Annotated in this window: 59 protein-coding genes and 1 pseudogene (2 of these 60 cut by a window edge); 25 read left to right on the forward strand and 35 right to left on the reverse strand. The window is 60.4% G+C overall.

Annotated elements, in window-relative coordinates:
* From DFR37_RS13850 to dprA, 3 genes are all read right to left on the reverse strand, one after another.
* A protein-coding gene (locus DFR37_RS13850; RefSeq protein WP_113933906.1) for a hypothetical protein crosses the window boundary here: on the reverse strand, positions 1–165 show its start. 315 nt of this gene lie to the left of the window's left edge; only the first 165 of its 480 coding nucleotides appear in the window; its start codon is at positions 163–165; its stop codon lies off the left edge, out of view.
* Complete coding sequence (locus tag DFR37_RS13855) at positions 162–1,076, reverse strand: hydroxymethylglutaryl-CoA lyase (RefSeq protein WP_113934021.1); 915 nt, start codon at positions 1,074–1,076, stop codon at positions 162–164. Before DFR37_RS13855 ends, DFR37_RS13850 begins: the two co-directional genes overlap by 4 nt.
* A 148-nt stretch (positions 1,077–1,224) precedes the next feature.
* The gene (gene dprA / locus DFR37_RS13860) at positions 1,225–2,469 is read right to left on the reverse strand and encodes a DNA-processing protein DprA (protein ID WP_113933907.1); all 1,245 of its coding nucleotides are present in this window, start codon (positions 2,467–2,469) and stop codon (positions 1,225–1,227) included.
* A gap of 183 nt (positions 2,470–2,652) precedes the next feature.
* Here dprA and def point away from each other — a divergent pair, with 183 nt between their 5' ends.
* Together def and fmt are read left to right on the forward strand one after the other, a co-directional pair.
* A complete protein-coding gene (gene def, locus DFR37_RS13865) occupies positions 2,653–3,165 on the forward strand; it encodes a peptide deformylase (RefSeq protein WP_113933908.1) in 513 nt (170 codons plus the stop codon).
* Positions 3,166–3,168: 3 nt separating this feature from the next.
* Entirely contained in the window at positions 3,169–4,107 is a 939-nt protein-coding gene (fmt, locus tag DFR37_RS13870) for a methionyl-tRNA formyltransferase (protein ID WP_113933909.1), read from the forward strand.
* Between the two features lie 74 nt (positions 4,108–4,181).
* On the opposite strand, the gene DFR37_RS13875 is transcribed toward fmt, so the two are convergent.
* Positions 4,182–4,592: a DoxX family protein gene (locus DFR37_RS13875; RefSeq protein WP_113933910.1), complete on the reverse strand. Its 411-nt coding sequence runs from the start codon at positions 4,590–4,592 to the stop codon at positions 4,182–4,184.
* 155 nt (positions 4,593–4,747) lie between these two features.
* The gene (rimO, locus tag DFR37_RS13880; protein WP_113933911.1) at positions 4,748–6,064 is read right to left on the reverse strand and encodes a 30S ribosomal protein S12 methylthiotransferase RimO; all 1,317 of its coding nucleotides are present in this window, start codon (positions 6,062–6,064) and stop codon (positions 4,748–4,750) included.
* Positions 6,065–6,246: 182 nt separating this feature from the next.
* Between rimO and rsmB the strand changes: the two genes are divergently transcribed.
* The 6 genes from rsmB to DFR37_RS13910 all read left to right on the forward strand — a co-directional run bounded on the left by rsmB (position 6,247) and on the right by DFR37_RS13910 (position 14,436).
* Entirely contained in the window at positions 6,247–7,548 is a 1,302-nt protein-coding gene (rsmB, locus tag DFR37_RS13885) for a 16S rRNA (cytosine(967)-C(5))-methyltransferase RsmB (RefSeq protein WP_113933912.1), read from the forward strand.
* Positions 7,549–7,656: 108 nt separating this feature from the next.
* On the forward strand, positions 7,657–8,241 hold the full coding sequence (locus DFR37_RS13890) for a DUF4390 domain-containing protein (protein WP_113933913.1): 585 nt from the start codon (positions 7,657–7,659) through the stop codon (positions 8,239–8,241).
* A gap of 8 nt (positions 8,242–8,249) precedes the next feature.
* Entirely contained in the window at positions 8,250–10,577 is a 2,328-nt protein-coding gene (locus DFR37_RS13895) for a sensor histidine kinase (RefSeq protein ID WP_170139920.1), read from the forward strand.
* 10 nt (positions 10,578–10,587) lie between these two features.
* Entirely contained in the window at positions 10,588–11,283 is a 696-nt protein-coding gene (locus DFR37_RS13900; protein WP_113933915.1) for a response regulator, read from the forward strand.
* Positions 11,284–11,407: 124 nt separating this feature from the next.
* Entirely contained in the window at positions 11,408–11,761 is a 354-nt protein-coding gene (locus tag DFR37_RS13905; RefSeq protein WP_113933916.1) for a hypothetical protein, read from the forward strand.
* A 14-nt stretch (positions 11,762–11,775) separates the two neighbouring features.
* Complete coding sequence (locus DFR37_RS13910) at positions 11,776–14,436, forward strand: autotransporter domain-containing protein (RefSeq protein ID WP_276330276.1); 2,661 nt, start codon at positions 11,776–11,778, stop codon at positions 14,434–14,436.
* Positions 14,437–14,514: 78 nt separating this feature from the next.
* Here the strand turns inward: DFR37_RS13910 and DFR37_RS13915 are convergent, their stop codons facing one another.
* The gene (locus tag DFR37_RS13915) at positions 14,515–15,438 is read right to left on the reverse strand and encodes a methyltransferase domain-containing protein (RefSeq protein WP_113933918.1); all 924 of its coding nucleotides are present in this window, start codon (positions 15,436–15,438) and stop codon (positions 14,515–14,517) included.
* A 90-nt stretch (positions 15,439–15,528) separates the two neighbouring features.
* On the opposite strand from DFR37_RS13915, the gene DFR37_RS13920 reads away from it, so the two are divergent.
* Positions 15,529–16,302: a ComFC family protein gene (locus tag DFR37_RS13920; RefSeq protein WP_113933919.1), complete on the forward strand. Its 774-nt coding sequence runs from the start codon at positions 15,529–15,531 to the stop codon at positions 16,300–16,302.
* A gap of 18 nt (positions 16,303–16,320) precedes the next feature.
* Positions 16,321–16,791 (forward strand): tRNA (cytidine(34)-2'-O)-methyltransferase, encoded by a 471-nt coding sequence (locus DFR37_RS13925; RefSeq protein WP_113933920.1) that lies wholly within the window; start codon positions 16,321–16,323, stop codon positions 16,789–16,791.
* Positions 16,792–16,900: 109 nt separating this feature from the next.
* Here the strand turns inward: DFR37_RS13925 and DFR37_RS13930 are convergent, their stop codons facing one another.
* From DFR37_RS13930 to DFR37_RS13945, 4 genes are read right to left on the reverse strand one after another with little or no spacing between them, the layout of a single operon-like run.
* Positions 16,901–17,965: an NAD(P)H-dependent glycerol-3-phosphate dehydrogenase gene (locus DFR37_RS13930; RefSeq protein WP_242341850.1), complete on the reverse strand. Its 1,065-nt coding sequence runs from the start codon at positions 17,963–17,965 to the stop codon at positions 16,901–16,903.
* Positions 17,966–17,969: 4 nt separating this feature from the next.
* Positions 17,970–18,479 (reverse strand): protein-export chaperone SecB, encoded by a 510-nt coding sequence (secB, locus tag DFR37_RS13935; protein ID WP_113933921.1) that lies wholly within the window; start codon positions 18,477–18,479, stop codon positions 17,970–17,972.
* 47 nt (positions 18,480–18,526) lie between these two features.
* Positions 18,527–18,784: a glutaredoxin 3 gene (gene grxC / locus DFR37_RS13940; RefSeq protein ID WP_113933922.1), complete on the reverse strand. Its 258-nt coding sequence runs from the start codon at positions 18,782–18,784 to the stop codon at positions 18,527–18,529.
* Between the two features lie 33 nt (positions 18,785–18,817).
* Positions 18,818–19,168 (reverse strand): rhodanese-like domain-containing protein, encoded by a 351-nt coding sequence (locus DFR37_RS13945; protein ID WP_170139921.1) that lies wholly within the window; start codon positions 19,166–19,168, stop codon positions 18,818–18,820.
* 153 nt (positions 19,169–19,321) lie between these two features.
* On the opposite strand from DFR37_RS13945, the gene gpmA reads away from it, so the two are divergent.
* The 5 genes from gpmA to DFR37_RS13970 all read left to right on the forward strand — a co-directional run bounded on the left by gpmA (position 19,322) and on the right by DFR37_RS13970 (position 25,151).
* On the forward strand, positions 19,322–20,074 hold the full coding sequence (gene gpmA, locus DFR37_RS13950; RefSeq protein ID WP_113933924.1) for a 2,3-diphosphoglycerate-dependent phosphoglycerate mutase: 753 nt from the start codon (positions 19,322–19,324) through the stop codon (positions 20,072–20,074).
* A 7-nt stretch (positions 20,075–20,081) separates the two neighbouring features.
* Positions 20,082–21,560: a murein hydrolase activator EnvC family protein gene (locus DFR37_RS13955; RefSeq protein ID WP_113933925.1), complete on the forward strand. Its 1,479-nt coding sequence runs from the start codon at positions 20,082–20,084 to the stop codon at positions 21,558–21,560.
* Between the two features lie 72 nt (positions 21,561–21,632).
* A complete protein-coding gene (locus DFR37_RS13960; protein WP_113933926.1) occupies positions 21,633–23,210 on the forward strand; it encodes a S41 family peptidase in 1,578 nt (525 codons plus the stop codon).
* The gene (locus DFR37_RS13965; RefSeq protein ID WP_113933927.1) at positions 23,210–23,962 is read left to right on the forward strand and encodes a HesA/MoeB/ThiF family protein; all 753 of its coding nucleotides are present in this window, start codon (positions 23,210–23,212) and stop codon (positions 23,960–23,962) included. The genes DFR37_RS13960 and DFR37_RS13965 overlap by 1 nt, the downstream gene beginning before the upstream one ends.
* 196 nt (positions 23,963–24,158) lie before the next feature.
* Entirely contained in the window at positions 24,159–25,151 is a 993-nt protein-coding gene (locus DFR37_RS13970; protein ID WP_113933928.1) for an ABC transporter substrate-binding protein, read from the forward strand.
* A gap of 48 nt (positions 25,152–25,199) precedes the next feature.
* On the opposite strand, the gene slmA is transcribed toward DFR37_RS13970, so the two are convergent.
* From slmA to DFR37_RS14005, 7 genes are all read right to left on the reverse strand, one after another.
* Positions 25,200–25,775, reverse strand: coding sequence for a nucleoid occlusion factor SlmA (gene slmA, locus DFR37_RS13975; RefSeq protein WP_113933929.1), 576 nt, complete (start codon positions 25,773–25,775; stop codon positions 25,200–25,202).
* Between the two features lie 30 nt (positions 25,776–25,805).
* Complete coding sequence (locus tag DFR37_RS13980; RefSeq protein WP_113933930.1) at positions 25,806–26,546, reverse strand: pyrimidine 5'-nucleotidase; 741 nt, start codon at positions 26,544–26,546, stop codon at positions 25,806–25,808.
* A 4-nt stretch (positions 26,547–26,550) separates the two neighbouring features.
* A complete protein-coding gene (gene argB, locus DFR37_RS13985) occupies positions 26,551–27,453 on the reverse strand; it encodes an acetylglutamate kinase (RefSeq protein ID WP_113933931.1) in 903 nt (300 codons plus the stop codon).
* A 105-nt stretch (positions 27,454–27,558) separates the two neighbouring features.
* Positions 27,559–28,053, reverse strand: a complete 495-nt coding sequence (locus DFR37_RS13990) for a TlpA disulfide reductase family protein (protein WP_113933932.1) — start codon at positions 28,051–28,053, stop codon at positions 27,559–27,561.
* The gene (locus tag DFR37_RS13995) at positions 28,050–28,772 is read right to left on the reverse strand and encodes a BON domain-containing protein (RefSeq protein WP_170139927.1); all 723 of its coding nucleotides are present in this window, start codon (positions 28,770–28,772) and stop codon (positions 28,050–28,052) included. Before DFR37_RS13995 ends, DFR37_RS13990 begins: the two co-directional genes overlap by 4 nt.
* Positions 28,769–29,362 (reverse strand): phosphoheptose isomerase, encoded by a 594-nt coding sequence (locus tag DFR37_RS14000; protein WP_170139922.1) that lies wholly within the window; start codon positions 29,360–29,362, stop codon positions 28,769–28,771. The genes DFR37_RS13995 and DFR37_RS14000 overlap by 4 nt, the downstream gene beginning before the upstream one ends.
* A 95-nt stretch (positions 29,363–29,457) precedes the next feature.
* The gene (locus DFR37_RS14005; protein WP_113933935.1) at positions 29,458–29,952 is read right to left on the reverse strand and encodes a YraN family protein; all 495 of its coding nucleotides are present in this window, start codon (positions 29,950–29,952) and stop codon (positions 29,458–29,460) included.
* Positions 29,953–29,994: 42 nt separating this feature from the next.
* On the opposite strand from DFR37_RS14005, the gene rsmI reads away from it, so the two are divergent.
* Positions 29,995–30,945: a 16S rRNA (cytidine(1402)-2'-O)-methyltransferase gene (gene rsmI, locus DFR37_RS14010; protein ID WP_113933936.1), complete on the forward strand. Its 951-nt coding sequence runs from the start codon at positions 29,995–29,997 to the stop codon at positions 30,943–30,945.
* Between the two features lie 83 nt (positions 30,946–31,028).
* On the opposite strand, the gene DFR37_RS14015 is transcribed toward rsmI, so the two are convergent.
* From DFR37_RS14015 to DFR37_RS14060, 10 genes are all read right to left on the reverse strand, one after another.
* Positions 31,029–32,075, reverse strand: coding sequence for a septal ring lytic transglycosylase RlpA family protein (locus tag DFR37_RS14015; RefSeq protein ID WP_113933937.1), 1,047 nt, complete (start codon positions 32,073–32,075; stop codon positions 31,029–31,031).
* A complete protein-coding gene (gene rapZ / locus DFR37_RS14020) occupies positions 32,072–32,944 on the reverse strand; it encodes an RNase adapter RapZ (protein ID WP_113933938.1) in 873 nt (290 codons plus the stop codon). Before rapZ ends, DFR37_RS14015 begins: the two co-directional genes overlap by 4 nt.
* Positions 32,945–33,019: 75 nt before the next feature.
* A complete protein-coding gene (gene hprK, locus DFR37_RS14025) occupies positions 33,020–33,949 on the reverse strand; it encodes an HPr(Ser) kinase/phosphatase (RefSeq protein WP_113933939.1) in 930 nt (309 codons plus the stop codon).
* 15 nt (positions 33,950–33,964) lie between these two features.
* Positions 33,965–34,423, reverse strand: a complete 459-nt coding sequence (locus DFR37_RS14030) for a PTS sugar transporter subunit IIA (RefSeq protein ID WP_170139923.1) — start codon at positions 34,421–34,423, stop codon at positions 33,965–33,967.
* Positions 34,424–34,592: 169 nt separating this feature from the next.
* Complete coding sequence (gene hpf / locus DFR37_RS14035; protein WP_113933941.1) at positions 34,593–34,919, reverse strand: ribosome hibernation-promoting factor, HPF/YfiA family; 327 nt, start codon at positions 34,917–34,919, stop codon at positions 34,593–34,595.
* Between the two features lie 353 nt (positions 34,920–35,272).
* Complete coding sequence (gene lptB, locus DFR37_RS14040; protein WP_113933942.1) at positions 35,273–36,067, reverse strand: LPS export ABC transporter ATP-binding protein; 795 nt, start codon at positions 36,065–36,067, stop codon at positions 35,273–35,275.
* A 40-nt stretch (positions 36,068–36,107) separates the two neighbouring features.
* Entirely contained in the window at positions 36,108–36,779 is a 672-nt protein-coding gene (lptA, locus tag DFR37_RS14045) for a lipopolysaccharide transport periplasmic protein LptA (RefSeq protein WP_113933943.1), read from the reverse strand.
* On the reverse strand, positions 36,776–37,396 hold the full coding sequence (lptC, locus tag DFR37_RS14050; protein ID WP_113933944.1) for an LPS export ABC transporter periplasmic protein LptC: 621 nt from the start codon (positions 37,394–37,396) through the stop codon (positions 36,776–36,778). Before lptC ends, lptA begins: the two co-directional genes overlap by 4 nt.
* 5 nt (positions 37,397–37,401) lie before the next feature.
* A complete protein-coding gene (locus DFR37_RS14055; protein WP_113933945.1) occupies positions 37,402–38,001 on the reverse strand; it encodes a KdsC family phosphatase in 600 nt (199 codons plus the stop codon).
* Between the two features lie 4 nt (positions 38,002–38,005).
* Positions 38,006–38,995 carry a KpsF/GutQ family sugar-phosphate isomerase gene (locus DFR37_RS14060; protein ID WP_113933946.1) on the reverse strand — a complete coding sequence of 330 codons (990 nt, stop codon included), beginning with the start codon at positions 38,993–38,995 and terminating at the stop codon, positions 38,006–38,008.
* 143 nt (positions 38,996–39,138) lie between these two features.
* Here DFR37_RS14060 and DFR37_RS14065 point away from each other — a divergent pair, with 143 nt between their 5' ends.
* Positions 39,139–39,690: an adenine phosphoribosyltransferase gene (locus DFR37_RS14065; RefSeq protein ID WP_113933947.1), complete on the forward strand. Its 552-nt coding sequence runs from the start codon at positions 39,139–39,141 to the stop codon at positions 39,688–39,690.
* Positions 39,691–39,763: 73 nt separating this feature from the next.
* Here the strand turns inward: DFR37_RS14065 and ilvA are convergent, their stop codons facing one another.
* Complete coding sequence (ilvA, locus tag DFR37_RS14070) at positions 39,764–41,272, reverse strand: threonine ammonia-lyase, biosynthetic (protein WP_113933948.1); 1,509 nt, start codon at positions 41,270–41,272, stop codon at positions 39,764–39,766.
* A 125-nt stretch (positions 41,273–41,397) separates the two neighbouring features.
* Here ilvA and DFR37_RS14075 point away from each other — a divergent pair, with 125 nt between their 5' ends.
* Together DFR37_RS14075 and DFR37_RS14080 are read left to right on the forward strand one after the other, a co-directional pair.
* Complete coding sequence (locus DFR37_RS14075; protein ID WP_113933949.1) at positions 41,398–41,967, forward strand: YqaA family protein; 570 nt, start codon at positions 41,398–41,400, stop codon at positions 41,965–41,967.
* A 66-nt stretch (positions 41,968–42,033) separates the two neighbouring features.
* Positions 42,034–45,978, forward strand: coding sequence for a DUF3683 domain-containing protein (locus DFR37_RS14080; protein WP_113933950.1), 3,945 nt, complete (start codon positions 42,034–42,036; stop codon positions 45,976–45,978).
* A 474-nt stretch (positions 45,979–46,452) separates the two neighbouring features.
* On the opposite strand, the gene DFR37_RS14085 is transcribed toward DFR37_RS14080, so the two are convergent.
* The 3 genes from DFR37_RS14085 to DFR37_RS14095 all read right to left on the reverse strand — a co-directional run bounded on the left by DFR37_RS14085 (position 46,453) and on the right by DFR37_RS14095 (position 47,809).
* Positions 46,453–46,890, reverse strand: a complete 438-nt coding sequence (locus tag DFR37_RS14085) for a VOC family protein (protein WP_113933951.1) — start codon at positions 46,888–46,890, stop codon at positions 46,453–46,455.
* Positions 46,891–47,093: 203 nt separating this feature from the next.
* Complete coding sequence (locus DFR37_RS23310; RefSeq protein WP_113933952.1) at positions 47,094–47,345, reverse strand: hypothetical protein; 252 nt, start codon at positions 47,343–47,345, stop codon at positions 47,094–47,096.
* A 71-nt stretch (positions 47,346–47,416) separates the two neighbouring features.
* A complete protein-coding gene (locus tag DFR37_RS14095; RefSeq protein WP_211317252.1) occupies positions 47,417–47,809 on the reverse strand; it encodes a MarR family winged helix-turn-helix transcriptional regulator in 393 nt (130 codons plus the stop codon).
* Positions 47,810–48,068: 259 nt separating this feature from the next.
* On the opposite strand from DFR37_RS14095, the gene DFR37_RS14100 reads away from it, so the two are divergent.
* Together DFR37_RS14100 and DFR37_RS14105 are read left to right on the forward strand one after the other, a co-directional pair.
* Positions 48,069–48,617 (forward strand): YdeI/OmpD-associated family protein, encoded by a 549-nt coding sequence (locus DFR37_RS14100; RefSeq protein WP_113934023.1) that lies wholly within the window; start codon positions 48,069–48,071, stop codon positions 48,615–48,617.
* A gap of 150 nt (positions 48,618–48,767) precedes the next feature.
* A complete protein-coding gene (locus tag DFR37_RS14105; RefSeq protein ID WP_113933954.1) occupies positions 48,768–49,412 on the forward strand; it encodes a dihydrofolate reductase family protein in 645 nt (214 codons plus the stop codon).
* A 42-nt stretch (positions 49,413–49,454) separates the two neighbouring features.
* On the opposite strand, the gene DFR37_RS14110 is transcribed toward DFR37_RS14105, so the two are convergent.
* Positions 49,455–50,114 carry a 2-hydroxychromene-2-carboxylate isomerase gene (locus DFR37_RS14110; protein WP_113933955.1) on the reverse strand — a complete coding sequence of 220 codons (660 nt, stop codon included), beginning with the start codon at positions 50,112–50,114 and terminating at the stop codon, positions 49,455–49,457.
* 243 nt (positions 50,115–50,357) lie between these two features.
* Here DFR37_RS14110 and DFR37_RS23485 point away from each other — a divergent pair.
* The 3 genes and pseudogenes from DFR37_RS23485 to DFR37_RS14125 all read left to right on the forward strand — a co-directional run.
* Positions 50,358–50,606: pseudogene (locus DFR37_RS23485) on the forward strand (dihydrofolate reductase family protein); the annotation flags it as partial.
* A 73-nt stretch (positions 50,607–50,679) separates the two neighbouring features.
* Complete coding sequence (locus DFR37_RS14120) at positions 50,680–50,934, forward strand: antitoxin (protein WP_113933956.1); 255 nt, start codon at positions 50,680–50,682, stop codon at positions 50,932–50,934.
* Positions 50,931–51,248 (forward strand): type II toxin-antitoxin system RelE/ParE family toxin, encoded by a 318-nt coding sequence (locus DFR37_RS14125; protein WP_113933957.1) that lies wholly within the window; start codon positions 50,931–50,933, stop codon positions 51,246–51,248. The genes DFR37_RS14120 and DFR37_RS14125 overlap by 4 nt, the downstream gene beginning before the upstream one ends.
* Positions 51,249–51,304: 56 nt before the next feature.
* Here DFR37_RS14125 and phoR read toward each other — a convergent pair whose 3' ends face one another.
* Positions 51,305–52,627: a phosphate regulon sensor histidine kinase PhoR gene (gene phoR / locus DFR37_RS14130; protein ID WP_113933958.1), complete on the reverse strand. Its 1,323-nt coding sequence runs from the start codon at positions 52,625–52,627 to the stop codon at positions 51,305–51,307.
* Positions 52,628–52,684: 57 nt separating this feature from the next.
* A complete protein-coding gene (gene phoB, locus DFR37_RS14135; RefSeq protein WP_113934024.1) occupies positions 52,685–53,413 on the reverse strand; it encodes a phosphate regulon transcriptional regulator PhoB in 729 nt (242 codons plus the stop codon).
* Between the two features lie 151 nt (positions 53,414–53,564).
* Between phoB and ubiE the strand changes: the two genes are divergently transcribed.
* Positions 53,565–54,332, forward strand: a complete 768-nt coding sequence (ubiE, locus tag DFR37_RS14140; RefSeq protein ID WP_113933959.1) for a bifunctional demethylmenaquinone methyltransferase/2-methoxy-6-polyprenyl-1,4-benzoquinol methylase UbiE — start codon at positions 53,565–53,567, stop codon at positions 54,330–54,332.
* A 37-nt stretch (positions 54,333–54,369) separates the two neighbouring features.
* Here ubiE and DFR37_RS14145 read toward each other — a convergent pair whose 3' ends face one another.
* A protein-coding gene (locus tag DFR37_RS14145; protein WP_242341848.1) for a CocE/NonD family hydrolase crosses the window boundary here: on the reverse strand, positions 54,370–54,914 show its 3' end. Its footprint extends 1,408 nt past the window's final position; the window shows 545 of its 1,953 coding nt (coding positions 1,409–1,953); its start codon lies off the right edge, out of view; the stop codon is at positions 54,370–54,372.

Raw genomic sequence — 54,914 nt, forward strand, 5'->3', positions numbered from 1 at the left:
TGTTGCGACGCGCAGAATCTGTGTGCCGATCACGATCAGCACCAGCCACGACAATATTTTTACCCAGGTGGGCCAGGCCTTGCCGCGTACCGGCAAGGGGGCGAGCGCTTGCATCAGGGCTTCGTGTTCTTGCGGGTCGGGGCGTTGCGAACGAAATGGGTTCATGCTGGTTGTTCCTTGCGGGCGGCAAGCGCGTTGCCGGCCCGGCTTGAAGGTTTGCGTCCGAGATGGCCGGATATCCATTGCCCGGTTTCGACCACGGCGTCCAGTTCGATGCCGGTGTCTATGCCCAGCCCGTTCAGCATGTAAAGCACATCTTCCGTTGCAACATTGCCGGTGGCTCCCTTGGCGTAGGGGCAGCCGCCGATGCCGGCCACCGATGAATGAAAAATACTGATGCCGGCCTGCAGGGCGGCCAGGATATTGGCCAGCGCCTGGCCGTAGGTATCGTGAAAGTGGCCGGCCAGGCGGGCCGGGTCGACGGCTTCCGATACGGCGCGCATGACCGCGCCGACGCGCCCGGGCGTGGCAACGCCTATGGTGTCGGCAATGTCGATCTCGTCGCAGCCCAGGGCAAGCATGCGGCGGGCGACATCAACCACCGAGGCTATGGGGACTTCGCCCTGGTAGGGACAGCCCAGTGCGCAGCTGATGCTGCCGCGCAGGCGCAGTTTGGCGGCTTTCGCGGCCTGGGCCACCGGTTCGAAGCGGGCCAGGGACTCGGCGATGGAGCAATTGATGTTCCTCTGCGAAAACGCTTCGCTGGCCGAGCCGAATACAACCACTTCGTCGGCGCCGGCGGCAAGCGCCGCCTCGAAACCGCGCAGGTTCGGGGTGAGCACGGAATAAATCGTGCCCGGCCGGCGCTGAATGCCGTTCATGACTTCGGTGCCGTCGGCCATTTGCGGCACCCATTTGGGCGAGACGAACGAAGCCGCCTCGATATTGGCGAAACCGGCGCGCGACAAGCGGTCGATCAGTTCGATCTTGACCTCGGTGGGAATGAATTGCTTTTCGTTTTGCAGTCCGTCGCGCGGAGCGACTTCGACGATTTTTACTCGGCTGGGCAAAGACATGCTGGAAGAATCCGCTGGTGCGGGCCGGAAAGGGGGCTTGCCTTTCCGGCCCGCATGAATAATGATCAAGCTTAATAATAGCTTGAATAACGGACATGCCGCCGTCCTTTTATGGCTCTTTCACCAGCCTACTGCCCGCTGCCGGCCGCTAACGCTGCTGGAAACGTCCGTCCGACAGCCGCACGACCGCTGCGGCGAATTCCAGTTCAAGCAGTTGGCTGTTAAGCGTGGCCCAGTCCAGGCCGGTGCGTGCCTGAAGTAGGTCGATGTGTACGGGATCGTGGCCCAGCGCGGCCAGCACCGCGGCGTATTCGGAATTGCGCGAACTTGCCGCCGGATTGGCGCCGGCGGCTTGTGAGCTTTCGGAGTCGGCTCCGACCTCCTGGCTGCCGAACACGGCGTCATCGGACCCCGGCGCGCGCGGGCGGGAACGGTTGGCGTTGCGGCGCCCCGTTTTTTCGGGGCGGGCCGGCTCTGTGCCGGGGTCGGCCTGCAATTGGCCCAGTTCTTCATCGATATCCTGGCCCGATTCCACCAATTTGGCTCCTTGCCGGATCAGTGCATGGCAGCCGCGCGACTGCGGCGAATGGATCGAGCCCGGAATGGCAAATACTTCGCGGCCCATTTCGGCGGCCAGCCTGGCGGTGATGAGCGAGCCGCTGCGCTTGGCCGCTTCGACGACCAACACGCCTTTGGCCATGCCCGCAACAATGCGGTTGCGTTTGGGAAAGTTGTGCGGAATCGAGGGCGTCCCCATGGGGAACTCGGAAATCAGGGCGCCTTCGGCTGCAATGCGGCGGGCCAGGTCCAGGTTGGAGGCCGGGTAAACGATATCGATGCCGGTGCCCAGCACTGCGATGGTGCTGCCGCCCTGGTTGCCGGCCGACAGCGCGCCGACATGCGCGGCAGCGTCTATGCCCGAGGCCAGCCCGCTGGCTATGCACCAGCCTCGTCCGGCCAGGTAGCGGGCGAAGGCCTTGGCGTTATCTTCGCCCCCCGCCGTGGCGTTGCGTGCACCGACAATACCCAGCGTGGGCTGGTTCAGTAGCTCGGGCCGGCCATTTACATAGAGCAATAGCGGTGGGTCGTGGGTATCGAGCAGTGCCCTGGGGTAGTGCGGATCGGCCAGGGTCAAGAGATGGTGGCCGGGTTCGGCCAGCCAGGCCTGGGTGCGGGCAATGGTTGCTTCGATGGCCGCGTCGGGGGAACGGGCCAGTTGCCGGGCCAGTTCTTGGGGCACGATTTTGGCCAGCGAGGCCGCCGATAGCGCAAAAATGTCCTGCGGCGGGCTGATGACCGCCAGCATGGCACGCGCTTGGGCGGGGCCCAGCCCGGGTTCGAGCGTAAGGCGTATCCAGGCGTAAAGTTCTTCAGGGGAGAGTGAGGCAGGCATGAGAGGAGTTTGCCATATAGCACAGGGTTTTGCGCGCAACGGGTGCAGTATAAAGTCACACTCAGGGGCTTTCCGAGGGGCGCTCGTGGTCCGATACGGGACGATGCGGCACCGCCGGTGCCAGTTCAAGTTGCGCCTAGTGCTTGTTATAATGAGGAAAACGCATTACTGGACTTTACGCACATGGCTTTGCTTCCCATTCTTCATTATCCCGACCCGCGCTTGCACAAAGTGGCCAAGCCGGTCGAGGTCGTCGACGATCGCATACGCGAACTGGTGCGCAATATGGCCGAAACCATGTACGAGGCGCCCGGCGTCGGTTTGGCCGCAACCCAGGTCGATGTCCACGAGCGTGTCGTGGTGATCGACGTTTCAGAAGACGGCAACCAACTGTTGGTTTTGATAAACCCTGAAATTACCTGGAAAAGCGACGAACTTCATTCCTACGAAGAAGGCTGCCTTTCTGTGCCCGGCGTTTACGACGAAGTAACGCGTTCGGCGCGCATACACGTGAAGGCGCTGGACCAAAACGGCAAGCCTTTCGAATTCGACGCTGAAGGCCTGTTGGCCGTATGCGTGCAGCACGAACTCGATCACTTGCTGGGCAAGGTTTTTGTTGAATACCTGTCGCCGCTCAAGCAAAACCGCATCAGGACAAAAATCCGCAAGCAAGAACGCGAAGCTGTGCGCGCCTGACCTATGCGCATCGTCTTTGCCGGCACGCCGGAATTCGCAAGCCTGGCCCTGCAGGCCATTTTGGCCGCAGGCCATGAAGTGCCGCTGGTATTCACCCAGCCCGACCGCCCATCGGGCCGCGGGCTGAAGCTGACCCCCAGCGCGGTGAAGCAAACAGCCTTGGCGGCCGACATTCCAGTAATGCAGCCCCGCAGCCTGCGCCTGGACGGCAAATATCCCGACGATGCCGCCACTGCGCGGCAAGCCCTGCTTGATGCCGCGCCCGACCTCATGGTGGTCGCTGCCTATGGGCTGATCCTGCCCAAGTGGGTACTGGAGCTGCCGGTTCATGGCTGTTTCAATATTCACGCCAGCCTGTTGCCGCGCTGGCGCGGCGCAGCGCCCATACAGCGGGCCATCGAAGCCGGCGACCCTGAAACCGGCATTACCATCATGCAAATGGACGAGGGGCTGGACACCGGCGACATGTTGCTCAAACAGGCTTTGCCCATTACCGCCGAACATACCGCCGCAAGCTTGCATGACGAATTGGCGGCGATGGGCGCGCAGGCGGTGCTGGAGGCCATTTCAAGATGCCGGCAGGGCAAGCTGGTCCGGCAGCCGCAGCCCGCCGAAGGCGTAACCTACGCATCCAAGCTGGAAAAATCGGAAGCCGCGCTGGACTTTTCGCAGCCGGCGGCTGTCTTGGCCCGGCGCGTGCGGGCGTTCAACCCGGCGCCCGGTGCAACCGTGCAGTTGCCGGGCTTGAACGATCCGGTAAAGGTATGGGCAGCCCAGGCGGTGGCGCAACCCGCAGCCCGTCCGCCCGGTGATCTGGTGTCGGCAAGCCCGCAAGGCATAGATATTGCCGCAGCCGACGGGGTGCTGCGTCTGCTGGAACTGCAAAAAGCAGGTGGCAAGCGGCAGTCTGTTGCCGCTTTCGTGCAGGGCTGGCGCCCTTAGCTGTTTCGGTCTTCGCATTGCGCCCCGGGGCGGAGTCAACCCGGCCAACTGGGGCGCAGTGCGTTTCAGGACCTTTAGTTGTAGCGTCCGCTTTTGCCGCCCAGGCTGTAGCGGCCCGCGCCCAAAAGCATGACGGCCAGCGCGCCGAACAGGAACATGCCTTGCAGTTCCAGGGCCCAGCCTCCGGACTTGGCCAGCATGGCCAGTTGCGAAGTATGGGCCAGGGCGATAGCCGCCACCATATTGATAAGAACCAGCAGGGCGGCGGGACGCGTATAAAAACCAAGAATAAGCAGTATTGGCCCAACTACTTCGCCCAGATAAGCGCCCCACGCGATGAACGCCGGCCAGCCGTGGGAAGTCAGCATGCCTTCAATGCCGCCGATGCCGTTGGTTAACTTCGATATGCCGTGCAGTAGTACGAGAATGCCTAAGGTAAGGCGTAAAACCAGCTTGCCAAGATCGTCTGACGTTGAAGATGACATGTTTTATCCCAAGACGCGCGAGCGTATAAGTTGATCGAGCCCGCATTATATCTAGGTATGGACGCGGGACCAGATCAATTTTAAGGCAAGGGCTATTTCCGGCGCCGGGCAGGCGGCCCGCTGCTGCAGGGCCGCGCCGATGATGCGCCGGACGATCAAATGGCCTGGCCGTACAAGTCGTATTCGTCGGAGTCGTTGATGCGCACGCGAACCATGTCGCCGGGTTGCAGTGTGCGTTCGCTGGAGACGAACACATTGCCGTCGATTTCGGGCGCATCGGCGCTGGAGCGGCCGATGGCGCCGTCTTCGTCGATTTCATCGATAAGAACGTCGATTTCGCGCCCGACCTTTTGCGCCAGGCGCTCGGTGGAAATGGCTTGCTGGTGCGCCATGAAACGATCCCAGCGCTCTTGCTTGACTTCGTCGGGTACGGCGTCGGGAAGTTCGTTGGCCTTGGCGCCGGTAACGGGCGAATACTGAAAGCAGCCTACCCGGTCCAGTTGCGCTTCGCTCATCCAGTCGAGCAAGTACTGGAATTCGTCTTCGGTTTCGCCGGGGAAGCCGACGATGAAGGTTGAGCGCAGCGTCAGGTCGGGACAGATTTCGCGCCAGCGCTTGATGCGCGCCAGCGTTTTGTCTTCAAAGGCGGGCCGTTTCATGAGCTTGAGAATGCGCGGGCTGGCGTGCTGGAATGGGATATCCAGGTACGGCAGGATCTTGCCTTCGGCCATAAGCGGAATGACTTCATCGACATGGGGGTAGGGGTACACATAGTGCAGCCGGGTCCAGACGCCGAATCCGGCCAGCGCTTCGCTAAGCTGGGTCATGTGGGTCTTGATGGGACGTCCGTTCCAGAAGCCGCTGCGGAATTTGACGTCGACGCCGTAGGCGCTGGTGTCTTGCGAGATGACCAGCAGTTCTTTGACGCCAGCATTGACCAGGCGCTCGGCCTCGCCCATGACATCGCCGATGGGGCGGCTGACCAGGTCGCCGCGCATCGACGGAATAATACAGAAGCTGCAGCGGTGGTTGCAGCCTTCGGATATCTTCAAGTAGGCATAGTGGCGCGGCGTCAGCTTGATGCCTTGGGGCGGCACCAGGTCGATATAGGGAGCGTGCTGAAGGTTGGGGGGCGCGGCTTCATGCACGGCGCGCACGACTTGTTCGTATTGCTGAGGGCCGGTCACGGCCAATACGGAGGGATGGACGTCGCGAATAACGGATTCTTCCACGCCCATGCAGCCGGTAACGATGACCCGGCCGTTTTCCGCAATGGCTTCGCCGATGGCGTCCAGCGATTCGGCCTTGGCGCTGTCGATGAAGCCGCAAGTGTTGACGACGACTACGTCGGCGTCGTTGTAGTCGGGGGTAATGGCGTAGCCTTCGGTACGCAGTTGCGTCAGGATGCGCTCGGAGTCAACCAGCGCCTTGGGGCAACCCAGGCTGACGAAACCGACTTTGGGGGAACTCATGGGGTATAACCTCGTTAAGCCTCAGGGCTTGGTAATGACTGGAATTTTAACGGTTCGGCCCAGCGGGCGCGAGGCCGTGGGCCAATTAATGATAAAGTCCGGGTAAAAACGCGTATTCAAACAGGCCAGCCTTCGTGTCCGTATCTTCTTCCCAACCGCCTCGTCCATCGTTATCCGATATCATGCTTGCCAGCGCACGAAATGTGCTGGCGGTTAAAGAAGGGCGCTCGTTATCCGAAAGCCTGGCAGCAACAAAGCCCGAATTGCGGGCCGCGACACAAGCCATTACATTTCACGTCATGCGCCGGGCCGGCCTTGCACACGAAGTAAAACAGGAACTGGTGCCGCGTACGCCGCCCAATGCGCTGTTCGATGCCTTGCTTTTGGTGTCGCTGGTGTTGTTGGATACCGCCATGGATGCCGAGCTGGGGCAAAAAGCCAATCTGGCGATACGCCGCGACTGGCCGGTTTATGCCGTGCACACGGTTGTCGACCAGGCCGTAAATGCAGCCAGCAGCCAGCAAGCCATGCGTTCTTACACCGGCCTGCTGAATGGCACTTTGCGCCGGTTCACGCGCGAACGTGCCGCTATTTTAGCCCAAGCCCGAAAAAACCCCGAAGCGCAGTGGAATCATCCGGCGTGGTGGATACATCAGCTTCGTCGCGCTTATCCCGATCAATGGCGTGTTTTGCTGGACGCCGCCAACCAGCCCGGCCCCATGACGCTGCGCGTCAATCTGCGGCGCACCTCCGTTGAGCAGGTCCTCGAAGCGCTGGAGCAGGCAGGTATAGAAGCCAAATCCATCGGCGCGGCGGGCGTCATGTTGACGGCCCCCAGGCCGGTACAAGCCGTGCCCGGCTTTGCCGAAGGCTGGTGGTCGGTGCAGGACGCCTCGGCGCAACAGGCCGCCGTGTTGCTCAACCCCGTGGCCGGGATGCGGGTTCTGGACGCCTGTGCGGCGCCAGGCGGCAAGACATCGCATTTGCTTGAGCTGGCCGATATTTCTCTGACGGCGCTCGACAGCGACGCCGGCCGGCTGACAAGGGTCGAACAGACGCTGGAGCGGCTGGGCCTGGGCGGCGATCACGTACACTTGAAAGCGGCCGATGCGGCCGACCTGGATGCGTGGTGGGACGGAACCCCGTTCGATGCGGTATTGGCCGACGTCCCTTGCACCGCATCGGGCATAGTGCGGCGCCATCCGGATATCCGCTGGCTGCGGCGCGAGGCCGACATTGCGAAGACCGCGGCATTACAACGTAAAATCGTGGATGCTTTATGGAAGACGGTAAAACCCGGCGGGCGGCTTTTGTATGCCACATGCTCTATCTTTCCGCAGGAAGGCGAGCAGCAGGCCATGCGTTTCCTCGAAACCCACGCCGACGCGGCTCGTTTGCCGGCGCCAGGGCAATTGCTGCCGTTGGGCGAAGGGCAGGAACTTAGCGACGGATTCTTCTATGCCCTGTTTGCCAAACAGGCTTGAGGAATCCGGCCAGACCAAGGTCTATCAGCTTGCGTGCCGGGCCGCGGCTTGCCGAAAGGCTGCAATATATTCTAGCGGGGCGCGCATGCGTCCATGTGGCGGAGGGAAATGATCTTGCGAGCGTGGCTTTCCTTTTTGTTGTGCGTTTTTCTTGCCGTTTCGGCAGGCAGCGTTGTGGCGCAAAACAGCCCCGAGCATGTGGCCAGCATCGAGCCCGTCGTGCGCGACGGCAAGCTGTATATCGATGCGGACATTGTATTCGAGGTCAGTCCGGAATTGCGCAATGCCGCACAAAAAGGGGTGCCGATCTATTTCACGGCCGACCTGGAAATCATTTCGAAGCGCTGGTGGTGGTTCGACAGGGTGCTGGTCAACGAACAGCAGACCTGGCGCGTGGTTTATAACGCATTGACGCGCCAGTGGCGGGTGGGCACGGGCGAACTCAGCCTGCCTGAAGCCTCGTTCGACGATGCGCTTTCCCTGATTCGCAATATTCGCGGCTGGGCCGTGGCCGACGTTGCCGATCTGGATACCGACAAGGAATACACCGGCCGCATACGTGTGCGTCTGGACACGTCGCGTTTGCCGCGCCCATTTCAGATCGACGCCTTTAACAGCATGGCCTGGACCCTGGCCACTCCATGGAAGGATTTCTCATTTTCAATCTCCGACTCCGCTCGCGATCCATCCTGAAATGGGGGATGCGCGCCGCACTTGGGGCTGCCGTAGTCAGCGCCCTGGCGCTTTTGGCATTGCTGGTCTGGTCGACCGGCAATGCATCGCGCTATGCGCAGCAATACGATGTCCTGTTGCTGCTGAACGGCGTTTTTGCCGTTACCTTGGTGTCGTGGGTGCTGGTGCTGGCCGCGCGGCTCTTGCGCCAGTTGCGGCGCCGTCAGTTCGGAGCCCGGCTTACCGCGCGCTTTGCCTTGTCGTTCGCTCTTATTGGCGTGCTGCCCGGCGCGCTCATTTATGTGCTTTCGGTGCAATTCATGTCGCGGTCCATCGAGTCCTGGTTCAACGTGCGGGTCGATACGGCGCTTGAAGCGGGGCTCAATCTTGGGCGCGCGGCGCTGGACAATCAACTGAACGATTTGAATACGCGGGCGCGCGACATTGCCAACAAGCTGGCCAATACCACCGACACCGACATGGCGGGGGCCATTACCAGGCTGCGCGAATCCGGCGGCGTGGCCGAAGCCCTGGTGTTCAGCGGCAATGGCCGCCTGGTTGCATTTTCGACGGCCAGCTATAGCCAATTGATTCCCGATGTGCCGCCGCCCCATGTGTTGAACCAACTACGGGTCTCGCGCAACTATTCGGCCGCGGAAGCCGACGAGGCCCCTGGCAAGGACGCCGAGGCGGCCGCGGCCCCGAATGGTCTGCATTTGCGGGTGGTCGTTCCCATCAGTGTGATCGACCGTGCGTCTTCGGCGCTAGGCGTGTCGCCGGACACGCGCTGGCTGCAGGTCATCCAGCCGGTGCCGGAGCAGATTGCGCGCAATGCCAACCAGGTACAGCAAGGGTTTCGCGACTACCAAGAGCTGGCCTTGTCCCGCCAGGGGCTTAGAAAGCTTTACAGCATTACCCTGACCCTGGCGCTGGTGCTGGCGGTATTCGCCTCCATCGTGGCGGCCTTGGCGTTGTCCAGGCGTCTGGTCCGGCCGTTGTTGACGCTGGCGGCCGGTACTCAGGCGGTGGGAGTGGGCGATTACCGGCCCTTGCCCGAACCCCCCGAACGCGACGAGGTCGGCCAGCTTACGCGTTCGTTCAACGCCATGACGCGTCAGTTGGACGAAGCACGCCACATGGTCGAGAACAACCGCCTGCAGTTGGAGCGGTCCAATGTTTACCTCGAGTCGGTGCTAAGTAATCTGTCGTCGGGCGTGCTGGTGTTCGATGAAGGCTTCCGGGTCAGCATGTTCAACCAGGGAGCGCAAAGCATCTTGCGCGCGGACCTGCGCTCGGTCAAAGGCTGCCCGCTTGAGACTGTCGATGGCGCTTTCAAGCTGGCCCAGCTTATCCGCCATGCCTTTGCGGCGCATGCGGCGGTGGGATCCGAGAAGCTTTATTGGCAGCAGCAGTTCGAGCTGGAACTTGAAGCCGCCATGGACAATGAAACCAAGATGCACACCATTACCCTGTTGGCGCGCGGCACGCACCTTAGCGTCGACGGCCGGGGCAATGGATATTTGGTGGTGTTCGACGACATCAGCGAGGTCATATCCGCCAGCCGCACGGTGGCCTGGGGCGAAGTGGCGCGCCGGCTGGCGCACGAAATCAAGAACCCCCTGACCCCCATACAGCTTTCGGCCGAACGGCTGGCCATGAAGCTGGCCGGTAAACTGAACGAATCCGATGCGGCGATGCTGACGCGTTCCACCAATACTATCGTCAGCCAGGTGTCGTCGTTAAAACATATGGTCGATGATTTTCGCGAGTACGCCCGCACGCCGCCGGCGCAGATGCAACCGGTCGACATCAACGGCCTGATTGCCGACGTATTGTCCCTGTACGGCTGGGATCCGGTGGAAGGCACCGTGCGCGATGACAAACATAGTGTCAAAATAGAAGTAGAGCTTGATGCGGGGCTGCCGCAAATCGAAGGCGACCCCACGCAGTTGCGGCAGGTCATTCATAATCTGTTGGCCAACGCGCGCGACGCGGCAACCCAGGAACATGCGCTCGAGGATGCAAGAATTTATGTAAAGACTAAACTTACGGACTCCAGCATTGATACCGAAGACGGACAACCGGCAGTGCGGTTGACAGTTTCAGATAATGGCTCGGGGTTCGAGTCGCGAGTATTGTCGCGGGTGTTCGAACCCTACGTTACGACCAAGGCAACCGGCACGGGGCTGGGCCTTGCCATCGTGAAAAAAATCATCGAGGAGCATGGCGGCCGGATCGACATTGCAAATCGCCGTGAAGGCGGTGCGCGTGTCTCCATACTTCTTACACGACTTGCCAGTATGGCCCCTGTGCTGGACGCGCAAGCGCAGGGGAACGATAATGCGGAAAAAACTTAGGTGATGCTTTATGGCCAGAATCCTGGTTGTTGATGACGAAATAGGCATTCGTGAACTTTTGTCTGAAATTCTTTACGACGAAGGGCACACAGTCGAACTTGCAGAAAATGCGGCGCAGGCACGCGCGGCGCGGCTGCGGGCGCGGCCCGATCTCGTCTTGCTAGATATCTGGATGCCGGATACGGACGGGGTCAGCCTCTTGAAAGAATGGGGCTCGCAAGGCCTGCTCGATATGCCTGTCATTATGATGAGCGGGCATGCCACTGTGGACACGGCCGTCGAGGCCACACGCATTGGCGCCGTCGACTTTCTTGAAAAACCCATTACGCTGCAGAAGCTGCTGAAAACCATTGCAGCCGGCTTGGCGCGTCCCGTGGTCTCGGCAACGGCAGTCGCCGCGGCCCGTGCGCCAGAACGCCGCCCCGACGGCGGCTTGTCGCCGCTGACTACTGTGCCGATGGCATCGTCGGCCGAGCCCGCCTTGATGCCCGAACCGAATAATTCCCTATTGGGCGGCATCGCGCTGGATCAACCCTTGCGCGATGCGCGCGATGAATTCGAACGCATTTATTTCGAATATCATCTGGGGCGCGAAAATCACAGCATGACCCGCGTCTCTGAAAAGACCGGCCTTGAACGTACCCACCTTTACCGCAAGCTCAAGCAATTGGGCATTGACGCTTCGCGCAAAAAACATAATCAATAAGCTTGGTTGAAGGCGCTTGCCTGCCAAGCGCTGCTGAATAACGCGGTCGGGCAAATGCTGGCTTGCACGATGTCTGTTGTGTTACCTTTCGTGTTCCAAAAAACATGAGGTTACAGGTGACGCAATGGAAAAGGCATCTTGGAGGCTGGCGCGCACAGAGCGTTCGCGCGTAATTGGAAAGGGGCGGCTGAACATCGCCGCCGTTTGCGTCGCCGCTGCGCTGGCTGGCCTGCCGCTGGCCTCGCAAGGCGCGGGACTTGATCCCAACGCATTCGTGACCGATGAGTTTCTGGCCAGCCGGGCGCTGGCTCCCATCAATGCTCAATATGCCTATGCGCGCGGCTATACGGGCAAGGGTGTGCTGATTGCTATTGTCGACAGCGGCCTGGACGTCAATCATCCCGAATTCCATGGGCGGATTTCTCCGCAATTGCGGAATTTTTTCAATAGCCTCGGCCCCGAAGATGTGCCGATATAAATCGCGACGGCTCGATCGCAGGGCATGGGACGCACGTGGCGGGTCTGGCCGCCGCGGCGCGTGACGGCCAGGGCATGCATGGTGTGGCCTATGATGCGACGATCCTGCCTTTGCGGGCGATAGGCGCGGATGCGATTCCCTATTCTCCGTATCATGCCATTGACCGGGCCATCCAGGCCGGAGCCCAGGTGCTCAATGGCAGCTATGGCCCGTCGGCGGCGCCGCCTCTCTTTTTGCAAGACTCCACGACAAAACAATGGTATCGCAATCCAACTCACCGAGTTGTTGAGTATGTGCCCGTCGACCACCAGGGGATCCAAACGGAATACGAGGTTTTGAAGGCGGCGGAACAGGCGGACATGGTGCTGGTCTTTGCTGCCGGCAATGAGTTCAGGGATCAACCCATTGCCAGCAAAATCCCTACCGGCGCGTCGATGGTGCCGCTGGTTACGCCGGCCAATACGCATAACGGACAGTACTACCGGTTTCTGGAAGATTTGCCCAGCCTTAGTCTGAACGATCCGGATACCTGGGTTGAGATCAATCCACACGACCCCAGAGTGGCATCGCTGGATTTCTCCGACTTGCAAGGCGCCCTGATTGCGGTTGTGTCGGTGGATCGCAATGGGACGATATCCAGTTACAGCAATCGTTGCGGTGCGGCCGCCATGTGGTGTATTGCGGCACCTGGCGGCGACTTCGATACCGCCGGCTACTCTACAGCCACGAGCCAGTTGTGGTCGACGTATCCCTACAGTTCGTATGCCCAAATGGCCGGCACATCCATGGCTTCTCCAGTGGTTGCCGGTGCGGCAGCGGTGCTGCGGCAGGCTTTTCCGTACATGACTGCGCGCCAGATTATCGAGGTCGTGCTGACCACCGCGAACAATAGCGGCCAATGGGGCGATAAGGCTATTTACGGGCACGGTATGTTGGACCTGGGTAAAGCCGTTGGGGGGCCCGCCGAGTTTGGCGCTGAAGGTTTTCCAAACGTTTTCGACGTCGATACCAAGGGCTATGACTCTCAGTGGAGTAACAATATTTCGGGCTCCGGCGGGCTGATCAAACGTGGTGTGGGCACGTTGACATTGTCGGGCACTAATATTTATACAGGGTCGACCCAACTGGCCGGGGGCAAGCTGGTGGTCGATGGCTCGATTGTCTCTGACCTGCAGGTGGGCAAAGGCGCCGTGCTGGGGGGCTCGGGCAGGGTAGGCAACACTTGGGTCTGGGGCAAAGTTACGCCGGGCAACTCCCCGGGTACCCTGACTGTCGACGGCAATTACACACAGTTTGCGGGTTCGGTGCTTGAGGTCGAGTTCAGTTCAGGGGCGTCGGATCGGCTGGAGGTAACGGGAACAGCCGATATCCAGGGCGGCGAACTGCGGGTTGTGGGCCTGACCGCCGATACGCTGGGCAAGGATTTTACCTTCTTGAACGCGGCCAGCATAACCGCCACCAGTGTGTTCGATACGAGCCGCCTGGGGCGTGCCTTCATTGACCTGACTCCTGTGTTCGGTCCGCCCGGCCTGGCGTCGAGCATTCAGATGCAGGTGCGACGCAATGCCACGCGCTTTGCCGATTTGGCCGTCAGCGGCAACCAGCGCGCGGCGGCCCAGGCCATAGAGAGCCAGGGGCTGGGCGGCGCGGCCTACGATCCAGTGGTCCTCATGCAAGAGGCCGGCATGGCGCCCGGCGCATTCGATCAGTTGTCGGGCGAGATTTACGCCTCAACGCAGTCGGCTTTGGTGGACATTGGCGGCCTGCTGCGTCAGGCTGCGTTTGCCCGTCTTTATCAAGCGGGCCGCGACGGCAGCCCTGCCGGCCAGGCGCAGGGCCGCAGCCCCAGCGGCAACCTGGCGGTTTGGACGCAAGCTCTGGGAAGCTGGGGCGAGCTTGGCGCAAGCAATGACGCCGGCCGCATGACGCGCTCGACGGGCGGCATCATGCTGGGTGGTGATGCGCGGCTGGGCGACAATGCCTGGGCGGGCATGGCGGCAAGCTTCACAGGGTCATCCTTCAGCGCCGTGGGCAACGCCAGCACCCGGGCCGACGGCTATCACCTGACGGCTTATGCCGGCCTTCAGCATGCAGCCTGGGCTTTGCGCGGCGGTGTGTCCCAGTCATGGTACGACTTGCGCACGCATCGATATGTGGGGTATCAGAACTTGGGCAAAGCCAGCAGCAGCCAGCATAGTCGCGCCACGCAACTGTTCGCCGAGGCCGGCTATGCCTTGCAGGTGGGGTCCCGGACAGTGTTGGAACCCTATGCTGGGTTGGCCAGGATGTGGTTGCGCGGCAATGATTTCCAGGAGTCCGGCTCGGCTATTGCCTTGGGCGGCCGCGCCAACAATTTCTCCATTACTTTTTCCACATTGGGCGCACGCGCAACCATGCAGTTGCCGGATGCGGGGCGCTTCGGCATGGAACTGACCGGGGGGCTGGGCTGGCGCCACGCGTTTGGCGACAGGGCCCCTACAGCCAACTTGCAGTTTGCCAGCGGCAATGCCTATACGGTGTCGGGCGCGCCTTTGGCCCGCAATGCACTGGTGGCCGAACTTGGAATAAGCCTGCAGGCATCGGGCACCAGCCGTTTTAGCTTGAGCTACGCAGGCCAGTTCGCGGGTGCAACGCAGGACCACGGAGTTCAGGCGCGGGCGATGTGGGCTTTCTGATACTGGCGTTTATGTTTGCCGATACGGTGTAGCGGCAAGTTTTTGAATCGGGCCGCTTGAAAGCGGCCCGATGGCATTTCAGGGGTTGGGCGGCCGGCGGCTGCGCGAGATGGAATCGACTGAAATGCGGGTCTCGCCGGGTACGTCGCGGCTGCGCACGGAGGCGGGCCGCCAGGCGTGGCCATAGGCCACTTCCAGGCTTAGATGTATCGTGCCGTCCATATGGCGCTGTTTTTCCAGGGCCTCCAGCAAACGTTGCCGCCATGCGCGCCCCGCCAGCCCGCGCTTGCGGTCCGTGGCGGGGTTGCCGCCCAGGACGTGCAAGTCGCCAAGCAGCTTTTCAGGGCTGCGGTAAGTCAGGGTGATGATTTCCTGATCCATCACCGGATCGGTGAAGCCGCGTTCCAGGAGCAGGTCGCCGAAGTCGTGCATGTCGACAAAACCGGGCGTGGCGGTTTGCAGCCCGGCGTCTTCAAGGGCCTGGCGCACTTCTTTCAAGGACCCCGGCCCAAGGCATGAAAACATCACCAGGCCGCCGGTCTTCAGTATGCGCCGCCATTCGGCCAGAACCTGATGCGGTTCGGGGTGCCAGTGCAAAGCCATGTTCGACCAGACCAGGTCAAGGCTGGAAGGATCCAGCCCCGATTGGGCCAAGTCCGCTTCAATGAAATGCGGGGTTCGGGTAGGTTTGTTGCGCAGTTTTTGCCACAGGCTGGGGCGTGCGGCATAGCGTTCTGTAGCGGTTTGCAGCAGTGCCGGGCAGAAGTCCAGCCCCGTGTAGTCGATGTTGGGGAAGCGCGCGCGCAAAGGCTCGATGGCGTGGCCGGCGCCGCAGCCGGCGTCCAGCAAGGTGTTGGGGTCGATGCGGACGTAGCCCAGCCGCTGCAACATGCGTTGCGCGATTTCTCCGTACAGGAACTGCGCTTCGTCCAGAGGGTTGCGCCGGGCAAATTGCTGACGGACATGAACCGGGTTCAGGGGCAGGGTAGGGGGCTGTGACATATTTGCGTTTCGGGGCTGGCGGCGCGATAGCAATCGTGCTTAGATACACGGCCGGATTTGGCCGGGCGTATTTGGGAAAACACACCTATTATGGCTTATACATGGCTTGGGCGCGAATCCAGCCGCTTGTCCTGGCAAGCCGGTGTTGCAGCGGTTCGCCGGCATTATCGGGCTGCGCTAGGGAAAATTCCTTCCAATTGCCCCTTGTGCGCCGACGCCGCGCAGGGCGCGGAACTATGCCTCGCCTGTGCCCAGGATGTCGTGGCCAGCATGCGCGGCGGGCATCCGCGTTGCCCCGTGTGCCGGCTGCAACTGGATCAGGGGGGCGGATGCCCCGACTGCGCGCGCCAGGCACCCGATTTTCATCGCGTGGTGGCGGCCTTCGACTATGCCGGGCTGGGCGAGCTGCTGATTGGGCAATTCAAGGCTGGCCGCCATTTTTCTCATGCCCGCTTTCTGGCTGGCATGCTGGAGCGGGAAGTACGGCATATCGGCTCGCCGCTGCCAAGGCATACAATCCTGGTTCCGGTGCCGGCCAGCCGGGCGTCCATTGTGCAGCGTGGCTTCAACCCCGCAGCCGAGCTGGCCCGTTATTTGGCCCCTTGCCTGGCCTTGCGCCGCCGGCCCGGCCTGCTGGTGCGCAGCCAGGAGGGCGGGCGCCAAACGCATCTGGGACGTACCCAACGCGCGCGGCAAGCGCCAGGGCTGTATCGCTGTACCGCACGCGTCGATGGTGCCACCATTGCCGTGGTCGACGATGTCCTGACGACCGGCAGCACCCTCAATGGCATTGCGCGGCAGTTCCGGGCGGCGGGGGCGGCCGAGGTCTGGGGCCTGGTGCTGGCGCGTACGCCTTATCGATAAACTTACTGGATCACGTTTATGTTTCACATTGTGCTCGTCTCGCCGGAAATTCCGCCCAATACCGGCAATGTCATACGCCTGGCCGCGAACACTGGCGCAACGCTGCATCTGGTGCGGCCGCTGGGGTTCGATCTGGACGATAAAAAGCTGAAGCGGGCGGGGCTGGACTATCACGAATGGGCCAGTGTGCAGGTGCACGACGACCTGGAGCAGGCGCTGGCCTCCACCGGCGCCGGCGCAGCGCGGCGGTTTGCCATGACGACAAAAGGCTCGCGGCTGATTGGCGAGTTTCAGTTTTCGGCGGGCGACGTTTTTGTGTTCGGACGTGAAACCGCGGGCCTGGCCGACGAGCAGATGGCATTGTTCGAGCCGGCGCAACGAGTGCGCTTGCCCATGCTGCCGCAGCAGCGCAGCCTGAACTTGTCGAACTCGGTGGCGGTGACTATATTCGAGGCCTGGCGGCAGGCCGGCTACGAGGGCGGCGTTTAACCTATACCCATGTCAAGCACGCACCTTGTCGGTTTCGCGTGCCTTTCGCATAAGCAATGCCCTGCGCGTTCGCGCTTGTTCCGAAAACGGAATAAAAATTCTGGATTTATTACTGGCCGGCTTGCGGCGTTTCGGCCTTGGCTTCGCGCGAAAGCAGGTCGGAGACCGCCTGGCGCGGCGAGACTTCGTCGAACAACACCTTGCAGACGGCTTCGGTAATGGGAAGATCAATGCCGTGCTTGCGCCCCAAGGCCAGGGCGGCGCGGGCGCAGCGTACGCCTTCGGCCGTCATGCCGCTGGCAAGTATGTCTGTCAGGGCTTGCCCTTGGCCTATGGCCAGCCCTACCTGGCGGTTGCGCGATAGATCGCCGGTGGCGGTCAGCACCAGGTCGCCCAGGCCGGTCAGGCCGGAAAATGTCGTAGCCTGCCCGCCCAGTGCCAGGCCAAGGCGCTGCATTTCGGCCAGGCCGCGCGTGATAAGGGCGGCGCGCGCGTTGGTGCCCAGCCCCAGCCCGTCGGAAATGCCGCAGGCAATGGCCATGACGTTCTTGAGTGCGCCGCCGACTTCCACCCCGACGATGTCCTGGCTGGTATAAATGCGCGCGGCGCGGCCGTGCAAGGCCTGGATGGCAAGGTCGGCCACTTCTTCTTGCTGGCTGGCCACGGTAAGCGCCACAGGCAAGCCCTGGGCGACTTCGCGGGCAAACGAAGGGCCCGACAGCACGCCCAGCCCGGGCAAGGCGTGGCCGCTGAATGCTTGTTGTACGATTTCGTGCGGCAGCAGGCCGCTTTCTTGGTGAAAACCTTTGCAAGTCCACAGTACGGCCGGCCGTTTGTCCGGGAATGCAGCCATGGCCTGGTCCAACTGGGCGCAGATGTCGGCCAGGCCGGCCACGGGCACCCCCAGGATAATCAGTCCTTGGCCGGCGCTGGCGCCGCAGGCATGCGCCACGGCTTCGGTAAACCGGCTGGTGCAGCGCAGGCTTGCCGGCAAAACCACGCCTGGCAAGTAGCGCTGATTGATGTGCGTGGAATCGATGGCCTGGGCGGTCGCGGCGTCGCGCGCCCAGAGCAGGGTGTCGGCGTTGGCGCTGGCCAAGGCCGCAAGCGCCGTGCCCCAGCTTCCCGCGCCAAGCACGGCAACGCGGGTCTGGGCGGGAAGCGGGGACATCATGCGCTTACTGGCGGGTTACGCCAGGAGGCAGCACAATGCCCGAGTCCTGAGAGCCTTGCTCTTGTGCGATTTGCGCCACGCGCTCTTCGTACAAATTCTGGAAGTTGACTTCGGCCAAGTGCAGCGCCGGCAGCGATGTGCGGTTGATGAGGTCGGCCACATTGGCGCGCAGATACGGATAGAGCATGGTGGGGCAGACTATGCCCAACAGCGGATCCAACTGTTCCTCGGGGATGTTGGACGCTTCGAAAATGCCGGCTTGCGTGGCTTCGACCAAGTACATGACCTGCTCTCCGATGCGTGTCGTAACCGTGGCGGTAACCGTGCTTTCGTACACGGTGTCGGCCAGGCGCTGGCCGCCGACCTTGATGGAGACTTCGACGGCGGGGCCTTCCTGTTCCAGGAAAATTTGCGGTGCATTGGGCATTTCAAGCGAAATGTCCTTGACGTAAGTACGTTGCAGACCGAAGCTTGGGTCCTGGTTTTCTTGGTTGCTTTGATCCTGATCGGCCATGAGTTTTCCTGTAAATAACGTTTGGGCGCGTAAGCGCGGTGGCAGCGTTAGCTGTTGAGCAAGGGGATGAGTCCGTTGGCGCGATCCAGCGCGGCCAGATCATCATAACCGCCCACATGGGTGCCGTTGATGTAGATCTGCGGAACGGTGCGCCGCCCGGTGCGTTCCATCATGACGGCGCGCTGTTCCGGGTGGCTGTCGACGCGGATTTTTTCAATTTCAGCCACGCCGCGCTGTTTCAGCAGCATTTCGGCGCGAATGCAATAAGGACATACTGCGGTGCAGTACATGGTGACATTGGACATGAAAGCCTCGATATGAAATAAAAAGTCGGAGCTTCAGGCTTTTTTGCTTAAAGGCAGCCCGGCTTCGGCCCAACTGCGCAAGCCGCCCTGCAGGCTGACGGCTTCGGTAAAGCCTTGCTTGCGCAGTGCGCCGGCAACGCGGCCCGATTCGCGGCCCTGGTCGCAGAACACGATTATTGGCTTGTCCTTGGGCAGGGTGTTGGCCTTGCTTTCAATATCGACGGCCGGCAAGTTGCGGGCCTGGGGGATGGTTCCGGACTTGAACAGTTCGGCCGAACGCACATCGACAAAGATGCCGTGTTTCTGGTTGGCCAATTGCACGGCCTGTTGAACAGCCACCGGATTGCCGGCGCGGCCTTTGCCCAGAGTGGGCCACAGCAGCATAGCCCCTGACACCAAGGCTATTAGTACAATATAAAGGTTATTCTGACTAAGAAGAAAATCCACGATTCGTCCTGATTTGGCTCTCGAAATAAGAGTTGACTATATCAATTATAAAATGGGGCCGATAATTCAACTTTCAAGTAGGTTTTTAACATGCATAAACTCGTGCTCATGCGCCATGGCGAAAGCCAGTGGAATCTGGAAAATCGCTTTACGGGGTGGAAGGACGTCGACCTTACCGAAACCGGACGCACGCAGGCCTGGCAGGCCGGCGAACTTCTGAAAAAAGAAGGGTATGAATTCGACCTGGCTTTCTCTTCTGTCCTGAAACGGGCCATCCGCACGCTGTGGATCGCGCTGGACGCCATGGACGCGATGCATACGCCCATTGGCCTTAGCTGGAGACTTAACGAGCGCCATTACGGCGCCTTGCAAGGACTCAACAAGGCCGAGACGGCCGCCAAGTACGGCGACGAGCAAGTGCTGATATGGCGCCGCGCCTACGCCATCGCGCCCGAGCCTTTGTCGCTGGACGATCCGCGCCACCCGCGTTTCGATGAGCGCTACGCCAAGATCGAAGCCGGAAAACTGCCGGCCACCGAGTGCCTTAAAGACACTGTCGAACGCGTCGTGCCGTTCTGGAACGACTCCATCGCGCCGGCTTTGCGCTCGGGGCGCCGTGTCCTGGTGGCCGCCCATGGCAATAGCTTGCGTGCGCTCATCAAGCACCTGGACTCCGTTTCCGACGAAGACATCGTCAATATCAATATTCCAACCGGCCAGCCGCTGGTTTACGAGCTGGACGACGATTTGCGCCCGATCCGCCATTATTATCTGGGCGATGCGTCCGAAATCGAAGCGGCAATGGCGGCCGTTGCTGCGCAAGGCCAGGCTAAAAAGGGCTAGGGCTAATATGCGGCGTTTGCTGGGCGGTGTTTTGCTGACTATGTGCTTTGGGGCTGCCTGCGGCGCCGACACGCCCAGCGCCCTGGCCGCGCGCCAGGAACAGGCCAAGAAGCAGCAGGCCGAACTCCGTTCGGGCATCAGTGCGCTGCAAAAAGAAATCGACAGCCAGGAAGTATCGCGGCGCGATGCCGCCAGCGATCTCAAAGAATCCGAGTCCGCCATCTCCAGCATCAATCTTCGCCTTGCCGAGTTGGCGCGGCAAAAAAAGCTGGCGGACGATGACCTGGCGAAGCTGTCCGGCCAGATAGCCGGCCAGGAAAAACTGTTGAAACGGCGCCAGGCCGACCTGGCCGATCAGTTGCGAGCCCAATACGCCAGCGGTTTGTCGCCTTGGGCGGCGCTGCTTTCGGGCGACGACCCCCAGGCAATCGGCCGCGACCTCAGCTACTTTGGCTATATCTCCCAGGCCCAGGCCAAGGCGGTGGGCGCCTTGCGTACCGCCATTCAGGACCTGGCGGCGTTGCAGGACAAGTCCGAGGCGCGTAAAAAAGAACTGGCCGAAGTAGAAAGCGAAACCGTGGGGCAGAAAAAAAAGCTTGAAGAGCAGAAACACGAGCGGGAAAAGGTTCTGGCCCGCATTCAAGAGCAACTGGAACGCCAGCGCGCGCAGGCGGATACCCTGGAGCGTAACGACAGGCGGCTTGGACGCCTGATCATGGGGCTGGATGCAGAAATAGCCCGCCTGGCCGAAGAAGCGCGCAAGGCTGAAGAAAAGCGCAAGGCCGAAGAAGCCCGCCGCGCCGAAGAGGCTCGCAAGGCAGCCGAGGAAAAGCGGCGCGAACTGGAACGGCAGCGCAAAGCGGCACAAGAAGCCGAGCGCGCGGCTCGCGCGGCCCAGGCGCAGGCAGCGCAGCGCGAACAAGACCAAGAGCAGGCCCGCGAGGCACGCGTGCAAGTAGAGCGGGCTCGAGCCCAGGCCAGGGCGGCCGAGCAGGCCGAGCGCGAGCAAAACCGGGCCAGTGCCGAAGCCCAGCGCAAACCGCCCGCGCCCGCATCGCAACCCCAGGCTGCGCCGGGCCTGGAACCCGAGGGCGGCTTTACCGGCTTGCACAAGGGCTTGAAACCGCCGGTCGCCGGCGAAATCCAGGGCAAGTTCGGCGCGCAGCGTCCCGATGGGGGCGTATGGCGCGGTATTGTGCTGCGTGCCAACGAAGGCACCCAGGTGCGGGTCGTGGCACCGGGACGGGTGGTTTATGCGAACTGGCTCAAGGGGTTCGGCAATATCATTATTGTGGACCACGGCAATAAATATTTAAGCGTTTACGCCTACAACCAAAGCCTGCTGAAAAAAGTGGGCGATGTGTTGCACGGCGGCGACATCCTTGCCACGGTCGGGGCGACGGGGGGCCAGGTCGAACCGGGCTTGTACTTCGAAATCCGGCATAATGGTTTACCGGTCAACCCTCTGCTTTGGTTAACGCATTAATTTCGTTACTATTTGGCTGTGGGCTGGCGCTTGCAAAGCGCCATTGATTACATAATTACTTCAGGAATGTGCATGGGCACCCGCAGAATACGTAGTTTCAGTTTGGTCGTAATAGGCGCAGTTGGCGGCATTCTTTTAAGCCTGGGCATTTCCGCGGTGGCGCAGCGGGGCGAGCCTTTGCCGCTCAAAGAGCTGCAGCAGTTCGCCAATGTCTTCGCCGCCATCAAGGCAAGCTATGTCGAACCTATCGGCGACAAGAAACTGATCAATGATGCCATCAAGGGCTTGTTCGACGACCTCGATCCGCATTCCGCCTACCTCGACGCCGAGGCTTTCAAAGAAATGGAAGCCATTACGCAAGGCGGCTTCGGCGGCCTGGGCATCGAGATCGGCAGCGAAGATGGCATGCCCAAGGTGATTGCGCCCATCGAAGACACTCCGGCCGCGCGCGCCGGCATTTTGTCGGGCGACCTGATCACGCAAATCAACGGCAAGCCCACCAAGGGCATGACGCTCAACGACGCCATCAAGCTGATGCGCGGCGAACCGAAAACATCGATAGTGCTGACCATCAAGCGTGCCGGGCAAGACAAGCCGCTGGTCGTCAAAATCGTGCGCGACCTCATCAAGGTGCGCAGCGTGCGCAGCAAGATGCTGCCCGACGATATCGCCTATGTGCGTATTGCCCAGTTTCAAGAGCACACCACTTCCGACCTGGTCAAGCAGTTGCGCACCCTGGCCGAAAAGAAAACGCCTAAAGGCCTGGTGCTCGACCTGCGCAACGACCCGGGCGGCCTGCTGGATAGCGCCATAGGCGTGTCCTCGGCCTTCCTCAAGCCAGGCGTCATGGTGGTCTCCACCAAAGGGCGCATTCCTTCGGCCAACCGCGAATATTTCGCCAAGCCGGCCGACTACGAACGCGGCTACTCCAGCGGTGAAGCCGGAATGGTGGCAAGCCTGGCAGAATGGACCAAAACCGTGCCGATGGTGGTGCTGGTCAACGTCGGCTCGGCCTCGGCCTCTGAAATCGTGGCCGGTGCGCTGCAGGACCACAAGCGCGCCAAGGTCATGGGCAACCGCACCTTCGGCAAGGGCTCGGTGCAAAGCGTGCTGCCGCTTAGCGAAGATACCGGCATCAAGCTGACCACGGCGCGTTACTACACGCCTAGTGGCAAATCCATACAGGTAACCGGCGTAGTTCCGGACATTACCGTCGACGATACCGCCAAGGGCAATTTGTTCCGCTTGCCGCGTGAGGTCGATTTGCAGCACCACCTTATCAATGGTGCTTCGCCGGAAAAAATCGCGGCGGCCGCCGAGGGCGAAGAGTCTGAAGTACCGCCCAATAAAGACGCCAAGATGTTCGAATTCGGCGGCGCCGACGACTTCCAGCTTGAGCAGGCGGTCAACTTCCTGGAAGGCAAGTCGGTCAAGCAAAACGACCCCAAGGTAGTTGCCAAGGCCGACAAGGCCGCCAAGCCGGCTGCCGGTGCCGCGGTATCCACAGACAAAGATAAAGCGGCTCTGCCGCCCGAGGTCGTCGTGCCTGAAAAAAAAAGTGACCCCAACGCAAACCCGGTGACGCCGCCCGGCGCTCAAAAGACCGAGCGCTACCGCCTGACACCGGACGGGATGATTAAAGTCGAGTAATGGACGACGGTCATCTGCTGCGGTATGCCCGGCATATTCTGCTTGATGAGCTGGGCATCGAGGGGCAAGAGCGCTTGCTTGCCTCGCGGGTCCTTATTGTTGGGGCGGGCGGCCTGGGTTCGCCTGCTGCTTATTATCTGGCTGCGGCAGGGGTGGGCCAGCTTGTCCTGGCCGACGACGACGACGTCGAACTAAGCAATCTGCAGCGGCAGATTCTGCACACGACGGCCCGCGTGGGCTGGCCCAAGGCAGAATCGGGCAAGCTCGCGCTGGCCGAGCTGAACCCTGGTGTAAAGGTTCAGGCCAGGGTGCAGCGCCTGTTGGGGCTGGACCTGGACGATGCCGTCGCCGGCGTGGATATTGTGCTTGATTGCTGCGATAACTTCGCCACGCGCCACGCCGTCAACCGCGCCTGCGTCAAACACCGCAAGCCATTGGTTTCCGGAGCGGCCATTCGTTTCGCAGGGCAGGTCAGCGTGTTCGATATGCGCAGCGACGACGCTCCCTGCTATCACTGCCTGTTTCCCGAAGCCGACGAAGCCGAAGAGCTAAGCTGCGCAACGACGGGCGTGCTGGGCCCGCTGGTGGGGATTATCGGCAGCATGCAGGCCGCCGAAGCCATCAAGATACTGACCGGCATGGGCGAGTCGCTGGCGGGCCGCCTGCTATGCCTTGACGCGCTGACCATGCAATGGAACAACGTGCGCTTCCGGCGCGACCCGCAGTGCCCGGTGTGCAGCCACCGCGGCTGACGCGTCGTGGCCAAAGCCCAACTATAAATCCTGTTTATAAGTTGTTATTAATCGGCCGGGCTGGTTATTGCCCTTCCGGGCGACGATACTGCGGAGTGCTGGCGTAGCGAATGCCTGGCGGCCGATCCCTGTTCATTGATGCGGCTTTGCAGTCCGTGCGCCTCGTTCGAATAATTAACAATAAGGAGGCATTGCCATGAGGTCGTTCTTTCGATTTTTCCTGGCGTTTCTCGTCATGCTGGCAGGCAGCGCCAATGCCGCGTCGACATCCAAACCGCTTGAAGTCATTGTTTTCCCGGGGGGCTTCAATTGGCCTATCTGGGTTGCGCAGGACAAAGGCTTTTTTGCCGACAACCACGTTTCCATTAATGTAACGCCCACGCCCAGTTCGTCGTTTCAATTGTCCGGCTTGATCGACGGCAAGTTCGACATTGCCATGACGGCATTCGACAATCTGGTGGCATACCGTGAAGGACAGGGCGAAACGGACAAAGTGGGCCCCGACCTGGTTGCGGTCATGGGGGCGGACCGCGGTTTCTTGAAACTGGTCTCGGTCCCCGAGGTAAAGGCTATTGCGGACCTGCGTGGCAAGACGGTATCGGTCGACGCGCGCAACACCGGCTATGCGGCGGTTCTGTTCGAGATGCTTGACCGTGCCGGTTTGCGCGAGCCCGACTATACGGTGGTAAGGGCGGGCGGGGTTCTGCAACGGTTCAAAGAATTGCTCGAGAAAAAGCAGGCCGCCACTATGTTGATATCGCCGTTCGAAGTGCCGGCCCAGGCGCAGGGCTTTCATGTCCTGGGCGTAGCGTCCGAAATGTTCGGCGCATACCAAGGATTGGTTGCCGGAGCGCGGCAGTCGTGGGCGCAGCAAAACCGGGATCGGCTGGAAGGCTATATACGTGCCTATGTGCAGGCCGTGGAATGGTTGTACGATCCCGCCAATCGCCAGGAGGCATTGAGCATCTTTGTAAAGCACATGCCCAATACAACGGACCAGGCGGCGCAAGCGATCTATGGCATATTGCTTGACCCCAAGACGGGCATGCAGCGCAAGGCGGCCATCGAACTGCCGGGAATGGAACAAGTATTGAAATTACGCAGCAAGTGGGGCCAGCCCAGGCGCGAACTTACCGATCCGCTGAAGTATTACGATGCAAGCTTTTATGACGCCGCGCTGAAGCACTAGAAGCCTTTGCCAAGGGCCTGCCGTCGTGGGCCCGTTTATTGGCCTTGCCTAAAGTCCCAATAAAGCCAGGTGCTGCATGTAGCCGGCGGTGGGCGGGGCCTGCCAGTCTGTTTGCGTATAGCGCAGCCAACGTCCCTGCACCCAAAGCATGAGCATGTTGGCGTAGGTGGCGGCCTCGGTTGATTCGCGCAGCTTGTTTGCGTTGATGGCTGTTTGGGCGGCATGGCGCAAGATGGTTTCAATATCGTCAATAAGCGCATTGACCAGGCCTTGCAGCCGCGGATGCTCCATTACCAACGCTTCGCCGGTCAGTACGCGGGTCAGGCCGGGGTGTCTCTCGGTAAACAACAACAGCGCATAAAGCTGCTTGCGTAGTTGCTGGCATCCGTCGGGCTCGGTCGCGCAGATGTGGTTCAGGTCTTCCAGCAATTGAGCTTTGGCCAGGTCGATCAGGCTTTCGAATATATTGGCTTTGCTGGGGAAATGCCGGTAAAGCGCCGCTTCGGACTGGTCAAGCTGCTGGGCCAGCGCCGCCGTGGTGATGCGGTTGGCGTGCGGCTGTTCCAGCATGCGGATCAAGGCCGTCAGTATTACCGTCTTTTTGCTGTCGGGACGATCGAACATGCTGGCTGCCAAAGAGAGTGGGCGCGCGGCTTAGCCGAGCAAAAGCCGGCGGCCGGTCAGCAGGTCGCCAAGTGAGTTGATGCGCAAATCCACATAGCTGTCGCGGCCGTTGCGCAAGTTCGAGAAAGGCGTGCCGGGATGGTAAACATAAACCGTGCGCATGCCCAACTGCTTGGCGCTTTTGAGATTCTTCAGGGTGTCTTCGATGAGGACGGTCCGCGAGGCCGGCACGGCCACCCTGGCCAGCACTTGCTTCATCAAGGCCAGCGACGGCTTGGGCCGCATCTGGCCTTGCAGCGACATGTGGTCGATGGCCCACAGGCTTTCGAACTGCTGCAGTATGCCCAGTGTTTTGAGCACCGTGCGGGCATAGTGCAAAGGGGCGTTGGTAAGCAGGATCTTGCGGCCTTGAAGGCGGCTTAGCTTATAGGGCAGGGCCGCTTCGGCGTGCACCAGCGACGGAATGTCGAAAGAGTGGCTAAGGTGCAGGAACTCGCGCGCATCGATGCCGTGATGCTTTACCAGGCCGATGACGGTTGCGCCATAGCGCTTCCAGTACTTGGTGCGCAGCATGTTGGCGGTGTCTTCGTCGACCTGCAGGCTGGCGACGACCGCCGCCGTCATGCTTTGGTCGATAACCTTGAAGATGGCCCGCGACGAATCATGCAGGGTGTTGTCCAGGTCGAACAGCCAGACGGGATCGTCCGAGCAGGGCCGCCAGATATTGTGCCGGCATGGATGCGGCGCGGCCGGTCTGCGAAGCGCGCGCATGGCGTCAGTGCGAACTGATCATGGTGCCCACGCCCTGGTCGGTAAGTATTTCCAGCAGCAGGCAGTGCGGGACGCGCCCGTCCACGACATGTACCGAGGTGACCCCGTTGCGCGCGGCGTCCAGCGCCGACGAGATCTTGGGCAGCATGCCGCCGGAAATCGTGCCGTCGGCAAACAGTTCGTCGATGGTCTGGGCCGACAGGCTGCGCAGCAGATTGCCGTTTTTGTCGAGGACGCCCGGTGTGTTGGTCATCATGACGAGCTTTTCCGCGCCCAGCACTTCGGCCATCTTGCCGGCCACGAGGTCGGCATTGATGTTGTAGGCGCGCCCGTCTTCGCCATAGCCTATCGACGAGATCACGGGGATGAACTGGTCGTCCTGCAGGGCCTTGACGACAGCCGGCTCGATGCGGGTAATGTCGCCCACATAGCCGATGTCCAGCCATTCGCCCGGCTTATTCTGGTCCGCCAGCAATTTTTTCCTGGCCTGGATCAGGCAGCCGTCCTTGCCGGTAAGCCCCACCGCCTTGCCGCCCGCTTCATTGATCATCATGACGATGTCTTGCTGCACTTGGCCGCCCAGCACCCATTCGACCACTTCCATGGTTTCGGCGTCGGTGACGCGCATGCCCTGAATAAAGGTGCCTTCTTTGCCTATGCGCTTGAGGGCGTCGTTGATTTGCGGCCCGCCGCCATGCACCACCACGGGGTTGAGGCCCACCAGCTTAAGCAGCACGACGTCGCGTGCAAAGCTGCGTTGCAGTTCTTCTTCGATCATGGCGTTGCCGCCGTATTTCACGACCACGGTCTTACCGTGAAAGCGGCGAATATACGGCAGGGCCTCCGACAGCACGTCGGCTTTGACCGTAGGCGAATGGGCGGAGGTGTCGGACGACGAAGTAGTCATGGCGCGATAGAGTAAAAAGGTGGCGTAAAAAAACCGGGAGCAGCAGGCCGGCTCCCGGGCTTTATGATTCTACTGAATTTTACCGGCAAGGCCAGTGCCCGGCGCTTAGCCGGCCAGCGCTTTTTCGACGGTGCTTCTGAAGGCGACTTTGTCGTAGTTGCCCAGGTAGCGCTTGATGATATGCCCTTGCTTGTCGATAAGAAAGGCCGTGGGCGTAAGCTGCACGTCGCCGAAGGCCTTGGCGATCTTGCCTTGCGAGTCGATGGCCACGGTAAAGGGCAGCTTGCGAGTGTCGCTGTAGTTCTTGACGTAGTTGGGCGGGTCGTACTGCATGGCCACGGCAATGACGTCGTAGCCCTTGGGCGACATGTCTTCGTAGGCCTGGACCGTGTCCGGCATTTGCTGGATGCACGTTACGCAGCTGGTGGCCCAGAACTTGACCAGCACTACCTTGCCGCGCAAGTCCTGGGTGGAGATTTGCTGACCCGTAAGCGACGTGAAGACGACGTCTGGCGCGGTCTTGGCCGTACCGGCAAACTGCCAGTAGCCCAGGCCGGCAAGGGCGACAACGGCGATCAGGGATATAAGTGCTTTTTTCATTGGATAGGTATGGTTTCAACAGCGCCTGAACCGCTGCCGGCAGAGCTTGCCGGGGGCGCCGAAGAAGAATCTTTGTTTTCCACGGGCGCGGGCGGTTGCGACATAAAAGTGCTTTCGCGCGAAACGATTTCGAACAATTTTACTACTTTGTTCACTCCGCTGACACTGGCGGCGGCCTTGGCGGCAAGCTGGCCTTCAGTGTCGGTGACTTTGCCCTGCAAATACACGACGCCGCGCTCGGTCGTGACAACTATGGTGCGGCTGGGCACGTCTTTGGTGTTGATGAGCGCGGTGGTGACCTTGGTCGTCAGCCAGGTGTCGTTGGTGCGCACGCTTAGCGGCGTGACTTCGCCGACGCGCAGTTCGTTGACGACCTGCTTGACCTTTTCAACCCCCTTGGCCGCGGTTCCCGCCTTGTCTTTGTCGGCCTGGGTGGGCACGTCGCCCACCAGCAGGACATGCCCGGCGTAGGAAGAAGCGATGACGCGGGCGGAGTCCGGATTGGCGGCGAAGAGGCGGCGGGTTTCGCTGCCGACTTTCATTTCGATGGACTTGTCTTCGACTTGCTCGCCCGCGGTGCGCCTGTCGGTGGCCACGATGGCCGTGCCGGCGGCGGCGCCGCCGACCACCAGTGCACCGCAGCCGGTCAGCACGGCGGTGCAGGTAAGGCCAAGCGCCAGCAACAGGGCGCGTGAAACTTGTTGGGGGGTGTTCATCAGAGTGTGTCTCCCAAAAGCAGGGCGTCGATACCGTCGCACATGGCATGCAAAAGCACGATATGGACTTCCTGGATACGCATAGTGCGCCCGTGCGGGACGCATAAGTGGATGTCGGGTCCGGATAGCAGTTCGTTGACTTTGCCGCCGTCCTTGCCGGTAAGGGCGATGACGGTCATTTCGCGGTCGTGTGCTGCTTCGATAGAGCGTAAAACGTTGGGAGAGTTCCCGCTGGTGGAAATCGCCACCAGGATGTCGCCCGGTTGGCCCAGGGCTGTGACCTGGCGCTCGAAGATGGCGTCGAAGCCGTAATCGTTGCCTACCGCGGTAAGAATGGAGGTATCGGTGTTGAGCGCCACCCCGGCCAGAGGCAGGCGGTCGCGCTCGAATCGGCCTACGAGTTCGGCAATGAAGTGCTGCGCATCGGCGGCCGAGCCGCCATTGCCGCAAGCCAATATTTTGTTGTTGTTGGCCAGGGCGCCAAACAGTACGTCGACGGCCGCGGAGAGCGGTTCGGACAAGGCGAGCGAACTGGTCTTGAAGGCATCGATAGCATCATCGAAATGCGATGTCATGCGTGAGGTCATATCCATGGCGCGTATTATCTCATGCCCCGCAGGAAAAAAATGTGACCAGATCTAGTGCGCGGTTTGGCTCGTTCGTGCGTTCGGCCGGGCGAAACGGCGCATCAGGACGCGCAAAAGGCGTTTTTTATCCAGGCCAGGCCGCCGGCTTCGATGGCAATAACGTCGAAGCGGCAGGCGGGCGTGCCTTCAAGCCGGCATTGGCGGACCAGGGCGGGCAGCAGCAGGGCGGCTGTATTGACCAAGCGCTGCTGCTTGCGACGGTTTACACTGGCTGCTGCGCCACCGTAGCGAGCGGAGTGCCGATGACGTACCTCGACGAACACCAAAATGGCCCCGTCCAGGCAAACCAGGTCTATTTCGCCCGTTTTGCCGCGCAAATTGCGCGCGACAATGCCAAGGCCGGCCGATTCCAGATACTCTTTGGCCTGATCCTCGGCCCGGCAACCCGCTTTCTGGGTGGGCGAAAGCTGCATTTGTGCCGGCGCGGCGCGTACGCGCGGCTGGCGCGCCGCTTGCTGCCGTTTTTTGCGCCGGCGCACGGCTTTTTCCTGTGCGGCGCGGGCGCGGGCATACGCGGCGCAGTCTTCGTCCATCATGGCTTTACCTCCCGCCCTTTATTCCACTAAATTTATTGCATCATGACCGACACGCCTGAGTTCATTGATTCCAGCTTGACCTGGGAGCGCCTTGCCGAACGCGTGGGGGGCCAATCGTGGCCGCCTTCCACCTTGTATGTGGTGGCTACGCCCATAGGCAATATCGGCGATCTTAGCGTGCGCGCATGGCAAACTCTGGCCCGGTGTGACGTTATTGCGGCCGAGGATACGCGCGCCAGCCGGCCTTTGCTCGATGCCTGGGGCATAAGCACGCCGCTGACAGCGGCCCATAGGCATAACGAGGCGCAGGCGGCGCAGTCCCTGATAGCCCGGCTGGCGGAAGGGGAGCGCGTCGGACTGATTTCCGATGCGGGGGCTCCTGGCGTCAGCGATCCCGGCGCGCGCATTGTGCGCGCGGTGCGCGCGGCCGGCTATGACGTCGTGGCCATTCCCGGCGCCAGCGCCGTCATCACGGCGCTGATGGCCAGCGGCGCCACTTCCGACGAGAATCCGGCTTACGTCTTTGCCGGGTTCGCGCCGCCCAAGTCGATGGCGCGCCAAAAATGGCTGCGGCAATGGTGCGCCGTGCCGGCGCCGGTGGTGCTGTACGAGTCGCCGCACAGGCTCGAGGCCTGCGTGCGCGACCTGCTTACCGTCTGCGGCCCTTCCCGCCTTTTGACGATTGCCCGCGAACTGACCAAGCGTTTCGAACAAGTGGCGACGCTGCCTCTGGAGCAGGTGCCTGAATGGCTGGAAGACGACAGCCATAGAACCCAGGGCGAATTTGTGCTCATTGTCCATGAAGCGATACAGGAAGAGTCCCTGGAGCTGGAAGCGGGGGCCGGCGTACTGCTGGATGCGCTGCTGGAAACGGTTAGCGTGCGCGATGCGGCCCGGGTGGCGGCCAAGGTAACGGGCTTGCCCCGCGATACTCTTTATACGTTGGCTTTGCAGCGGCAGCGCGCCGCGGGAGAGCCGGGGGCCGAAGGTTGACCGGGTGAATCAAGCAGGCAGGCCGGGGCGCCAGGCGGCAAGATCGGCAAACACGCCAGTTCTGGCTTTGCCGCCATCCGTCCTTACCGCGCGGCGACGGCCAGGCTGGGCTGTGTGCCGGTTTGCTGCTGGATGCGCCAGGCGGCGTTGACCGCTTCGGTGCGGCTGGCGTAAGGCCCCATTTGCACTTTGTACAATTGGCCGGAGTTTTGGACCTGTACACGGCCGCTTTCCGATTGGGCCAGGGCCTGGTTCAGCTTTTGCGCCAGGGACTGGGCATTTTCGATGGCGCTGAAGGCGCCAAATTGCAGGTAAATGGACTGCGTGCCCGAACCCTGTTCAGTGACAGTTTCTACAGGTAACGCGCTGCTGGCTGCAAGCGTTGGCGCAGCATCGGGCAACAGACTTTCTGTGCCGCCATCCGAGGCTTCGCCGGACAATACGCTCAAGGCGTCATCGGGAGCCGTGGCTGATGCGGCCGGTATTGCGGCCGTCGTCGGCCCCGGCTCGGGCGCGGCCTGCCGGCTGGGCTGGGCCGGTGCGCTGTTGCCGGCCATGCGCGGGCCATAGCTTCCGCGGGCGATGTCCGAATTGGTGATGGCCTCGACGATGACTTGCCCGCTGCCCGGGCCGATAAGCCCCAGCTTGGCTGCGGCCACATAAGACAAGTCCATGATGCGCGAGCTGTGGAAGGGGCCACGGTCATTGATGCGCACGATGACGGATTTTCCGGTGCTGGCGCGGGTAACCCTGGCGTAGCTGGGAATGGGCAAGGTGGGGTGGGCCGCCGTCATGGCGTACATGTCGTAGGTTTCCCCATTGGCAGTTTTGTTGCCGTGGAACTGGCGCCCATACCAGGACGCCGTGCCTACCTGCCGAAACGGTTGTTCGTCGGATAGCGGCACATAGCGCTTGCCGAATACCACGTACGGTTTGAGGGTGCTTTTAGAGTGGGTTTCGATGCGCGGAACGGCATCCGGAATGGAGTCGACGTCGGGCGAACTGGTGCCTGGGCCGTCGTTTTGGTAGTAGCCGCCGCCGCGCCGCGCGGACCCCGATGTGCCGCAGCCGGCCAGTATGGCCGCGCAGCATAGTGCGGCCACCGCGGCAAGGAGGCGCGCGCGGATCATGGGATTTCGGTGGGCGGCTGGTTACGATGCCGCACCAGCAGCGGAGAATGGTCGGCAAACTGCCTGGCCAGTTGTTCGGTGACGTAAACCGAGCGGTGCTGGCCCCCCGTGCAGCCGACGGCGACGGTCAGGTAATTGCGCGTATCCTGCATGTAAAGTGGCAGCCAGCGCCGGATAAAGCTGGCAATGTCGTCGATCATGGTCTCTACGCTGCCGAATTGGCTAAGCCATTGCGCAACGGCATCGTCCCGGCCTGTCAGCGGGCGCAAGGCCCGGTCGTAATGCGGGTTGGGCAGGCAGCGCACATCGAAGACCAGGTCGGCGTCGCCGGGTACGCCGCGCTTATAGGCAAAGGACTCGAATGTCAGTACCAGCGCGGCCCTGTCGGCCTGGATCAGGTCGCGCATCCAGGCGCGCAATTGGCCTGGAGTCAGGTCCGAGGTGTCGATGACATGTTCTTGTTCGCGCAAAGGGGCAAGCAGTTCGCGTTCGGCCTTGATGCACTCTTGCAGCGACGGCGACTTTCCGCCTTGTTGCAACCGGTCGGTAAGGGGATGGCGGCGGCGCGATTCGGAATAGCGCTGCATCAGCGTGTTGTCGCTGGCATCCAGAAAAATGACCCGCATTTCGGTGCCCATGGCGCGCAGCGCGGTAATGACGTCGGGCAGCTCGTCGAATTCGCCCGGCGAGCGCACGTCGATGGCGACGGCAACGCGTTCAAGCCCGTCCTCGCGCGTGCTGGCGATGAAGTCGTGCAGAAAACGCACGGGCAGGTTGTCGACGCAGGTATAGCCCGAGTCTTCAAGCAGACGCAGGGCGACGGACTTTCCCGAACCCGAAATTCCTGTAATCAGAACGACTTTCAGCATGGCAATGAAGAGGGCCTGTTAAAAAAGCCTGCTTTGGTTACAGCAGGTCTTTTTATATTGTATCGGACACCCATCCTATTCCGGACGGCTGTTTTCCATGATGGCCAAGGCCTGGCGCTCGATGAAATCGCCCATGGTGTCGATGCCGCGCAGAGTCAGGATGGTGTTTCGTACAGCGGCCTCGACCAGGACGGCCAGGTTGCGGCCCGCGGCAACCTGCAGCATGACCCGCCTTACCGGTATGCCCAGGATGTCCTGGGTCAGGTCTTGCACGGGTAGCCGCTCGAATGCGTCGGCGTTGGAGCGGATAAGATGCACGACCAGTTTCAGGCGCATTTTGCGGCGTACCGAGGTTTCGCCGAATATGGTGCGGATATCAAGCAGCCCCAGGCCCCGGACTTCAAGCAGGTTTTGCAGCAAAGGCGGGCAATAGCCTTCGATGATGTTGGGGGCGGTGCGCGACAGCTCGACGGCGTCATCGGCCACTAGCCCGTGCCCGCGCGAGATAAGTTCCAGCGCCAGTTCGCTTTTGCCCAGGCCGGACTCGCCGGTAATGAGCACGCCCAGGCCCAGGACATCCATGAACACCCCGTGCGCCGTGGTAACGGGCGCCAGCCGCTTGCCCAGGTAGATGCGCAGCAGGTCGATAAGCTGGGCTGCATCGATGGGTGTGGAAAGCAGGGGAATGTGCTGCGCATTGCAGAAGTCGCGCAGGTCGTCGGGCACGGGCAGGTTTTCGGCCAACAGGATGGCGGGGACGCCGCCGGCAACCAGGTCTTCTAGGTGGTGGACGCGGCGCTTGGGCTCGAAGCGGGCGTAGTACTGGAGTTCTTCGCGTCCGAACACCTGGATGCGCGCCGGGTGGATCAGGTTCAGGTGGCCGACCAGGTCGGCGCTGTGCATGCCCTGGTTGGGTATGACCTTGTCGCCTGAGCCGGCGCCGGCTATCCAGGTGAAAGCGATTTTTTCGGCGTTGTCCCTAACGAGTTCTTGGACGGTTAGCATGGTGGCTGGCTCGGTTTACTCGTCTGCGTCGGTGGTCAGCAGCCGATGGATGGCGACAACGTCGGTTTCGGTGGCCAGGGCCTGCCGCAGCGCCGGGTTGGAAACCAGCTTGGCGATTTCGGCCAGCAGGTCCAGGTGCAGTTGGGTGGCTGTTTCGGGTACCAGCAGAAAAAACAGCAGGCTGGCCAGGCGCCCGTCGCTGGGGTCGAACCGTACCGGGTCGGCCAGGCGGATAAAAGCGGCACAAGGTTCTTTCAGGCCCTTGATGCGGCCATGGGGCACGGCAATGTGGTGCCCCAGCGCCGTCGAGCCAAGGCGTTCTCGTGCGATCAGGCTTTGGAAGACTGAAGTGCGTGCGACACCGTGGTGGTTTTCGAAGAGTAGACCGGCCTGTTCAAATGCCCGTTTTTTACTGGTGGCGGCCAGATCGAGCACAATGTTTTGCAGCGGCAAAATACGCGACATTAGGTTCATGGAATGCATTATATAGGGCGTTGCCCTGCTTTATGTCTGCTGATATAACACCGAGGCCCCAATCGTATGTCGATTGAGGCCGCATAGGGTGGATTTCGGAATAGCCTTTACATGATTTTAGCGCAATGCAACGCGAGGCTTTGGCGTTGCCGGCTTGTCATTCAGAGGTTTATTCGACGGGGATTTCCTGCCTTTTCACTGGTTCGTGAGCGTGGTTCTGAACTTTGCTTTTGTACTTTATGACCTGGCGGTCGATTTTGTCGGCTAGCAAGTCGATAGCTGCGTAGAGGTTCTCGTCGGTAGCTTCGCAATGAATATCTTTGCCGCGTAGCCGCATCGTGACTTCGGCCATGTGCTTGAGGCGTTCTATTGAGAGTATGACCTGTGTGTCTATGACATTATCGAAATGCCGCGCAACCCGCGCCATTTTGTTTTTGACATAGGCGTTTATTGCCGGGGTGACTTCCAGGTGACGACCACTAATGCTCAGGTTCATATTGTGCTCTCCTATAAGTAGCTAGCTTGCGCAAAATGCGCGGTTCACGGGGTGGGTGGGTCTCCTTTCAAGTGGTGGCTGAAACTTCAGTGTAAAGCTTATGCAAACTAAAGCAAGGGGTTTCACTCGGGGTTTTTGCGGGTCCGGGGCAGCAAGCCGCGGTAGCGGCGCAGCGTGGGGGCCCATTTTTGCCGCCGGGCCGCCCCAAGGCAAAAAGCGCCCCCTTGGGGGATGAGACCGGACATAGGGCAGTCCCTGCGGACTGCCCTATGCCTGTCGAATCGGAGCGGCTTGCAAGCCGCGACGTGGACAGCAAGCCGCGGTAGCGGCGCAGCGTGGGGGCCTTTTTCCCTTTACATGCGGAAGTTCTTGCCCAGGTACACCTTGCGCACGGCTTCGTTGTCGATGATTTCGCTGGGGTGGCCGTTGGTCAGCACTTTGCCTTCGCTGATAATGTAGGCCCTGTCGCAGATGCCCAGGGTCTCGCGTACGTTGTGGTCGGTGATAAGCACGCCTATATTGCGGCTTTTCAGGAAATGCACAATGCGCTGGATTTCGATGACGGCAATGGGGTCCACGCCGGCAAAAGGCTCGTCCAGCAGGATGAAGCGTGGATGCGTGGCCAGGGCTCGTGCAATTTCCACGCGCCTGCGCTCGCCGCCGGACAAGGATATTGCCGAGTTGCGGCGTATATGCCCGATTTGCAACTCATCCAGCAGGGTTTCCAGCTGCTCGCCTATTTGTTGCGACGACAGGGCCTTGCCGTCGTCGGCCACCTGTAGCTCAAGCACCGCGCGAATGTTTTCCTCGACCGTCAGGCGGCGGAACACGGAGGCGTCCTGGGGCAGGTACGACAGGCCCATGCGGGCGCGCTTGTGCATGGGCATGCTGGTTATCGGCGTACCGTCGATTTCGATGCGGCCCGAGTCGGTGGGGACTATGCCCACTATCATGTAGAAACTGGTGGTCTTACCGGCGCCGTTGGGGCCCAGCAGGCCGACGACTTCGCCGCTGTCGACCGAGAGCGATACGTCATGGACCACTGTGCGCTTGCCGTAGGTCTTGCGTAGGCCCGTGGCGCGCAAGCTGCCATGTTCGGCGCTTGGAGCACGGTTCGAGCCGGCGTGCGGCGTTGCGGAAGAAAACATAAATGGGAATCTTTTGAAAGGGAAAGAGCGTTGACAGGCGCTAGCCTTTGGCTGATTTTTGCCGGCATTCGGCCGCTGCGGCTTCGGCTTTTGCGCCCGGAGAGGCAACCGAACGTACCCGCCCGTTGTTGCCTGTCGCGCCCGACTTGCCGAACGCCTGATAAGTATTGGTTGATTGATTGTATTTGACGCGGTCGCCGCTGATGGTGTCGAAGGGTTTCCCGCAGACGAATTTGGTGACGACGGCATCGCCTATCATTTCGAATTCGTCGGTTTTGCCGTTGTATTCGGCGCGCAGGCCCTTGGCTTCGACTACTTCGAATTTTTCGGGATTTTCCTGGCGCACGAACACCAGGCTGCCCGGAGCGACGGTGGCGGTGCCGTACTGAAAGCCTTCGGGGTCTTCATGCATGACCAACTTATCGGCGCGTAGCGTCATCAGGCCGCGGGTCATTACGACCTTGCCGGTAAACGTGCTTTGTTTTTTGACGTCGTCGTAGTTAAGGGTGTCGGACAGAATAAGCGTGTCGGGAGCGTCGGCCGCCTGTTTTTCGTTCTTGGCGCCTGGCTTGGCCGGTGCGCTTGCAGCGGCTGCCGGCTTGGCGGCGGCTGGATTGCTTGCCGCCCCTTGGGCGGCGGCGGGCGAACACGCCAAAGCGGCAGCGGCCGCAATCAGCCAGCAGCAGGGGGAAACTATGCGGCGTAAAGTCATGGTTTTTTGGGTTCTGTTTTTTTAGTGGTCGAACGGGACTGGGAATCCTGGCCCGATATTTTTACATCGCTGGCGGAGAACACTTTCAGCGTCCGGGTTTTGTTATCGTACCTCATGCCTTTGCCGTTCATGGTGGAATTACCGTTTACGACCACGGCCGGCAAATCGGTGAAGGTAACGTCTTCATCGGGCAGCAAGGTAAGCTGCTGGCTGCGCACGTCCAGTGCGGCGCGATCCTCGTCGGGAAGCCGGTGTAAATGCGCGTCGCCGGTCATGACGACGCGGCTGCCATGCTGGTCCATGACCGCCGTGCGCGAAGTGCCGATGGTAATGGGCGAGCCGGTGCGCTGGCCGATGGCCTTGGTATTGGTGATCTTGTAGGAGTCGTCGTCGGGGTAGTGTTCCATATGGTCGCCTTCCAGGCGATTGACCGCCACGCCTGCAGGGTCGGTGCGTACCATGATGAAATTGTCGGCCCATGAGTCCGGTTCGTGCGTTACCCGGCGCGCGGCTTCGATTCGTACGGCGCGCTGGGTATAGTCGGCGGCCCACCACGTGCTGGCTACCAGGACGAAAAGAAGAAGAATGGCAACAAAGGATGGAATACGTTCTTTCATGCGGATTATTGCGTCACGCCGCCCAGAATAAGCGCATTGGGCCCGAAAAATGTGCGGAGCCGGCCCTGGGCCGCCAGGATGAGGTCGCAGCATTCGCGCGCGGCGCCTTCTCCGCCGCGTTCGGTCGAGACCCAGTGCGCTGCCTGGCGCACATAGGCCGGGGCGGTCGGCGGGGTGGCGGCGAAGCCCACGCGCTGCAAGGCGGCCAGGTCGATGATGTCGTCGCCCATGTAGCCCACCTGGTCCAGGCTATAACCTTGTTCTTGCGCCAGCGCGGCCAGGGCCTGCGCCTTGTCGCGCACGCCCTGCAGTACCAGCGACAGCCCCAGTTCGGCGGCGCGGCGCGCCACGATAGGGCCTTGCCGGCCGGTAATAAGCGCGACCGCGACGCCGCTTTCGCCCATCAGGCGCAAGCCATGGCCGTCCAGGGCATTGAATCGCTTCAGGGTTTCGCCATTTTCGTTGTACCAGAGGCTGCCGTCGGTAAGCACGCCGTCTACATCGAAGGCCATAAGGCGGATCTGGCGCGCGCGTTCTTGAACGGCCGGAGGCACTTTCGCCAGGATCAATACTTCAGCAGGGTGGGGGACGGTGGATGTCTTCATAAATTCAGATTACCTTTGCGGCAAGCAGGTCGTGCATGTGCAGGGCGCCAAGCAGGGCACCGGATGGGTCGGTCACCAGGACCTGGGTAAGGCGGTTCGCATCCATCAGGGTAGCAGCCTCGACCGCCATGGCGTTGGGGGCGACGCATTTCGGATGGCGCGACATGCCGTCGGCCACGGTAAGGCTGCGGATATCGCCATGGCGGACAATAAGCCGGCGCAGGTCGCCATCGGTAAAAATGCCAAGGGGGCGCTTGTTGTGGTCGACGACTATTGTCATGCCCATGCCCTTGTGCGACATTTCCCGCAGGACATCGGGCATGCTGGTGTCGGCCTGCACAATAGGCAGCGCCTGGCCCACGCGCATGATGTCGCTGACATGAGTAAGCAGCCGCCGGCCCAGGGCGCCGCCCGGATGCGAAAGCGCGAAATCCTCGGCGCTGAAGTTGCGGGCCTCAAGGCAGGCTACGGCCAGCGCATCGCCCAGGACCAGGGCCGCCGTCGTGCTGGCTGTCGGGGCAAGGTTCAGCGGGCAAGCTTCCTGTTCGACATGGGCGTTCAGGTGCAGGTCGGCATTGACGGCCAGCTCGGATTGCGGGTGGCCGGTCACAGCCACGAAAGGCACGCCCAGGCGCTTGGCGACCGACAGTATTGTCAGAAGCTCGGGAGCGGATCCGGAGTACGAGATTGCCAGTACGGCGTCCTGCTGGGTAAGCATGCCCAGGTCGCCATGAATGGCTTCGGCGCCGTGCATGAAAAAAGACGGCGTGCCGGTCGAGGCCAACGTTGCCGCGATTTTCTTGGCGACGTGGCCGGACTTGCCGATGCCGGTGACAATGACGCGCCCCGCGCAGCCCAGTATGATCTCGACAGCGCGGCTGAAAGAGTCGTCCAGGCGTGCGTCCAGCGCCTGCAAAGCACTGATTTCAATTGAAAATGTTCGGTGGGCCGACTCCAGGGGATGGGCCCGCGGCGTGGTCGCGGCGTTTTTCATGTCCTGATTTTAAACGCACCTGTAATTAATGTTGGATTTTTGCGGTTTTACTTGCGTCGGCAGGCATGGGCATGCAGCGATTGCCCTTGGATTAGGGTTATAGTTGACCCTGTTTTCAATTCCTTCTGTTTTCGGCGATTTACATGCATATTGATACTGTCGAGTATGTTCGCAGGGCTATTCGTAGTGTGCCCGACTGGCCCAAGCCTGGCGTTGTCTTTCGGGACATTACCCCGGTTCTGCAAGATCCTCGCACCTTCCGTGTCTTGATAGACATGTTTGTTTATCGTTATATGCGCCAAAGGCTGGACCTGGTTGCCGGAATCGACGCGCGCGGCTTCATACTTGGGGCCGTGCTGGCTTACGAATTGAACCTGGGCTTCGTGCCGGTCCGTAAAAAAGGTAAGCTGCCGTTTAAAACCCTGGCGGAAGAATATTCGCTCGAATATGGCAATGCCACCGTCGAAATGCATACCGACGCCGTCAAGCCCGGCCAGCGCGTTTTGCTTATCGACGATTTGATCGCCACCGGCGGTACGATGATGGCGGCGGCCAAATTATTGCAGCGCCTGGGCGCCAACGTGGTTGAAGCCGCGGCCATTATCGACCTGCCCGAACTGAACGGTTCGGCAATCCTTAAAGAAACGGGCATGCCGGTGTTTACCGTGTGCAGCTTTACCGACGCCGAGCCCTGAACAGGCCTTTATAAGCCAGCGCTGATATGTAGGCTACGGCCGGTTTTTTAGAGTAAGCAGTTGCTTGCAATGTTTATAAAAACAAGTGGTATGCCGGGTTGTCCGTTTCGTTCCAGTAAGGATAGCCCAGCGACTCCAGGGACTGCTTGAGTTCTTTCTTGTCGGTGGGCGGCACCTGCATGCCAACCAGAATGCGCGCATAGTCGTCGCCCTGGTTGCGGTAATGGAACAGGCTGATGTTCCAGTTGGGGCTCATGGAGGTCAGGAACTTCATAAGCGCGCCCGGCCTTTCCGGAAACTCAAAGCGGAACAGCATTTCATTCTCGGCCAGCGTAGAGCGGCCCCCGACCATATAGCGTAAATGGGTCTTGGCCATTTCGTTGGACGTCAGGTCCAGCGTGGGTATCCCTTTCTTGATGAGGCCGGCGGCGATGCGCTCGGACTCGCTTAACGAACCGATTTGCAGGCCCACAAACACCTGCGCCGCATTCGAGTCCGACATGCGGTAATTGAATTCGGTTACGCTGCGCTTGCCGATGGCTGCGCACAGCCGCAGGAAGCTGCCGCGTTTTTCGGGGATGGTCAGGGCGAAAAGCGCTTCGCGCGCCTCGCCGACATCGGCCCGGTCGGCTACAAAGCGCAGCCGGTCGAAATTCATATTGGCGCCGCTGGTAATGGCTATCAGCGTTTTGCCTTTCAGTTCGTGCAGCGCCGCGTAGCGTTTGGCTCCGGCCAGCGCCAGTGCGCCGGCGGGCTCGAGCACGCTGCGCGTGTCCTGGAACACATCCTTGATGGCGGCGCAGATGGCGTCGGTGTCCACGGTTATGTAGTCATCGACGTATTGCTTGGCCAGCTTGAAGGTTTCAGAACCCACCAGCTTGACGGCCGTGCCGTCGGAAAACAGGCCGACATCGCTCAGTTCGATGCGCCGGCCCGCTTTGGCGCTGCGTGCCATCGCGTCCGAGTCGGCGGTCTGTACCCCGATGATCTTGATATTGGGACGCAATTGCTTGATATAAGCGGCAACGCCCGCAATCAGGCCGCCGCCGCCGATGGGCACGAAGACGGCGTCGATTTGGTTGGGGTGCTGGCGCAGGATCTCCATGCCTATCGTGCCCTGGCCCGCGATGACATCAGGGTCGTCGAAGGGATGAACGAAAGTAAGCTTTTCCTGTTTTTCCAGATCGAGCGCGTGGGCATAGGCGTCGGAGTAGCTGTCGCCGGCCAGTACCGCTTCGCCGCCAAGGGCGCGTACCGCGTCGACCTTGACCTTGGGGGTAGTGGTGGGCATGACTATTACCGCCCGGCAGCCCAGCCGCTTGGCCGAAAGCGCCACGCCCTGCGCATGGTTGCCGGCCGACGCCGCAATGACGCCGCGCTTGAGCTCGGCCGCGCTAAGGTTGGCCATTTTGTTGTAGGCGCCACGCAGCTTGAAGCTGAAAACCGCTTGCGTGTCTTCACGCTTTAAAAAGACCTTGTTCTGAATTCGCGTCGAGATTTGCGGTGCAAACTCCAGGGGGGACTCGATGGCGACATCGTAGACTTTCGATGTCAGTATGCGTTTCAGATAGTCGGTCGACATAGCTAGTGAAGAAGAAAGGTTAGGGAAATACCTGGATGCAAGTAGATTACCACAGGCGTTTTGCTGTTTAGGCGGCTGGCGCAAGCCATCCATTGAGACCACTAATTCTGTAGACTAGCAGCCATATGGAAATGTGGATTCATGCATCGATTCATTGGTTGTTGGCCACCCTTGCGCTGCCCAAGGTGGGCCTTAGCGCCATCTTCGTTGTCAGCCTGGTGTCGGCCACGCTGCTGCCGCTGGGGTCGGAGCCGGCGGTCTTTGCGTATGCCAAGACGGTGCCGGACATGTTCTGGCCTGCCGTCCTGGCCGCTACTGTGGGCAATACGCTGGGCGGGATCATTACCTACTACATGGGGCTGGCGGCCGAGAAGGCGTTCGAGCGCTGGAAGGAAAAGCACGAGCACGCGGTTGCCGAGCATGGGCAGGCCGCTTCGCACCGTTTGAAGCCGGCGGCGTCGCTGCAAAAAATGGGCGGCCGCTGGCATTTGACTATCAGCCGATGGGTCCACAGGATGGGGCCGTCCGCCATGTTTTTTTCCTGGCTGCCGTTTGTGGGCGACCCTTTGTGCGCGGTCGGCGGCTGGCTGCGGCTTCCCTTCTGGCCGTCGGTCTTTTATATGGCGCTGGGCAAGTTTTTGCGGTATGCGGCCATGACAGCGGGCTTGCTTTGGGTGTTTCCCAACCTGCATTGAGCCGGCCGGCACGGGGCGATGAAGTAAACTTGCGGTTGGATACTGCAATTCCCCTCCCGAGAAGCCATGAACGCCCCTCTAGCTAGCCAGTTGCTTGCCGCTAAGGCCCCCGTCGAGCAAACCCCGCGTTTGCGCGAAATTCCCTACAACTACACGTCTTTTTCCGACCGCGAGATCGTCTTTCGGCTGCTGGGCGATGAGGCGTGGCAATGGTTAAGCGATTTGCGCGGCGAGCGGCGCACTGGGCGCTCCGCGCGCATGTTGTTCGAGGTCCTGGGCGATATTTGGGTGGTGCGGCGTAATCCATACTTGCAGGACGATCTGCTGGACAATCCTAAGCGCCTGCGTTTGCTGATCGAGGCGCTTAACCACCGCCTAAGCGAGATCGATAACCGGCGCGACAGCAGCGATGCCAGTCGCGACAATACTGTGGCGCGCCTGTTGCAGGCCGCGCGCGCTGCGGTGGCCGCCTTTGAAAACGAATTCGAGCAGACGCGCGACTTGCGCAAGCGCGTGCAGCGCCGCCTGGGACGCGTGACCGCCAAGGACAATATCAAGTTCGACGGCTTGTCGCGGGTCTCGCATGTTACCGATGCCACCGACTGGCGCGTGGAGTATCCGTTTGTGGTGCTTACGCCCGACGCCGAGGCCGAGATGGCCGCGCTGGTGCGCGCCTGTATCGAACTGGGCCTGACCATTATTCCCCGGGGGGGCGGTACCGGCTATACCGGCGGCGCCATTCCGCTGACCTGGCGTTCGGTGGTGATCAATACTGAAAAGCTCGACGGACTGGGCGCGGTCGAATCCACGGTGTTGCCTGGCCTGGCCGAGCCGGTTGCCACGGTCTTGTCGGGCGCCGGGGTCGTTACCAAGCGTGTTACCGAAGCGGCCGAAGAAGCCGGCTTTGTCTTTGCCGTAGACCCGACCTCGGCCGACGCGTCCTGCGTGGGCGGCAACGTGGCGATGAATGCGGGCGGCAAGAAAGCGGTGTTGTGGGGCACGGCGCTGGACAATCTTGCGTGGTGGCGCATGGTCGACCCCCAGGGCAATTGGCTGGAGGTCACGCGTCTTGAACACAATATGGGCAAGATCCACGACGTTGACCAGGCGCACTTCGAACTGAAATGGTTCGACGGCGCGGCTGCTCCCGGCGCCAAGCTCTTGCGCACTGAAAAGCTCACCATCGAAGGCTCGCGCTTTCGCAAGGCTGGACTGGGCAAGGACGTTACCGATAAATTCCTCGCCGGGCTGCCCGGCGTGCAGAAAGAAGGCTGCGACGGCCTGATCACTTCGGCGCGTTGGGTGCTGCATCGCATGCCGGGCCACACGCGCACGGTTTGCCTGGAGTTCTTCGGCCAGGCGCGCGACGCCATTCCTTCGATTGTCGAAATCAAGAACTATCTGGACGGCGACGGCCGCGCGCGCGGCGCCATCCTGGCCGGCCTTGAGCACCTGGACGAACGCTATTTGCGGGCCGTCGGCTACGCTACGAAATCCAAGCGCGGCGGCTTTCCTAAAATGGTGCTGTTCGGCGATATCGTCGGCAACGATGCCGATGCGGTGGCCGCGGCCGCCAGCGAGGTCGTGCGCCTGGCCAACACGCGCCATGGCGAAGGCTTTGTCGCGGTCAGTGCCGAGGCCCGCAAGAAGTTCTGGCTGGACCGCGCCCGCACGGCGGCCATTGCGCGCCACACCAATGCCTTCAAGATCAACGAAGACGTGGTGATTCCCCTGAATCGCATGGGCGAATACACCGACGCGATCGAACGCATCAATATCGAGCTTTCTACCCGCAACAAGTTGCGCCTGCTCGATCAGCTCGAACTGTTCCTGAGCACCGGCGAGCTGCCGGTGGGCAAGACCGAAGACCACGACGATGTCGTGCATACGCGGGCCGAAGTCTTCCAGGAGCGCCGCGACGATGCGGTGCTTACCTTGCAGGCCGTGCGCGAGCGCTGGACCTGGCTGCTGGAAAACCTCGACATGCCGTTGGCGCAGGGCCTGCCCATCATGCTGGACCTGGGCATGCAGGCCCTGGAGCCGGCGCTGGCGCAACGTCTGCGTGACCAGGCTGATGTCCGGGTATTCGATGTGGTGCAGGACCATACCGTGCGCGTTTCCTGGAAGACGGAAGTGCGCGCCGCCATGGAACGCTATTTCGGCGGAGCGGACTGTGCCGCAGTGCTGGCAGAGATCCAGGCCATTCACGATCGTGTGCTCAAGGGACGCGTGTTCGTGGCCTTGCACATGCACGCCGGCGACGGCAATGTGCACACGAATATTCCGGTCAATTCCGACAACTACGAAATGCTGCGCGAGGCCAATGAAACAGTGGCCCGCATTATGCAGATTGCGCGCGACCTGGACGGCGTCATTTCGGGCGAGCATGGCATTGGCCTGACCAAATACGAGTTCCTGACGCAAGACGAGTTGCAGCCTTTCCAGGACTACAAGCAGCGCATCGACCCGGAAGGGCGCTTCAATGCGGGCAAGCTGATGCCGGGCGCCGATTTGCGCCATGCCTGGACGCCCAGCTTCAACTTGATGGGCTATGAATCGCTCATCATGCAGCAAAGCGAGATCGGCGCGATCTCTACGGCCATCAAGGACTGTTTGCGTTGCGGCAAGTGCAAGCCGGTGTGCGCAACGCATGTGCCGCGCGCCAATTTGCTGTATTCGCCGCGCAACAAGATTCTGGCCACGTCGCTCCTTATCGAGGCCTTCCTGTACGAAGAACAAACGCGCCGCGGCGTCAGCCTGAAGCACTGGGAAGAGTTCGAGGACGTGGCCGACCACTGCACGGTTTGCCACAAGTGCTACAACCCCTGTCCGGTCGATATCGACTTTGGCGATGTGTCCATGGAAATGCGCGCCTTGCTGCGGCGCATGGGCAAGAAGTCGTTCAATCCGGGGACCACGGCGGCGATGTTCTTCCTGAACGCCAAAGATCCCATGGTGATCAAGGCCACGCGCAAGGCCATGATCGACTTCGGCTACAAGGCCCAGCGCGCGGCGCATGACTTTCTCAAGGTTCCGGCGCGCAAGCAGGTGGCGGCGCCGCCGGCCACGATAGGCAAGGCGCCGATTCGGGAACAGGTCATTCACTTCATAAACAAGCGTATGCCGGGCGGGCTGCCGAAACAGACGGCGCGCAAGCTGCTTGATATTGAAGACGCCGACTACGTGCCTATCATCCGCAATCCGCAGGCGACGTCGGCGGATACCGAGGCGGTGTTTTATTTTCCGGGTTGCGGTTCCGAGCGCCTGTTTTCGCAGGTTGGCCTGGCAACGCAAGCCATGTTGTGGCATGTGGGCGTGCAGACGGTATTGCCGCCGGGCTACCTGTGCTGCGGTTATCCGCAGCGCGGCAATGGCATGAACGACAAGGCCGAAAAGATCATCACGGACAACCGTGTGCTGTTCCATCGGATGGCAACGACGCTGAACTATCTGGATATCAAGACGGTGGTGGTGAGCTGCGGTACGTGCTACGACCAGCTGGCGGGCTATGAGTTCGAGAAGATATTCCCGGGCTGCCGTTTAATTGATATTCACGAATATTTGCTGGAAAAGGGTTTGCAGTTGGAAGGGGTTACGGGCACGCGCTATATGTACCACGACCCCTGCCATACGCCGATGAAGCTGCAGGACCCGATGAAGACGGTGAAGTCGTTGTTGGGCGACAGCACGATCAAGGCGGACCGCTGCTGCGGCGAGTCGGGGACGCTGGCTGTGTCGCGTCCGGATATTTCGACCCAGGTGCGTTTCCGCAAGCAGGAAGAGCTGGCCAAGAACACGGCGGCGATTCGAGCCGACGGCTTCGACGGCGAGGTGAAGATTCTGACGTCGTGTCCTTCGTGCTTGCAGGGTTTGTCGCGGTTTGAAGAGGATACCGGGATGGACGCCGACTACATCGTTATCGAGATGGCCAAGCATATTCTGGGTTCCAGCTGGATGGAGGATTATGTGCGGGATGCGAATGCGGGGGGGATAGAGAGGGTGCTGGTTTAGGCTTCTATTCCGCTGCAAGTGAAGGCCAGGCTCGGTTGTTGAGCCTGGTTTTTCTTTTTGGGTTTGTTGTTGTTGGGTTCTTGAGCCGTGCGCGCGGGGCCGGGGGTGGGGTTGTGCTCCTCGGGTCCAGTTCGTCGCCCTGCGGCGCCGAACCCCGCTAGGCTCGCTTGGACCCGCTTTACGTCGCCCAACCCCACCCCCGGCCCCCCACGCCCTCAGGGTGTTTGTTCAAGGGAGGGTGTCGTCTCTGGGTTGTTCATGTGCTCTGAGCTGGACGGGTGACGGCGCCACAATTGGCTGCGCTTTGATAGGCCAGGCCCAAACGTAGACGAGGACAGCTCCTGACTTGTCTGTGGAAGTGTGCAATTCGCATCTCGTATTGCTACGACGGTGATACTGTCAAGAGCGTCGAGCGTGCTGTTGGAATGCTTTAGTCGGTGGTCAGTCTTGTCTTTTTCTGTTGGCCGCCGGTTCTTACTTCGCGAATAGTGAGTCCAAATCGTTGAACGCTTTGAATTCCAGGGCATTGCCGGATGGATCAAGGAAAAACAGGGTGGCTTGTTCACCGGGTTGGCCTTTGAAGCGGATGTGGGGCTCGATGATGAACTTGGTGTTGGCGGCCTGTAGCTTGGCGGCCAGGGCGTGCCAGTCGGCCATTTCCAGGACCACGCCGAAGTGGCGTATGGGGACGTTGTGATCGTCCACGGCGTTGGTGTGCTGGCTGGCGCCGGCGCATTCTTGGGGCGAGAGGTGGGCGACGATCTGGTGGCCGAAGAGGTTGAAGTCGACCCATTGGTCCGACGAACGGCCTTCGGGGCAGCCCAGCAATTGGCCATAGAAGGCGCGGGCTTCGGCGAGGTCTCGTACTGGGAAGGCTAGGTGGAAGGGGCGCAGGGCGGGGGTTGCGGGCATGGTGGTCAGTCGAATGGTTTGTTGTGGGTAACGGCTTGCGCCGGTAGGGGCTCTTGGGCTGTGCAGGTTAAACGAAGTTAGGCAATTTAGCTTTAATACATGTATTTTAATTGTGCGAATTTTCGGCGATCGCGCAGGATGGCAGGCCATACTGAACAACTTCAGTCGCCATGTGGAGACGAATCGGTAATCTTTCGCCAGGATCAGCTGCTGTTGATCCAATCTTGTGTATCCCGGATGAACCAGGGAAGATTCAACCTTTCTCCCTCGCCGGACTGTATGGTCAGGCGCTGACCCGAAGAACCGGGAGTGTTGTTCGCGCCATGTGTTGTGGAAGATGGGTGGCTGCGATAGTCTAGGCCGGTTTGCGGGGGCGGAGTATGCGCGCAGGCGGCGATCGACGCGCACGCGACCGCGATAAGGACTGGCCGTAGTGCTAAGTGTAGGGTCTTCATAAGATTCTGATTTCCACTAGCGACACAGGTGATGGGGCTGATTCTAGCCAAAATGGACGTCAAAAAGACAATCACAATAATGCATTGACCAAGCCAGCCAGGGCTTTCTGTTGTTCCGGGCTGATAGGCTTCAGAAGGGACTCTGCAACTTGATTGAATGATGTGCTTGCCTCATCAAACACCCTCGTACCAGCTTCGGTAAGTACAACTAATCTTACCCTTGCGTCACGTTCGACATGGTCTTTTTCCACCAGACCAATTTTTTCCATTGGGTTGAGCACTCTGGTCACGCCTGAAGCACTAAGGCCAACGGCCTGGGCAAGATCAATTCGTCTCATCCTGTGGGCTGGCGCTGACTTCAGGCTACGAAGGATAAGGTATTCAGTCAAACCTATCCCATAGAGGGACAGGGGGCGGCTAAGTTGTCCCTGAATTCTGGATTGAAGGTTGGTAAGTTGAATCAATAACTCACCATGCGGCGGCGTTACCATTTTAGTCCTTGATTTATGTTTGATCTCGCAAGTTTATGCTGGTTTTGTTGCGCAGTCAACCATATCGCAAGAATACGGCCAACTTGGCTGTGGCCAGCTCGAATCGGCACGCGTCTTGTGGTCGCATCTTGGAAGTTTCCCGCTGTCGATGTAAGCTAGTTTTCTTTTGACCGACGAGCCGTTGCGGCGAGGCGCCATCGAAACTTCGTCGGGGCTTCAAAGGCATCCCGAAATGTCAGAAACAGGAATCTCTACATTCAAGACAAAACTGCTTCGCCCGGCCAGCCCCGGAAAGGGCGACTCATGGGCGTTCCTTGTGCTGCCAAAGGCTGTCAGCGAGAAGCTGCCCAGGCGTGGCAGGACTTCGGTGCAAGGGGCTATTAACGGGCACCCGTTTCAAGCCACGCTTGAGCCGGATGGCCAGCTTAGCCACTGGCTGAAGGTCGACAAGAACCTGCAAGAAGCAGCGGCGGCGTCGCCGGGACAGACGGTTACTGTTCAGGTTTCTTCGGCCAAGCCAGAGCCGGAACCGAAGCTGCCCGACGACTTGCGGGAAGCACTGGCTAAGTCTCCAGAAGCCAAGGCTACCTGGGAAGACACGACGACTATTGCACGTCTTGATTGGATTCACTGGATTGAGTCCGCAAAGCAGGCCAAGACTCGAAAAAGCCGGATTTATAATGCCTGCGATATGCTGGCTTCGGGCAAGAAGCGTGTGTGCTGCTTTGACCAATCGGGCTATTACAGCAAGGGTCTCAGTGCACCGAAAGCGGAAGACTAGCGGTATGGCGCCGTATACCGTTGGCGTATTGCGGCTAAGTTCATGCCTGGATAAGATGCTTTGAGTTGATTTGAGGCACAGGAAAATAGACTGTAATCGGCCACACGCCGCGGCTGATTTGCATGTTGGACGTTTAAGCGGAGACAAACGATGGCACGGGTTCGTGTTGAAGGCTTCACGATTTCGCTAGATGGATACGGGGCGGGTCCGGATCAGGACATCGACAATCCGCTGGGCATAGGCGGAACGGAGCTGCACCAGTGGCTATTGCCAACGCGTACGTTCCAAAAGACCTTGTTTGGCAAGGACGGCGGTACGACCGGGATTGACAATGATTTCGCCGCTCGCGGCTTTCAGGATGTTGGGGCCTGGATACTTGGAAGGAATATGTTCGGCCCCATTCGTGGGGACTGGCCGGACGCCAACTGGAAAGGCTGGTGGGGCGACAACCCGCCGTACCATGTTCCAACCTTCATCTTGACCCATCATGCCCGTGCACCCATCCAGATGGACGGCGGCACTACGTTTCATTTCATAACGGGCGGCATTCGCGAGGCGCTGGACCGTGCCCGCGAGGCCGCTGCGGGAAGGGACGTGCGGATCGGCGGTGGGCCGGACACAATACGGCAGTATCTTCGCGAGGGCCTCGTCGATGAACTGCACGTTGCTATCGCGCCGATCCTGCTTGGGCAGGGAGAGCCGCTGTTCGAAGGGCTTGACTTGCCAGCGCTGGGATATGAATGCGTTGAGTTCGTCGCGTCGGAGAAGGCCACGCATGTCGTTCTACGGCGCTAGGCTGGCGCATGGACGACATGCGGTAGGCTAGATGCCAGGTATTCACGAAATGGCGGGAAGCCCTTTCTGTTGCATTCGCCATACCAGAAGATCGAAGCGATCTTGGCCGAAGAACGGCTCGCCGTCAAAGACAAATAACGGCACTCCCCAATGTCCGGCCTCATATTGGGCGGCCTGGTTGGCATCTATTTCGGCAGTCATGCCGGCGGGATCAGCTTCGATGGCGCGCTCCAAGTCTACCAAGCTTAATCCGGCGCGTTCGGCGGCGCATGCCAGATGCGTTCCTTCGTTCCAGCCGGTGATGCTGCCGTCCCACAAAAGGCGGCCGACTTCTGCGATGAATGGGATGCCTTTGCCTTGGCGATTGGCTGCGATCCCCAACCGTGTCAGTTGGTCAATGTGCGGTTGGTCAGGCGAGATTTCGCGCGTAGCCATGTTCTGAACAACAGGATCGGGTGAAGGCCAGCGGTACGGCATACCGAGGAATGCGGCAACGCGTTCGCAGTCGGCGAGGACGTACCGCATCGCCAATGGATGCTGGCTTTTGAAGTAATCGGGATAGCGGATGGCCAGCGGGTACACGATCCGAAGATTCCACTTCACGTCGCGCCGCTTCGATAGCGAGACGATACGCGGCAATGCAAGATAGCTGTATGGACTGCGAAATGACCAATACAGGTCAACGGTGAAATCACGGCTCATTGCTTGTTTCCGGTAAGTGTGTGATTTGCGCCCCTTAAGAGCCGCAGTAGTTCCGCTATGTTCGAGGAGACTTATGCAGCCACGCAAGTTGAGCCAAATAGGGTGGTTTTGTGCACTTTATTATATGTTCTAACAGCCTGTTTGAATCTAACTTTTAAGGGCGTCGCCTGCCGTTATTCGTCTGTTTTCAGCACAACCATTGCTCACGGTGGTGATTTCGTCGCAGCGGCTGGCTGGCTTTTAGTTCGCGAAGCGCTGGACCGTGCACGCGAGGCCGCTGCCGGCATGGACGTGCGGACTGGCGGTGGGCCGGACACAATACGGCAGTATCTTCGTGAAGGCCTTATTGATGAACTGCACATTGCTATCGCGCCGGTCTTGCTTGGCCGGGGAGAGTCGCTGTTCGAAGGGATTGACTTGCGGGCGCTGGGCTACGAATGTGTTGAGTTCGTAGCGTCGGACAAGGCCACACATGTCGTTTTACGGGGCTAAGGGAACAGGGGCGATTAGCATCATTTCTACGTTTGTGCTAATGTGGGTTTGTGGAAATACAAGGAGCTGCCAAATGAGCCGTCTCACTATCGACATTACCGATCAGCAACATAAGAATTTGAAGGCGTTAGCTGCTCTGCAAGGCAAGACAATCAAACAGTACGCCCTTGAGCGGCTCTTTCCTGAGGATCCCAGTGGTGAGCAGGCTTGGCAGGAGCTGAAAGCTCTGTTGGGCGACCGCATAAACGACGGGCTTGCCGGAAAGGTCTCTGCAAAGAACATCGGAAACATCCTCAACGAAGAGCTGGCTAGTGGCGGCCGCTCTTGACGCAGGGCCATTACGTCCTAACCGAGGCAGCGGAAGCCGATATTCGCGAGATCATCCGCTACACCCGCAATCAATGGGGTGACACACAGGTGCGCCGCTATATCGAGGCGCTGGAACAAGGCATTGTCCGCCTTGCTGCTAGCCAAGGCACATTCAAGGACATGAGCGCCCTTTATCCAAGATTACGCATGGCTCACTGCGAGCACCATTACGTATTTTGTCTACCGAGTGAGAGCGCTCCAGCATTGGTAGTGGCGATCCTGCACGAACGAATGGATCTGATGCGGCGGCTAGCCGATAGATTGAATGGGTGAGAAACGTCTCTGACAACGTCAGTTAACTCAAGTCAGGCTTAGTTCACCAAGCCAACTCACTCCGCCGCCTTCTGCCCCTCGTCTTCCGCCTGCACGATAACCCGCGACGCCGGAAACTCCACCGAAAAAATACTTCCAGCTCCGAAGCGGCTGCGGATGTGCAGTTCGGCGTGGTGGCGCATGGCGACGTGTTTCGTAATGGCCAGGCCCAGGCCGGTGCCGCCGGTGGCGCGGGAGCGGCCGCGGTCTACCCGGTAGAAGCGTTCGGTCAGTCTTGGGATGTCTTGCGAGGCGATGCCTATGCCGGTGTCCTGCACCGAGTAGCAGGCCGTGCCGGTTTCGGTGATGTACCAGCTTACGGTAATGGTGCCGTCTTTGGGGGTGTAGCTGACGGCGTTGCTAAGCAGGTTGCTGATGGCCGAGGTCAGTTCGGACTCTATGCCCAGTACGCAAAGCTTGTTGTCGATATTCTGAACGAAGACGTGCTGGTCGCTGGAGAGCACTTTGGCCTGCAGCAGGGCGTTGCGGATGACGGCGGCTACGCGCACGGGCTTGCCGTTGATCGAGGGCGAAGACTCCAGGGTGGAAAGGGTCAGCAGGTCGGCCACGATGGCTTGCATGCGGTGCGCCTGTTCCATCATCAGGGTGTGGTAGCTTTCACGCTGTTCGGCGCTTAGCGAGTCGCCCGGCATGTCATGCAAGGTTTCCAGGAAGCCCGAGAGCACGGTCAGCGGGGTGCGCAGTTCGTGCGAAACGTTGGCCACGAAATCTTTGCGGGTGGTTTCCAGCTTTTCGACCTGGGTTACGTCGCGGGTCACGATCAGGAATTGTTTGACGCCGTAGGGGGTCAGTTGCACCAGCAGCGATTTCTCGCGGCCGTCTTTGGCCAAATGCAGAAGCAGGGGCTCGGGCCACGAGGGCTGGCGCCCGTACTGAGCGAATTCGGGGGCTCGCAGAATATTGAAAATGCTGAAGTTGCGGTCGGTCTCCATATTGAGCCCGAGGTGCTCGCTGGCCATCTTGTTGCACCAGGTGATCTGCATTTCTTCGTTCAGCGTGATGGCGCCGTCGGGCAGCGCTTCGGCGGCCAGCATGATGCTGTTGACCGCGTAGTCCAGTTCGCTGATTTCTTCCCGGTTTTTACGCAGCTTGCGGTAAATGACGGCCAGGGCATCGTCCCAGGGGCCCGCCGAGGCGGGGGGCGGGTCTTCGATGTTCTTTACCCATTTTTCGATTTTGGACAATTGCACGCCGCTGACCAGGATCATGGCCACCAGGCCCAAGGTCAGCACAGCCCAGCCCGTATTGGCGTTGATCCAGGTGCCGACCAGCCAGCCAGCCAGGCACCACAAGCCGATTGAAATTAGGGTTTTGATCATACTGTTGCGGCGTTGTTGCTGGCACGGCGGGTGCGGAATCCGGGCAGTGAGGCGGGGCTAGGCATTGAGCGGTGTGTCGGCTTGGATTGGGCTTGGCAGCGGCTGCACGGCAAAGCGGTAGCCCGCGCCGCGTATGGTTTCGATGTGGTTTTCGTGCCCGCCGGGCTCCAGCGCTTTGCGCAGGCGCCGTATATGCACGTCGACGGTGCGTTCCTCTACAAACACATGGTCTCCCCACACCTGGTCCAGGAGCTGGGAGCGGGAAAAAACACGTTCGGTATGGGTCATGAAAAAATGCAATAGCCGAAATTCGGTCGGGCCGACGGTCAGGGCCATGCCCTGGCCCGTGACTCGGTGGGTGGTTGGGTCCAGCACCAGTGTACCTATGGTGATGATGTCGTCGGTAAGCTGGGGTGCGCGGCGGCGCAGGACGGCTTTGATGCGGGCAACCAGTTCTTTGGGCGAGAACGGTTTGGTGATGTAGTCGTCGGCCCCGGCTTCGAGCCCTTCTATTTTATCGTGTTCGGCGCCCTTGGCGGTCAACATGATAACCGGCACCTGGCGGGTGCGTTCGTTGTCGCGCAATTGCTTGGCCAGAGTCACGCCCGAGGCGCCGGGCAGCATCCAGTCCAGCAAGATAAGGTCGGGCAGTTCGGCGCGGATAAGAGTCTGGGCCTGTTCGGCATCGAAGGCCCGCAATACCTTGTGTCCGGCAAAGCTGAGATTGACGGCGATAAGTTCCTGGATGGCGGGTTCGTCTTCGATCACTAATATGGTTGTGCTCATGGCGCTGGTGTCTTTATTGAAGATAAGAGGCGATTCTGAAGCATCTATATTATGGACGGATTGTTTCAGGTTTGTGAAAACCTGAAAGTGACGGCGCAATGCCGGCCACGGGGGTGCAGAAGCAGTCCCGAATGGGGTACGATAACGTATCATGCAAAATTCCTCTCGCCCTGAATCCTCCAGCGAATCCACCACTCATTTCGGCTATAAAACCGTCAACGAGGCCGAGAAGGCCGGCAAGGTGGCCGAGGTATTCCATTCGGTGGCATCGCGCTACGACATCATGAACGACTTGATGTCGGGCGGGCTGCATCGCATCTGGAAGAGCTTCACCATCAGCCGCGCCAATATCCGGCCGGGCATGAAAATACTTGATATTGCGGGTGGCACTGGCGACTTGAGCAAGGCTTTCGCCAAGAAAACCGGCCCTTCGGGCGAGGTCTGGCTGACGGACATCAACGATTCCATGCTGCGCGTGGGCCGCGACCGCCTGGTCGACCAGGGCGTGCTGCTGCCCACCGCGGTGTGCGATGCCGAAAAACTGCCTTTCCCCGACGGCTATTTCGACCGGGTCAGCGTGGCCTTCGGCTTGCGCAACATGACTCATAAAGATCGCGCGCTGGCCGAGATGCGCCGCGTGCTGAAACCTGGCGGCAAGCTTCTGGTGCTGGAGTTTTCACGCGTGGCCAAGCCTCTGGCGCCGGCCTACGACTGGTATTCCTTCAATATTCTGCCCTGGATAGGCAAAAAGGTGGCGGGCGACGAAGAAAGCTATCGCTACCTGGCCGAATCCATACGCATGCATCCCGACCAGGACACCCTTGCCGCCATGCTGGAAACCGCCGGCCTGTCGCGGGTACGCTACTTCAATATGACAGCGGGCGTGGTTGCCCTGCACGAAGGTGTGAATCTGGGCTAAGAGCCCTGGGCAGCAGGTTCAAATCAGAAGCCTCCTATCACTGATGTACCCGCAAGATGTGGTCGGCCCATGTCTTTTCCCTGACCAGGCTGCCGTTTTGCCGCAAGGTCTTGGTGAAGGTGACGTGGAAATATAAAGCATCCGACTCGATCAGGGCCTTGGTCGAGAGATCAATTTCATTACCCGAGATGGTGAAAACATTTCTGCGTTCGCCTTGGAAGCGGGCGTTGGCAGGCATGGCGTCATTGACGTTCCATCGGTACGACTCGCTCGATTGGTATTCGTTGTCACGAATAGTCCAGGCGACCTTGTTGGTGGTCGTGAATGTCGAATCACCGGTTTGTTCATTGCGTACGCTGCTGAAAACGGGACCGTCATTTTTCGCCTCTTTGCCGAAAGGCGCTGTATCACTGGGCTCTGGCGGGGACAGTGCGCAGGCTGGGCTGGTTTCGTTTTTCACCGGCACCACCGGCAATTCAAGCCATGTGTTGTCGCCCAGCAAAAGACTGGTGGCACCTGGCGTGGGGCTGGGCCAGACCATGGGAAATTGCGCGTTGGCGACAGCCAGGCGGATGCGGTGGC

The organism is Eoetvoesiella caeni (genome assembly GCF_003315175.1).
In the GTDB taxonomy this organism is placed as follows: Bacteria; Pseudomonadota; Gammaproteobacteria; order Burkholderiales; family Burkholderiaceae_B; genus Eoetvoesia; species Eoetvoesia caeni.

Bases quoted from the DNA above. Each gene is read 5' to 3' on its own strand.
- slmA (WP_113933929.1), bottom strand. From the start codon at position 25,775: ATGTTCGATCGTCCCGACAGCAAAAAGACGGTAATACTGACGGCCTTG.
- DFR37_RS14080 (WP_113933950.1), top strand. From the start codon at position 42,034: ATGAACGCCCCTCTAGCTAGCCAGTTGCTTGCCGCTAAGGCCCCCGTC.
- rapZ (WP_113933938.1), bottom strand. From the start codon at position 32,944: ATGCTGAAAGTCGTTCTGATTACAGGAATTTCGGGTTCGGGAAAGTCC.
- ilvA (WP_113933948.1), bottom strand. From the start codon at position 41,272: ATGTCGACCGACTATCTGAAACGCATACTGACATCGAAAGTCTACGAT.
- hpf (WP_113933941.1), bottom strand. From the start codon at position 34,919: ATGAACCTGAGCATTAGTGGTCGTCACCTGGAAGTCACCCCGGCAATA.
- gpmA (WP_113933924.1), top strand. From the start codon at position 19,322: ATGCATAAACTCGTGCTCATGCGCCATGGCGAAAGCCAGTGGAATCTG.
- DFR37_RS13930 (WP_242341850.1), bottom strand. From the start codon at position 17,965: ATGATGTCCCCGCTTCCCGCCCAGACCCGCGTTGCCGTGCTTGGCGCG.
- DFR37_RS14065 (WP_113933947.1), top strand. From the start codon at position 39,139: ATGCATATTGATACTGTCGAGTATGTTCGCAGGGCTATTCGTAGTGTG.
- DFR37_RS14075 (WP_113933949.1), top strand. From the start codon at position 41,398: ATGGAAATGTGGATTCATGCATCGATTCATTGGTTGTTGGCCACCCTT.
- DFR37_RS14030 (WP_170139923.1), bottom strand. From the start codon at position 34,423: ATGAACCTAATGTCGCGTATTTTGCCGCTGCAAAACATTGTGCTCGAT.
- DFR37_RS14055 (WP_113933945.1), bottom strand. From the start codon at position 38,001: ATGAAGACATCCACCGTCCCCCACCCTGCTGAAGTATTGATCCTGGCG.
- DFR37_RS13855 (WP_113934021.1), bottom strand. From the start codon at position 1,076: ATGTCTTTGCCCAGCCGAGTAAAAATCGTCGAAGTCGCTCCGCGCGAC.
- hprK (WP_113933939.1), bottom strand. From the start codon at position 33,949: ATGCTAACCGTCCAAGAACTCGTTAGGGACAACGCCGAAAAAATCGCT.
- DFR37_RS13915 (WP_113933918.1), bottom strand. From the start codon at position 15,438: ATGTCACAGCCCCCTACCCTGCCCCTGAACCCGGTTCATGTCCGTCAG.
- DFR37_RS13955 (WP_113933925.1), top strand. From the start codon at position 20,082: ATGCGGCGTTTGCTGGGCGGTGTTTTGCTGACTATGTGCTTTGGGGCT.
- rsmI (WP_113933936.1), top strand. From the start codon at position 29,995: ATGACCGACACGCCTGAGTTCATTGATTCCAGCTTGACCTGGGAGCGC.
- DFR37_RS14005 (WP_113933935.1), bottom strand. From the start codon at position 29,952: ATGATGGACGAAGACTGCGCCGCGTATGCCCGCGCCCGCGCCGCACAG.
- DFR37_RS13920 (WP_113933919.1), top strand. From the start codon at position 15,529: ATGGCTTATACATGGCTTGGGCGCGAATCCAGCCGCTTGTCCTGGCAA.
- DFR37_RS14100 (WP_113934023.1), top strand. From the start codon at position 48,069: ATGTCAGAAACAGGAATCTCTACATTCAAGACAAAACTGCTTCGCCCG.
- fmt (WP_113933909.1), top strand. From the start codon at position 3,169: ATGCGCATCGTCTTTGCCGGCACGCCGGAATTCGCAAGCCTGGCCCTG.
- lptB (WP_113933942.1), bottom strand. From the start codon at position 36,067: ATGTTTTCTTCCGCAACGCCGCACGCCGGCTCGAACCGTGCTCCAAGC.
- phoB (WP_113934024.1), bottom strand. From the start codon at position 53,413: ATGAGCACAACCATATTAGTGATCGAAGACGAACCCGCCATCCAGGAA.
- DFR37_RS14120 (WP_113933956.1), top strand. From the start codon at position 50,680: ATGAGCCGTCTCACTATCGACATTACCGATCAGCAACATAAGAATTTG.
- DFR37_RS13900 (WP_113933915.1), top strand. From the start codon at position 10,588: ATGGCCAGAATCCTGGTTGTTGATGACGAAATAGGCATTCGTGAACTT.
- lptC (WP_113933944.1), bottom strand. From the start codon at position 37,396: ATGAAAGAACGTATTCCATCCTTTGTTGCCATTCTTCTTCTTTTCGTC.
- DFR37_RS13925 (WP_113933920.1), top strand. From the start codon at position 16,321: ATGTTTCACATTGTGCTCGTCTCGCCGGAAATTCCGCCCAATACCGGC.
- DFR37_RS14105 (WP_113933954.1), top strand. From the start codon at position 48,768: ATGGCACGGGTTCGTGTTGAAGGCTTCACGATTTCGCTAGATGGATAC.
- rimO (WP_113933911.1), bottom strand. From the start codon at position 6,064: ATGAGTTCCCCCAAAGTCGGTTTCGTCAGCCTGGGTTGCCCCAAGGCG.
- lptA (WP_113933943.1), bottom strand. From the start codon at position 36,779: ATGACTTTACGCCGCATAGTTTCCCCCTGCTGCTGGCTGATTGCGGCC.
- DFR37_RS14060 (WP_113933946.1), bottom strand. From the start codon at position 38,995: ATGAAAAACGCCGCGACCACGCCGCGGGCCCATCCCCTGGAGTCGGCC.
- DFR37_RS13980 (WP_113933930.1), bottom strand. From the start codon at position 26,546: ATGCGCGCGCTTCGCAGACCGGCCGCGCCGCATCCATGCCGGCACAAT.
- ubiE (WP_113933959.1), top strand. From the start codon at position 53,565: ATGCAAAATTCCTCTCGCCCTGAATCCTCCAGCGAATCCACCACTCAT.
- def (WP_113933908.1), top strand. From the start codon at position 2,653: ATGGCTTTGCTTCCCATTCTTCATTATCCCGACCCGCGCTTGCACAAA.
- DFR37_RS14015 (WP_113933937.1), bottom strand. From the start codon at position 32,075: ATGATCCGCGCGCGCCTCCTTGCCGCGGTGGCCGCACTATGCTGCGCG.
- DFR37_RS13875 (WP_113933910.1), bottom strand. From the start codon at position 4,592: ATGTCATCTTCAACGTCAGACGATCTTGGCAAGCTGGTTTTACGCCTT.
- DFR37_RS14110 (WP_113933955.1), bottom strand. From the start codon at position 50,114: ATGAGCCGTGATTTCACCGTTGACCTGTATTGGTCATTTCGCAGTCCA.
- secB (WP_113933921.1), bottom strand. From the start codon at position 18,479: ATGGCCGATCAGGATCAAAGCAACCAAGAAAACCAGGACCCAAGCTTC.
- DFR37_RS13895 (WP_170139920.1), top strand. From the start codon at position 8,250: ATGCGCGCCGCACTTGGGGCTGCCGTAGTCAGCGCCCTGGCGCTTTTG.
- DFR37_RS13945 (WP_170139921.1), bottom strand. From the start codon at position 19,168: ATGCTGCTGTGGCCCACTCTGGGCAAAGGCCGCGCCGGCAATCCGGTG.
- argB (WP_113933931.1), bottom strand. From the start codon at position 27,453: ATGACTACTTCGTCGTCCGACACCTCCGCCCATTCGCCTACGGTCAAA.
- DFR37_RS13990 (WP_113933932.1), bottom strand. From the start codon at position 28,053: ATGAAAAAAGCACTTATATCCCTGATCGCCGTTGTCGCCCTTGCCGGC.
- DFR37_RS13960 (WP_113933926.1), top strand. From the start codon at position 21,633: ATGGGCACCCGCAGAATACGTAGTTTCAGTTTGGTCGTAATAGGCGCA.
- DFR37_RS23310 (WP_113933952.1), bottom strand. From the start codon at position 47,345: ATGAAGACCCTACACTTAGCACTACGGCCAGTCCTTATCGCGGTCGCG.
- phoR (WP_113933958.1), bottom strand. From the start codon at position 52,627: ATGATCAAAACCCTAATTTCAATCGGCTTGTGGTGCCTGGCTGGCTGG.
- dprA (WP_113933907.1), bottom strand. From the start codon at position 2,469: ATGCCTGCCTCACTCTCCCCTGAAGAACTTTACGCCTGGATACGCCTT.
- grxC (WP_113933922.1), bottom strand. From the start codon at position 18,784: ATGTCCAATGTCACCATGTACTGCACCGCAGTATGTCCTTATTGCATT.
- DFR37_RS13965 (WP_113933927.1), top strand. From the start codon at position 23,210: ATGGACGACGGTCATCTGCTGCGGTATGCCCGGCATATTCTGCTTGAT.
- DFR37_RS13970 (WP_113933928.1), top strand. From the start codon at position 24,159: ATGAGGTCGTTCTTTCGATTTTTCCTGGCGTTTCTCGTCATGCTGGCA.
- DFR37_RS14085 (WP_113933951.1), bottom strand. From the start codon at position 46,890: ATGCCCGCAACCCCCGCCCTGCGCCCCTTCCACCTAGCCTTCCCAGTA.
- DFR37_RS13890 (WP_113933913.1), top strand. From the start codon at position 7,657: ATGATCTTGCGAGCGTGGCTTTCCTTTTTGTTGTGCGTTTTTCTTGCC.
- DFR37_RS14000 (WP_170139922.1), bottom strand. From the start codon at position 29,362: ATGGATATGACCTCACGCATGACATCGCATTTCGATGATGCTATCGAT.
- rsmB (WP_113933912.1), top strand. From the start codon at position 6,247: ATGCTTGCCAGCGCACGAAATGTGCTGGCGGTTAAAGAAGGGCGCTCG.
- DFR37_RS13905 (WP_113933916.1), top strand. From the start codon at position 11,408: ATGGAAAAGGCATCTTGGAGGCTGGCGCGCACAGAGCGTTCGCGCGTA.